At 58.8% G+C, this 49,132-nt stretch carries 47 protein-coding genes and 2 pseudogenes; 30 read left to right on the forward strand and 19 right to left on the reverse strand.

Features of this window, described 5'->3' with window-relative positions; translation table 11 throughout:
* Positions 1-56: 56 nt before the first annotated feature.
* From E5J99_RS17115 to E5J99_RS17130, 5 genes are all read right to left on the reverse strand, one after another.
* The gene (locus E5J99_RS17115) at positions 57-299 is read right to left on the reverse strand and encodes a recombinase family protein (RefSeq protein WP_135499041.1); all 243 of its coding nucleotides are present in this window, start codon (positions 297-299) and stop codon (positions 57-59) included.
* 4 nt (positions 300-303) lie between these two features.
* Complete coding sequence (locus E5J99_RS17120; RefSeq protein ID WP_135499042.1) at positions 304-963, reverse strand: hypothetical protein; 660 nt, start codon at positions 961-963, stop codon at positions 304-306.
* 184 nt (positions 964-1,147) lie between these two features.
* Complete coding sequence (locus tag E5J99_RS21370; protein WP_167852192.1) at positions 1,148-1,321, reverse strand: hypothetical protein; 174 nt, start codon at positions 1,319-1,321, stop codon at positions 1,148-1,150.
* Positions 1,322-1,524: 203 nt separating this feature from the next.
* The gene (locus E5J99_RS17125; protein WP_135499043.1) at positions 1,525-3,840 is read right to left on the reverse strand and encodes an endonuclease; all 2,316 of its coding nucleotides are present in this window, start codon (positions 3,838-3,840) and stop codon (positions 1,525-1,527) included.
* Positions 3,841-4,055: 215 nt separating this feature from the next.
* The gene (locus E5J99_RS17130; RefSeq protein WP_245319063.1) at positions 4,056-4,565 is read right to left on the reverse strand and encodes a fasciclin domain-containing protein; all 510 of its coding nucleotides are present in this window, start codon (positions 4,563-4,565) and stop codon (positions 4,056-4,058) included.
* A 647-nt stretch (positions 4,566-5,212) separates the two neighbouring features.
* On the opposite strand from E5J99_RS17130, the gene E5J99_RS17135 reads away from it, so the two are divergent.
* Positions 5,213-5,617, forward strand: coding sequence for a hypothetical protein (locus E5J99_RS17135; RefSeq protein ID WP_135499045.1), 405 nt, complete (start codon positions 5,213-5,215; stop codon positions 5,615-5,617).
* Between the two features lie 127 nt (positions 5,618-5,744).
* Here E5J99_RS17135 and E5J99_RS17140 read toward each other — a convergent pair whose 3' ends face one another.
* Both E5J99_RS17140 and E5J99_RS17145 read right to left on the reverse strand, forming a co-directional pair.
* Complete coding sequence (locus tag E5J99_RS17140; RefSeq protein WP_135499046.1) at positions 5,745-6,137, reverse strand: hypothetical protein; 393 nt, start codon at positions 6,135-6,137, stop codon at positions 5,745-5,747.
* 243 nt (positions 6,138-6,380) lie between these two features.
* Positions 6,381-6,659: a GNAT family N-acetyltransferase gene (locus E5J99_RS17145; RefSeq protein ID WP_167852193.1), complete on the reverse strand. Its 279-nt coding sequence runs from the start codon at positions 6,657-6,659 to the stop codon at positions 6,381-6,383.
* A gap of 608 nt (positions 6,660-7,267) precedes the next feature.
* Between E5J99_RS17145 and E5J99_RS17150 the strand changes: the two genes are divergently transcribed.
* The 7 genes from E5J99_RS17150 (at position 7,268) to E5J99_RS17180 (ending at position 12,407) form a co-directional block, all read left to right on the forward strand.
* The gene (locus E5J99_RS17150) at positions 7,268-7,756 is read left to right on the forward strand and encodes a hypothetical protein (protein ID WP_135499048.1); all 489 of its coding nucleotides are present in this window, start codon (positions 7,268-7,270) and stop codon (positions 7,754-7,756) included.
* 42 nt (positions 7,757-7,798) lie between these two features.
* Positions 7,799-8,065 (forward strand): hypothetical protein, encoded by a 267-nt coding sequence (locus E5J99_RS17155; RefSeq protein ID WP_135499049.1) that lies wholly within the window; start codon positions 7,799-7,801, stop codon positions 8,063-8,065.
* Between the two features lie 269 nt (positions 8,066-8,334).
* A complete protein-coding gene (locus E5J99_RS17160) occupies positions 8,335-8,667 on the forward strand; it encodes an ArsR/SmtB family transcription factor (RefSeq protein ID WP_135499050.1) in 333 nt (110 codons plus the stop codon).
* 56 nt (positions 8,668-8,723) lie between these two features.
* Positions 8,724-9,263 (forward strand): ArsI/CadI family heavy metal resistance metalloenzyme, encoded by a 540-nt coding sequence (locus tag E5J99_RS17165; RefSeq protein ID WP_135499051.1) that lies wholly within the window; start codon positions 8,724-8,726, stop codon positions 9,261-9,263.
* 21 nt (positions 9,264-9,284) lie between these two features.
* Positions 9,285-10,058 carry a metallophosphoesterase family protein gene (locus E5J99_RS17170; protein ID WP_135499052.1) on the forward strand — a complete coding sequence of 258 codons (774 nt, stop codon included), beginning with the start codon at positions 9,285-9,287 and terminating at the stop codon, positions 10,056-10,058.
* 136 nt (positions 10,059-10,194) lie between these two features.
* On the forward strand, positions 10,195-11,283 hold the full coding sequence (gene arsB, locus E5J99_RS17175; RefSeq protein ID WP_135499053.1) for an ACR3 family arsenite efflux transporter: 1,089 nt from the start codon (positions 10,195-10,197) through the stop codon (positions 11,281-11,283).
* 305 nt (positions 11,284-11,588) lie between these two features.
* Positions 11,589-12,407, forward strand: a complete 819-nt coding sequence (locus E5J99_RS17180; protein ID WP_135499054.1) for a universal stress protein — start codon at positions 11,589-11,591, stop codon at positions 12,405-12,407.
* 9 nt (positions 12,408-12,416) lie between these two features.
* Here the strand turns inward: E5J99_RS17180 and E5J99_RS21910 are convergent.
* The 3 genes and pseudogenes from E5J99_RS21910 to E5J99_RS17190 all read right to left on the reverse strand — a co-directional run.
* Positions 12,417-12,764 (reverse strand): annotated as a pseudogene (locus tag E5J99_RS21910) (N-acetyltransferase family protein); the annotation flags it as partial.
* A 27-nt stretch (positions 12,765-12,791) separates the two neighbouring features.
* A complete protein-coding gene (locus E5J99_RS22080) occupies positions 12,792-12,920 on the reverse strand; it encodes a GNAT family N-acetyltransferase (protein WP_262713035.1) in 129 nt (42 codons plus the stop codon).
* Positions 12,921-13,385: 465 nt separating this feature from the next.
* Positions 13,386-15,794, reverse strand: a complete 2,409-nt coding sequence (locus tag E5J99_RS17190) for a T9SS type A sorting domain-containing protein (protein WP_167852194.1) — start codon at positions 15,792-15,794, stop codon at positions 13,386-13,388.
* A gap of 547 nt (positions 15,795-16,341) precedes the next feature.
* Between E5J99_RS17190 and E5J99_RS22310 the strand changes: the two genes are divergently transcribed.
* Positions 16,342-16,449 (forward strand): hypothetical protein, encoded by a 108-nt coding sequence (locus tag E5J99_RS22310; RefSeq protein ID WP_394345956.1) that lies wholly within the window; start codon positions 16,342-16,344, stop codon positions 16,447-16,449.
* The gene (locus E5J99_RS17195) at positions 16,436-16,810 is read left to right on the forward strand and encodes a Gfo/Idh/MocA family oxidoreductase (RefSeq protein WP_245319067.1); all 375 of its coding nucleotides are present in this window, start codon (positions 16,436-16,438) and stop codon (positions 16,808-16,810) included. Before E5J99_RS22310 ends, E5J99_RS17195 begins: the two co-directional genes overlap by 14 nt.
* A 97-nt stretch (positions 16,811-16,907) precedes the next feature.
* Here the strand turns inward: E5J99_RS17195 and E5J99_RS17200 are convergent, their stop codons facing one another.
* Positions 16,908-19,046 (reverse strand): TonB-dependent receptor, encoded by a 2,139-nt coding sequence (locus E5J99_RS17200; protein ID WP_135499057.1) that lies wholly within the window; start codon positions 19,044-19,046, stop codon positions 16,908-16,910.
* Between the two features lie 14 nt (positions 19,047-19,060).
* Complete coding sequence (locus E5J99_RS21375; RefSeq protein ID WP_167852195.1) at positions 19,061-19,675, reverse strand: helix-turn-helix transcriptional regulator; 615 nt, start codon at positions 19,673-19,675, stop codon at positions 19,061-19,063.
* Between the two features lie 260 nt (positions 19,676-19,935).
* Here E5J99_RS21375 and E5J99_RS17210 point away from each other — a divergent pair, with 260 nt between their 5' ends.
* From E5J99_RS17210 to E5J99_RS17220, 3 genes are all read left to right on the forward strand, one after another.
* Positions 19,936-20,712 (forward strand): DUF2490 domain-containing protein, encoded by a 777-nt coding sequence (locus E5J99_RS17210; protein ID WP_135499058.1) that lies wholly within the window; start codon positions 19,936-19,938, stop codon positions 20,710-20,712.
* Between the two features lie 219 nt (positions 20,713-20,931).
* Positions 20,932-22,158, forward strand: a complete 1,227-nt coding sequence (locus E5J99_RS17215) for a PQQ-dependent sugar dehydrogenase (protein WP_135499059.1) — start codon at positions 20,932-20,934, stop codon at positions 22,156-22,158.
* 679 nt (positions 22,159-22,837) lie between these two features.
* The gene (locus E5J99_RS17220; protein WP_135499060.1) at positions 22,838-23,392 is read left to right on the forward strand and encodes a hypothetical protein; all 555 of its coding nucleotides are present in this window, start codon (positions 22,838-22,840) and stop codon (positions 23,390-23,392) included.
* Positions 23,393-23,394: 2 nt separating this feature from the next.
* Here the strand turns inward: E5J99_RS17220 and E5J99_RS17225 are convergent, their stop codons facing one another.
* Positions 23,395-23,859: an energy transducer TonB gene (locus E5J99_RS17225; RefSeq protein WP_135499061.1), complete on the reverse strand. Its 465-nt coding sequence runs from the start codon at positions 23,857-23,859 to the stop codon at positions 23,395-23,397.
* A 188-nt stretch (positions 23,860-24,047) separates the two neighbouring features.
* Between E5J99_RS17225 and E5J99_RS17230 the strand changes: the two genes are divergently transcribed.
* The 8 genes from E5J99_RS17230 (at position 24,048) to E5J99_RS17265 (ending at position 31,915) form a co-directional block, all read left to right on the forward strand.
* Positions 24,048-24,362 (forward strand): hypothetical protein, encoded by a 315-nt coding sequence (locus tag E5J99_RS17230; protein ID WP_135499062.1) that lies wholly within the window; start codon positions 24,048-24,050, stop codon positions 24,360-24,362.
* A gap of 9 nt (positions 24,363-24,371) precedes the next feature.
* Positions 24,372-24,686, forward strand: coding sequence for an outer membrane protein assembly factor BamE (locus tag E5J99_RS17235; RefSeq protein ID WP_135499063.1), 315 nt, complete (start codon positions 24,372-24,374; stop codon positions 24,684-24,686).
* 193 nt (positions 24,687-24,879) lie between these two features.
* Entirely contained in the window at positions 24,880-25,815 is a 936-nt protein-coding gene (locus E5J99_RS17240; RefSeq protein WP_135499064.1) for an alpha/beta fold hydrolase, read from the forward strand.
* Between the two features lie 103 nt (positions 25,816-25,918).
* Positions 25,919-26,503 carry a DUF7010 family protein gene (locus E5J99_RS17245; RefSeq protein ID WP_135499065.1) on the forward strand — a complete coding sequence of 195 codons (585 nt, stop codon included), beginning with the start codon at positions 25,919-25,921 and terminating at the stop codon, positions 26,501-26,503.
* Between the two features lie 34 nt (positions 26,504-26,537).
* A complete protein-coding gene (locus tag E5J99_RS17250; RefSeq protein ID WP_135499066.1) occupies positions 26,538-27,626 on the forward strand; it encodes a sensor histidine kinase in 1,089 nt (362 codons plus the stop codon).
* Between the two features lie 56 nt (positions 27,627-27,682).
* The gene (locus tag E5J99_RS17255) at positions 27,683-28,420 is read left to right on the forward strand and encodes a LytR/AlgR family response regulator transcription factor (RefSeq protein ID WP_135499067.1); all 738 of its coding nucleotides are present in this window, start codon (positions 27,683-27,685) and stop codon (positions 28,418-28,420) included.
* 154 nt (positions 28,421-28,574) lie between these two features.
* Positions 28,575-28,838 carry a hypothetical protein gene (locus E5J99_RS17260; protein WP_135499068.1) on the forward strand — a complete coding sequence of 88 codons (264 nt, stop codon included), beginning with the start codon at positions 28,575-28,577 and terminating at the stop codon, positions 28,836-28,838.
* A gap of 260 nt (positions 28,839-29,098) precedes the next feature.
* Positions 29,099-31,915 carry a S8 family peptidase gene (locus E5J99_RS17265; protein ID WP_135499069.1) on the forward strand — a complete coding sequence of 939 codons (2,817 nt, stop codon included), beginning with the start codon at positions 29,099-29,101 and terminating at the stop codon, positions 31,913-31,915.
* A gap of 115 nt (positions 31,916-32,030) precedes the next feature.
* On the opposite strand, the gene E5J99_RS17270 is transcribed toward E5J99_RS17265, so the two are convergent.
* Positions 32,031-32,375: a hypothetical protein gene (locus E5J99_RS17270; RefSeq protein WP_135499070.1), complete on the reverse strand. Its 345-nt coding sequence runs from the start codon at positions 32,373-32,375 to the stop codon at positions 32,031-32,033.
* Between the two features lie 535 nt (positions 32,376-32,910).
* On the opposite strand from E5J99_RS17270, the gene E5J99_RS17275 reads away from it, so the two are divergent.
* Positions 32,911-33,168, forward strand: a complete 258-nt coding sequence (locus E5J99_RS17275; protein ID WP_135499071.1) for a hypothetical protein — start codon at positions 32,911-32,913, stop codon at positions 33,166-33,168.
* A gap of 175 nt (positions 33,169-33,343) precedes the next feature.
* Positions 33,344-33,754, forward strand: a complete 411-nt coding sequence (locus tag E5J99_RS17280) for a hypothetical protein (protein WP_210114475.1) — start codon at positions 33,344-33,346, stop codon at positions 33,752-33,754.
* 107 nt (positions 33,755-33,861) lie between these two features.
* On the opposite strand, the gene E5J99_RS17285 is transcribed toward E5J99_RS17280, so the two are convergent.
* The 3 genes from E5J99_RS17285 to E5J99_RS17295 all read right to left on the reverse strand — a co-directional run bounded on the left by E5J99_RS17285 (position 33,862) and on the right by E5J99_RS17295 (position 39,931).
* A complete protein-coding gene (locus E5J99_RS17285) occupies positions 33,862-36,687 on the reverse strand; it encodes an MSEP-CTERM sorting domain-containing protein (RefSeq protein ID WP_135499072.1) in 2,826 nt (941 codons plus the stop codon).
* The gene (gene xrtK, locus E5J99_RS17290) at positions 36,671-37,207 is read right to left on the reverse strand and encodes an exosortase K (RefSeq protein ID WP_135499073.1); all 537 of its coding nucleotides are present in this window, start codon (positions 37,205-37,207) and stop codon (positions 36,671-36,673) included. Before xrtK ends, E5J99_RS17285 begins: the two co-directional genes overlap by 17 nt.
* Before the next feature lie 435 nt (positions 37,208-37,642).
* Complete coding sequence (locus E5J99_RS17295) at positions 37,643-39,931, reverse strand: aconitate hydratase (protein WP_135499074.1); 2,289 nt, start codon at positions 39,929-39,931, stop codon at positions 37,643-37,645.
* Between the two features lie 161 nt (positions 39,932-40,092).
* On the opposite strand from E5J99_RS17295, the gene E5J99_RS17300 reads away from it, so the two are divergent.
* Positions 40,093-41,403, forward strand: a complete 1,311-nt coding sequence (locus E5J99_RS17300) for a peroxiredoxin family protein (protein WP_135499075.1) — start codon at positions 40,093-40,095, stop codon at positions 41,401-41,403.
* Positions 41,404-41,567: 164 nt separating this feature from the next.
* Here E5J99_RS17300 and E5J99_RS17305 read toward each other — a convergent pair whose 3' ends face one another.
* On the reverse strand, positions 41,568-43,028 hold the full coding sequence (locus E5J99_RS17305; RefSeq protein ID WP_135499076.1) for a cytochrome P450: 1,461 nt from the start codon (positions 43,026-43,028) through the stop codon (positions 41,568-41,570).
* A gap of 160 nt (positions 43,029-43,188) precedes the next feature.
* Between E5J99_RS17305 and E5J99_RS17310 the strand changes: the two genes are divergently transcribed.
* A complete protein-coding gene (locus E5J99_RS17310; protein WP_135499077.1) occupies positions 43,189-43,491 on the forward strand; it encodes a hypothetical protein in 303 nt (100 codons plus the stop codon).
* Positions 43,492-43,902: 411 nt separating this feature from the next.
* Positions 43,903-44,517 (forward strand): hypothetical protein, encoded by a 615-nt coding sequence (locus E5J99_RS17315; RefSeq protein WP_135499078.1) that lies wholly within the window; start codon positions 43,903-43,905, stop codon positions 44,515-44,517.
* A gap of 138 nt (positions 44,518-44,655) precedes the next feature.
* Here E5J99_RS17315 and E5J99_RS17320 read toward each other — a convergent pair whose 3' ends face one another.
* Positions 44,656-45,636, reverse strand: coding sequence for a polyprenyl synthetase family protein (locus E5J99_RS17320; protein WP_135499079.1), 981 nt, complete (start codon positions 45,634-45,636; stop codon positions 44,656-44,658).
* 233 nt (positions 45,637-45,869) lie between these two features.
* On the opposite strand from E5J99_RS17320, the gene E5J99_RS17325 reads away from it, so the two are divergent.
* The 4 genes and pseudogenes from E5J99_RS17325 to E5J99_RS17340 all read left to right on the forward strand — a co-directional run.
* On the forward strand, positions 45,870-46,745 hold the full coding sequence (locus E5J99_RS17325; RefSeq protein WP_135499080.1) for an alpha/beta hydrolase family protein: 876 nt from the start codon (positions 45,870-45,872) through the stop codon (positions 46,743-46,745).
* A gap of 423 nt (positions 46,746-47,168) precedes the next feature.
* A complete protein-coding gene (gene folK, locus E5J99_RS17330) occupies positions 47,169-47,660 on the forward strand; it encodes a 2-amino-4-hydroxy-6-hydroxymethyldihydropteridine diphosphokinase (protein ID WP_135499081.1) in 492 nt (163 codons plus the stop codon).
* Between the two features lie 70 nt (positions 47,661-47,730).
* Entirely contained in the window at positions 47,731-48,816 is a 1,086-nt protein-coding gene (locus E5J99_RS17335; protein WP_135499082.1) for a T9SS type A sorting domain-containing protein, read from the forward strand.
* 83 nt (positions 48,817-48,899) lie between these two features.
* Positions 48,900-49,132: pseudogene (locus tag E5J99_RS17340) on the forward strand (hypothetical protein); the annotation flags it as partial.

The raw sequence follows: 49,132 nt of genomic DNA on the forward strand, positions 1-49,132 counted from the left end.
CAGCGGCGGAAGAAAAACCGCTGCCTATCTTGTCTGCCTGTAAAGTCCAATCCGGATTACCAACCCGGCCTGTAAAGCGCAGGCCGGATTACTCCCTCCACCTGTATAGCTATAGCCGGACGAGACAACATTGCCTTGAACTGGCCACGGTTGCCGGTACCACCCGACTCTTCCTCGACATACTCTTGGTACACCTCATAGCCGTGGGCCGCAGCATAGCGCCGCAGGTAGGGCAGCTGGTTGTCGGTGCTCTGGCCCTTGTCTTTGGTGGACACCCGGGCGTAGATGGCTACTCTCATTTGCTTAGGAGTTCTCTTTCGTCCAAAGTGCTTCAATATCTTTTAGCAGTTGGGACAGTTGAGAATACGTTGCAAGAAATACCTCAACGACTTCGACGTCAATAGACATATATGCTGTCTTTTTAGCATGATTATCAATATGTTCTATATAGAAAAGACCTTCCGGCATCCGTATTCGCAGCTTTCCATGCGTAAAAATGTTCCTGTAGATTACGAATCTGTCAAAGCTTCTTCGCAAGGGCTTGTCTGCTAATGCCTTGTAGGGCTCTGTTGTTCTAACAAAACATAATACTCTATTTTTCGAGCCCATAAAATCAAGCGTTGGTTCGACACCATCGAGCGCTTTAGGTCCAAATGATATTATTCTATCCGCCCTTTTGAGCTTCCTATTAATATCTTCTGCATTAATAATGCAATTATTGATTAGCCCTTGCAAAAGCACATAATCAATCTTCTGTTGTTCAGTAAGGCTATCAAGGCTCATTCGCCTTGGGTTACCATCCTTATCAAACGGCTCCTTTGGAAAGACCAACATAATGCCTATCTCTACATGCTGAGTTAGCGATGGTTGGTTATGGGGATCTTGATAGGATTTTGAGCTTTCAGTAAGGAGCAGCGGATGACCTTCGACGTCTAATAAGACTGGGGCGGGTAGTCCATACATGGATAGTAGTAAAAGGAATTGATGTTCTCAGGGAAGAATAGTATTCGGAATCTGAAAGTTAATTAACCTTTTCCAATCAAAAAACAGCCCCGAAAAACCGTGTTTTCGGGGCTGTTACGGCAAGTCGGAAAACCCTCCAATATTCAGGTCTTTTTTGGAGGCCTTACCTGGTGATGCCGTTGCGCTACTGCACCTCTTTCACTATGTCGAGGTCCTTGCTCAGGCCGATGGTATCCTGCACCACCGTCAGTTCACGCGCCCAGGTATCGATGCGCTCATCCTGCCGGCGCTGGCCCTCGGCCATCTGCCGCAGCAGGTAGACCGCTTCCGAGGAGCCGGCCAGCTCCTCGGCCAGCAACGGAGCCTGGCTCCCGCCTTCGGTGGCGGCACCACCTCAACCACAAGAAGCCCAAGTGTCGGCACTTATATGAATTACGTGTTCAGTAGTTTCCAAAGTACGGGCGTTGGGTAGGAAGCCAGGTATCGTCGGCAACTGGGTATATCCGAAAAAGCCCTGGTTTCGCAAGGAAACCAGGGCTTTTTCGGATATACCAACCGGTGTTACGGTTGTACTATTGCCCGGCTGGTGTAGAAATTGTTGCCAACAGCTACGCGCACCGTGTAGAGGCCCGCCGGCAGGCTGCGCACATCGAGCGTGGCCTCCGCTGAAGCACCGCCCAGCACTTGCCGCCGCGTCAGAACCTGCTGGCCCAGAGCATTGAACAGGCTGATAGTGGCCTCGGTGCGAACAGCCAGCTCGGGCAGACGCACATGCAGCTGCTGCGTGGCAGGCGTGGGGTATACCTCTAGCTTGTTAGTACTTATTGCCGGGGCTTTGGTGCCCAGCGTCAGGCACGATGAGCTGTGGCTGCCGATATTGGTGTACACATCGGCTCCCACGGCCTGCCAGGTGGCTGCCCCGCGCGACCAGCGTGCGTCGCCCTGGCCTACCGTGTTCTTGCGAACCAGCGTGTTGTTGGTCGTGGTGCCGCCCCCGGGAATAACCCAGCCGCTGGCCGCGGGCTGCTGCCCGATTACTCCGATTACGTCCAGCGTATCGGTGCCATCGAACAGAGCAATGGCATCGTCGCCGTTGAAAAACGTGACGTTGGAAGTCAGATCGGCATCGGCCAGTACGGAGGCCACAGAGCCGGCGTTGGCAATAATATACACGTCGCCAGCGGCAATACTACCCGTGAGTTGCTGCACTACGGGCGTCGTGCTGCCGTTGGTGTAGAGCGAGACGCGCTTACCAGCCAGGTCGATGGCGAAGGGCGACGGGTTGAAGATTTCCAGCACCTTGGTATTACCCGAGCTGGCTTCTACATACTCCGAGAAAAATAGGCGGCTACAGTTACCGGCTGTCGGCGGCTGGTCGTCGTTGCTGATAGTGAAGGCATGGCCCCCGGGAGTACCAACGATGGCTCCACTGGTAGGCGTACCCAGGCGCAGATAGACCACTTCGCCGACTTCGGGTATCAAGTCTCCATTTACCGTAATGGTCACCGGCCGCGTCTGGTTCGTCTGGCCAGCCGCGAAGGTCAGGGAAGTCGTATTGAGCGTATAATCGGCGGCATCGGCCGTTGTGGAGGCCGCTACTACCGTGACGGGCACCGTAACGGCCGTCGTGGTGGGCGTGCCGGTGAAGGTTACGTTGACGGTGTAGGTCTGCGTGCCCGTGTTGCCTTCCGGCAGTGAGCCGCTCATAGAGGCAAACTTAACCGTGGGGGCTTCGCCGTCGTCGTTGGTAATGACCAAAGCCTGTGTAGCGGCCCCGCCGGTGCTGCTGCCGGTGCTGGGGTTAGTCAGCGTGAGCTGTACTACCTCATCGGCCTCCGGCTGCGTGTCGCCGTTCACCGTCACGCTGATGGTCTTGGTGGTTTCGCCAGCGGCGAAGGTCAGCGTCTGCGTCGAAAAGCTGTAGTCGGCCGGGTTGGTGGCCGTCGAGTTGGCGGCATCCACCGCTACCTGCACCGTAATGGTGGAGGTTGGGGCGGGATTTACCGTGACAGTAGTCGTGTAGATGCTAGTGCCGGTGTTGCCCTCCAGAATAGTGCCCGTCGAGTTCGTGAAGGCAAATGTCGGCTGCACGATCAGGCCGTAGGCCCGGGCCACTAGCTCCGGATAGGCGATGTAGGGGTTGAAATTGCCTTGGCTCTTGGCCGTACGGCGGTTCCGTTCCCGCTCCCGGGCGTCCACGGGGTCGGCCAGGTGCCACTTATAGAGGGTCTGCAGGTCGCCCAGGGCCGTAATCACCTCCTTGCCAGCGTCGAACGTCTGGCCCTGGTGCATGGTGTAGAAATAAAACGCACAGCGGGCCACGTTGCCCTTGTGGTCTTCGCGCGGCTCAAAAACGTCCGGCGTATCCTCACTCCACTCGTCAATATTAGCAGTAGGAATAGTGGCCTGGGACACGGTGCCACGCATCCAGATCTGGGTTTGCGTATCGGGCACGTCCCCGAGCATGTCGTCGCCCCGGTTCGAGTTCCAGGTGTCGTAGGTAGGGAAGAGGTGGTGAATATCGGAGCGCATCCGGCTCACCTGGTCGAACCACGACTGCGGAATACTATGCTCGCAGTTGATACGGCCTACGTTGGTAGTGCCGGTAGCGGCCGAGTCCAGGGTTTTGGGCACCGAATAGCCCGAGTAGACGCACGTAAGCTGGCCATTGTAGACGTCGATGTAGTTATACATCTTGCCCCGGGCCACATTATAGCCCAAATCTACCCGCTTGCCATCGTACCAGTTGGTGCGCAGCCAGTCTTTCAGGGGTTGCCCCTGCAGGGTAGCAGGTGCCGGTGGCGGCATCACCTGGGCCATAGCGGCCATACTCATACTCATTGCAGCGGCCAAAACCCATGCGAAGAGGTGTTTCATGTTCAGAAAGAAAAATGGAATGATGAGACAAATATCCGCAAATCATTCGGTAGCCCCGGTCCGTTCTAGTGGCTTGTCCGATTTGATAACACCAAAAAGGCCCGCAGAAGAATCTACGGGCCTTTTTCTGAAAAAAATAATAGTCTGGTTGTCGTGAGCTTCTAAATAACAGCCTGATCAACAAAGCTATACTGTGGAGCTACAGTAAACCGATACTATTTCGTGGGCATCAGCACCGCGTCGATAACGTGGGTCACACCGTTGCTCGATACGACGTTCGGAATCGTCACGTTCGCCATGCCGCCTTTCGCGTCGCGCAGCATCACGGAATTGCCTTTTTTCATGACTGTCAGCGTTTCGCCTTCTACCGTAGTCAGTGTCTGACCGTCCATGAGGTCAGCGGCCATAAGGCGGCCCGATACTACGTGATAAGTTAGAATGGTGCCGAGCTTCTGCTTGTTCTCGGGCATCACCAGCGTGTTAACGGTGCCAGCCGGGAGCTTGTCGAAAGCAGCATTAGTGGGAGCAAATACGGTGAAGGGACCCGCGCCTTTCAGCGTCTCGACGAGGCCGCCTGCTTTCACAGCCGATACCAGCGTAGTGTGCTCCGTAGAATTCACGGCATTATCAACGATGTCTTTGTCGGGGGTCATCATGGCACCACCTACCAATACGCCGGCCATTGCTTTGTCCATGCCTTCGGTCGGCTTGGTCTTGGCTTTCATCTTGCTGCCGTCCTTGGCTTTGCCCTTCATCTTGACCTTGCCGTCGTCGGCCACTTTAGACTTGGTCGTCACGCCGTTTTCTTTGGTCTTCATCTTGTCCGAGTCCGACTTTGATTTCATGGCTTCCTGGGCCACAGCAACTGAAGAAGTACCAACGCTAAAAACAGCGGCCAAGGCAAGTGTGGAAAGAAATTGCTTCATCATGAGAGAGAGAGAAAGATATGAGTGAGATGTCTGCTATACGCGCAAAGCCCAACAATGGATTAGGAAATACATCCTTTACTGTCGGGCTTGGAATCCGACGCTCACCGTATTCAGTACACCAGCTGCCATACAAGGCAGATGCGGCTTATACAGCGGCACACCGCCAAGGCTGCCCGTAGCAACAAGCACTACGCGGTCAGCTTTCGTTGAGCCACGCCAGTCACGGGTGCAACCAGTGTCACAATTCGCTACGGTTGAGCAGCGTAATTTTATTGGTGCGGCCGCAGCAGAAGGTGCTGCGACAGGCTCATAGTGGTTTTATAGCTTTCTCACTATGTCACAATTGCTGGCATATCTTCCTTTCTATTCGCTTATAAGTCAGCCATCTTGGATGCACTCTAACGGCTCCCAGCCGTAGACGGTGTTGCATCAAAAAAATAGCCATGAAAGATACCTACCTGCGTACCCTCGGCTTTGTCCCACTGCTACCCAGCTACTCCGTGTATCCCACAAGTCGTTACGGCGAAGGTGCCTACATTCCGCCTACGGACGTACGGTATCGGCATGCACATGCTGCCCAGGATGGCACCACTCTGTTTCTGTATTCCTGGCTCTATGAGCCGGGCTACATGCTTACAACCCAGGAGAATATATCGTCGATGGCAGATATCGTAGCCGAATTGGATTCCGATGATCCGGCCCCGGTGCTGGCCCAAGTCAACGCCTTCTTCCTTCGCCACGGCGGTATGGCGCAAGCTGCCGCCCCGGCCGTCCAGGCCGGGACGTATTCTTCAACCGACGAGGAGTTTTTCCGGGTAGCTGTTATCCTTCAGGAGCAAGCTGCGTAAGCCTTCTGAATTCTGTTGTCTCTCTGCGCTATTCCCGAAAACAAACTTTGTTTCAGCCGCTATTCCCGGCTGCCACGAGGACCAGCCTGCACCAGCGCCGGCTCCTTGTGGCAGTCGGGAATAGCGGTTATATACTCAGGCGGAGCCATTCGTAAGCAGTAGCAACGTCATCGAAGGTAACAACCATGGGGCGGGTAACGAACAGCATGGCCTTATCCATCGACTTGCGGGCCTGCCAGTGGGGTGGATATACCCAGGCCACGAATCGGACCCCGTGCTGGGCTAGTTGCTCGTAGTAGTGGCCGCCCACCCACGCCGCGCCTTTGTCCCAGTCCGTCGTTACCTGGCTATTGTCGTTGAGCATCTTCTCGCAAGGCCACTGCCGCAACAGGCGTAGCACCAGGTCGCCGCCAGTTACGGCCGATACCTCATTGTGCGGTCCTTTCCACTCGACGTACAGCCAGCGGTTAACGCCGTCGTACGCTATGGACAGGGAAGAAGAATCGTGGAGAATTTCCATCCGGCGTAGGGTGCAAGCGAGGCTCTAAATATACGCAAACCACCAGACGAAAAAGCAACGTGGAGAGGGTTGCACACCACCCATGGCACCTGATACGCATCCTTATCGGAAGCATTTTGCAACCTGATATTTTACAGTAGCCGTATGGCGTACAGCCGTTGCCGCCGGGTGGTGAGCCTAGCGCTAGTGGACCAAGGCAGCTGGCTGCGTTGCGCGGCCTAACAGCCGCTAGCTAGCACTACCTTAGGCCAGCAACTCCTGATACTGCGGGTGCCGCTGCACATAGGCCCGCATAAACGTGCAGGTCGCTTTGACGCGCAGCTTCTCCGCTCGGGCGTAGGCTAAGGCAGCGGTAGCTAGGGCGTCGCCTACCCCCTGCCCCCGCAGCTTTTCGTCGACAAACGTGTGGGTGAAATCAATGACCGTTGCCTCGGGGCGGCTGTACGTCAGCTCCGACTCGTAGCCGTTCAGATGAGCATAGAATGCTTGTTCTTCCGGATGGTGGGTAATGACTGGTTTCATTGGGGTAGCAAAAAGAGATGTCGGGAAGGGAGAAAACGGATTGGTCTGCATACGTAAGCAGGAGCGCTGGGTATGATGTGCGGCAACTTGTGCGGCAACTATAATCTACAGCCAGGAACCAGAGATGCGCTTGCATCGGGCTGTTCGCTAGTAAAGCAGGAGCCGGTTTGGGAGTTGAAAACACGAGACTTGTTCCCAAATACTCAAACATCCAAAAAAAACAGAACGTCATGCTGAGCTTGTCGAAGCATCTCTACCGCAGTAGTGCTTATTTTACCAGTGCACGCGAGATGCTTCGACAAGCTCAGCATGACAGCCAAGTTTTAGCATCGGTTCCTAATTCAGGAACAGGTCTACGGTCTATATCCTGCTTCATCTACCGGCCGCAGATCGAGGTGATCTACACTGCCTCGACAAGCGGGCTCCAACTTCCGCAGGTTGCTCCAGAGCAACGTTTTAACAACGCTCCAAAAGGTGGCTGGCGGTCTGTGAAGCCTGATTTTGCTGCTGGCCGTAGCCAAATCCGGGTGGGCTGCGTACATGTTGGCATACTATGGCTTTCGGGCCATTTACTCCTTCACTCTTCTCCTTTTACTCTTCTTCGAGCCATGCAAACCCACCCCAACGACGGCAGCAACGATAATCCGGACGAGTTCAGCGAGTTTCGCAAAGACGACCACCAGCGCGCCGAAAACCTGCGGGAAGGTGCTGCCCGCGCCGGCGCCACTGCCCCCAATGCCGACGGCACAAATCCGGCCACGCCTGCTACTCCCGCCGGCACGCCAGCCTACGGCGAATTTGGCGGCGTAGAGGCGACTCCTGCTGCCAGCCCGGATGTGTATTCGCACCAGGCGGGCAACAACCCCGAGGGTGTGGCGGCGCCCAACATAACCGAGCCCGACCAGCGCGGTGCTGCGCCTCAGAACCGCGCCACCGCTACGGTAGTAGCCACGCAGGAAGAAGACGCCGAGACGCGGCGCGAGGCTTACAAGGCCGATGACCCGCGCTACGGCAGCGGCACCCGCAACTGGAGCAGCGAGGAAGAGGCCAACCGCAGCACCGGCCCCGAAAACATCGACGATAATACGTTGAGCTAAGCCACACTACTTCTGCCTTTACCACCACTCTACTCCTTCCCAATGGATAACCAAAAGAAAGCCGCCGCCGATGAGCCCCAAAACGACGGCGCTAAAATGAGCCCGGAGCAGCAGCAGCACCATGATGAGCTGTATACCTACAAGCGCGACGAGGAAGGCACCCTGGATACTTCGGCACGGCTGGATGAGGAAACGGCCGGCATTCCGGACGATACTATTTCCAGCGGTGCCAATCCAAGCACCACCGGCGACCCAACCGACGATATCATCATTGAGTCGAATAACTCCATCGACGACAACAACCGCTAGACTGGCGGCTGGATCTGAAAAGCCCCGAATGGCCCCGCTTGCTTTAGCTTCCGCGTAGTGCGTGTATCTCTGTCGCAGTAGCCAAGTTGTTTCGGCATGACATTTCGCACGCTTTTACTGAGGGCATAACTTCGGTGAGATTTCCCTAAAAGGCCACCTCAGCAGATGCTGGAGTGGCCTTTTTTTGATCGGCAGTACACAATTGATTGGGCAGTATAGCTTTTTGAATCGCAATGACGTATGTTTACGTCATACAACATTGCCTTAGCATGACCTACGCCAAAACCGCCGACTTCACGGCTAGCCAGCAAGATCTGGCGCGAATGGCCAAAGCGCTGGCCCATCCGGCCCGCATTGCCATTATTGAACTGCTGGCCACCCGAAAAACCTGCATTTCCGGGGATATAGCGGCCGAGCTACCGCTGAGCCGCACCACCGTTTCGCAGCACCTGCAGGAGCTCAAGGCGCTGAATCTGATTCGGGGAGACATTGACGGACTCACGGTGTGCTATTGCCTGAACGTGGAGCTGCTGCGCCAGGTGCAACAGCAGTTCGTCACTTTTTTTGCGGCCGCCACCACCGGCTTCGACTGCAACTGCTAAGCGCACCACAGTCGGGTGCGTCCGTTTTAGCTTTTCCTCCCCTACTTTCTTTCGCCATGAGCTCTCCAACTTTTCCCCGCATGCACGTCAGCCTGTATGTCGCGGACCTGACGGCAACCGTCAATTTTTACACTGCCTTCTTTGGACAGCCAGCCACCAAAATTCGGCCAGGCTACGCCAAGTACATGCTGGATACTCCGTCGCTGATTATCTCCTTCGTGGAGAATCCGGCGCGGGTGCGCGGTGATTTTGGCCATCTGGGCTTTCAGGTCGAAACAATGGCCGAGCTACAGCAGCGCCTGGACGCCGCCAAGCGCCTGGGTCTGGTGCAGCGGGAAGAAATTGGAACCAGCTGCTGCTACGCCAAACAGGACAAGTTCTGGGTCAATGACCCCGACGGCGTTGAGTGGGAAGTGTATTATTTCCACGAGGATGCGGAATTCAACGACCCGCGCTACGAGCAGGACGCCGCCGAAGCCACGGCTTGCTGCATAGCCCCGGCCCACACCAGTGCGGCCGCACCGCTGCTACTCGCGGTGCCGCTGACGGTTGCGCCCAGTCCGGATGCACCTTCAGCCGCCTGCTGTGGTAGCTAGCCAGCCGCTTGTTTCCCCACTATGACCATTGCCTTTTTCTCCGATGTGCACAGCAACCTACCCGCGCTGGAAGCCGTGCTGGCCGACCTGGACAAGCGGCAGCCTGATATGAGTTTCTGCCTCGGCGACTTAGTGGGCTACGCGCCGTGGCCCAACGAGGTCATTGCCGCCATTCGCAAGCGGGGAATTCCCACGCTGGCCGGCAATTATGACCAAGGCATCGGCCTGCAGAGTGACGAGTGCGGCTGCGCCTACAAAACCGAGACGGAAAAAGCCCTCGGCGCCCAGAGCATCGCCTACACGAACCACGTGGTGGGCGCGGCGGAAAGGCGCTACCTGCGCTACCTGCCCAAGCATATGCGGCTTGATTTCCAGCAGCAGCCCTGCGACCTCAACCTATTGATGGTGCACGGCTCGCCCCGCAAAATCAACGAATATCTGTTCGAAGACCGGCCCGATCCGAGCCTGCTGCGCATTTTGGCCGAGGCTCAGGCCGATGTACTTCTCTTCGGGCACACGCACAAACCCTATCATCGGGTGCTGGCCTACGAGCACAGCGGCCAGCGGCGCTACCGCCATGCGCTGAACGTAGGCGCGGTGGGCAAACCCAAGGATGGCGACCCACGGGCAGCTTACCTGCTTCTGCACCTCGACGATGCCACTTCCCTGACCACTCCCGACGGGCTGCGCAGTGAAGTGGTGCGCGTGACCTACGATGTGGAGCTAGCCGCCCGGACCCTGGAAGCCAGCCCACTGCCCAACGAGTACGCCGCCATGCTCCGCCGAGCCTACTAACCCTATTAGAGCAAATTTCAGGTCGGTGTACGGCATGTAGAGACGCGACCCTTCGCGTCTCGGCGTTGAACGATGCGGGAACACCAAACGGCGCGAACAGCAGACTACACCCCTACACCAACCCAAGAACCGCTCTATGTCTTCTCCCAAGCCGCCGCTAGCACCTACTGCCAGTGCCGTAGCCCGCAACAAGCTCTCGGCCCTCGACCGGGGCCTGACCCTCTGGATTTTTCTGGCCATGGCCGCCGGCGTACTGCTGGGCTACGCGGTGCCGGGCATCGAGCGGGCCGTGCAGTATTTCACCGTTGGCACCGTGAACGTGCCCATTGCCCTGGGCCTCATTCTGATGATGTATCCGCCGCTGGCCAAGGTGAAGTACGAGCAGCTGGGGCGCATCTTTCGTCACGTGCGCATTCTGGCGCTGTCGTTGGTGCTGAACTGGGTGGTGGGGCCGCTGCTGATGTTTCTGCTGGCCATCTGGCTGCTCCCCGACCGGCCCGACTACATGATGGGCCTGATTCTGATTGGCATTGCCCGCTGCATTGCCATGGTGCTGGTTTGGAATGATCTGGCGGATGGCGACCGGGAATATGCCGCCGGGCTGGTGGCGCTGAACTCCGTTTTTCAGGTGCTTTTCTACAGTGTGCTGGCTTGGCTGTTTATCACCGTATTGCCGCCTTATTTCGGGTTGCAGGGCTACGCCGTGGCCATCAGCATCGGTAGCATCGCGCAGAGCGTACTTACGTATCTGGGTATTCCGTTTGCGCTGGGCTTTTTGTCGCGGGTGGGGCTGCGGCGCTGGAAGGGTAGCGCGTGGTACGAGCAGGTATTTCTGCCCGCCATTAGCCCCCTTACGCTGCTGGCGCTGCTGTTCACCATCGTCGTCATGTTTAGCCTGAAGGGCGAAGTCTTCGTCCGGATTCCGCTGGATGTGTTGCGCCTGGCCCTGCCGCTGTGCCTGTATTTTGGGCTGATGTTTTTGTTGAGCTTTCTGCTGGGCAAATGGCTGGGCGCCACCTACGCCCAAACGACGGCGCTGGCATTTACGGCCACCGGCAACAACTTTGAGCTGGCTATTGCGGTAGCCATCGGCGTGTTTGGGCTGAACTCCGGGCAGGCGTTTGCCGGCGTAGTAGGGCCGCTTATCGAGGTGCCCGCGCTTATTGCGCTGGTGCGGGTAGCCTTCTGGCTCCGGCGGCGGTACTTCGGCCCTAAAGCGGTTTAGAAAGTGAAATAGAACGTCATGTCGACCATTCTGCGCCTCAAGCAGAATAGTCGACATGATGCCTCAGCGTGTTTCGGGCAGGTAGCCTTATTCCCAAATACTCAAACATCCAAAAAAACAGAACATCATGCTTGATCTGGCGTCCGCGAAGTCGAAGCATGACGCCTCCTTTTTAGTATTTGGGAACAAGGCTAGTTTCTAAACAACTTCACTGGTAAGGCGGCGAGCCCGGAAGAATAAGCGCGGAATTTCAACCGACTCGCGGGCCGCTACGTTGAGGAAGGCAACCGCCAACGATCTGCGCTATGTCTGCTCCCCTGCTCGTACTCACCGATTTTACGCCCGCCGCCGACGCCGCCCTGGACTACGCGGCCGCCCTGGCCACCCAGCTACAGGTTCCGTTGATCCTGCTGCACGTCAATCGGAACTCCATCTTCGATCCGGAAGCTTTTACGGGCGCGGTGCCGCACCGCAGCGAGGGAGAAATAGCCGTGGCCCTCGATGAGCGGATCAAGCGCCTGGCGGGCCCAGGCATAGCGGCCGTAACCGCCGGCCGCTCGCCCGACGCTATTATGGAGGTCGTGGAGCAGCACCGGCCGGCCCTCATCGTGCTGGGCAAGCCCGACATGGAAGAGCTGCCCGACGAGCTGGTCACGACCACGTCGCTGTCGTTGCTGCGGGCCACGCACTACCCGCTGCTGATTGTGCCGGCCACTACGGTCGCGCAAGCGCCGCGCCGCATCGTCATAGCCGCCGACAACGACGCTTTTCGCCTGACGCTGCCCGCCCTGGCCGTGCAGCAGGTATTGCTGGGGCTGCAAGCCACCATCACGGTGACCCACGTAGCCGAGCCCGAAGACGACGACTCGTGTACGGCGGCACTGGGCCGCGTGCGGGCGGCGGGCCTGCTGGCGGGCCTGGAAAAACCTGTGCACTCCCGCGGAATTCGCAACCTGGATATTGCGCAGGGCATCACGCAGGCGGCTCAGGCCGTGCAGGCCGACTTGCTGGTGCTGGTGGCGCGCCACCACAGTGTGGTGGGCCGCTTGTTTCACCATAGTATCACGGCGCAGGTTATCCGGCATGCCACGCTGCCCGTGCTGGCCTTGCCCACGGCCGAGTAGGCACGCACGCTACACCCCGGCCACCGTGCTGCGGCGCTCCAGCAGGCACACATTGCGCCATTGCTCATCGAGTTGGCCCAGCCGCTTCCGGATGCCTACCTCCCGAAAGCCAGGCTGCCGGTGCAGGGCCAGGCTGGCGGCATTTTCTTTCAAAATGCCGGCTTGCGGCGTCCAGATACCTTCGGCCTCTGAGGCCTGAACCAAGTGCCGCAACAGTGCCCGGCCCACCCCGCGCCTCTGGTGGGCCGGGCTCACATACACGCTTACTTCGGATACGCCCCGATATACGCACCGGCCCGAAACGGGCGTTAGGGCGGCCCAGCCGGCTACTACGCCATCGGCAGCCGTGGCTACGAAACGGGAAGCAGGTAAGTGGCTTTGGTCTCAGGCAGGCCAGTCGGGAACGTCGGTGGCGAAAGTGGCATTGCCGGTAGCTATGCCAGCGGCGTAAATGGCGGCCACTTCCGGGTAGTGAACGGCAGTCAGAGGCTCAATACGCAAAGTGGAATCCATGTAGCAGCGGAAGCAGACCAGACTAGTGCCGCCAAGATATCAGGCTGTGGTTAAAAATCAGTGCATGGTTGCCTGGTCTGGCGTCCGCGTCTGAAACAGCGTACAGTTGTCTCTTTCAAGGGGTCTCTCAGAAAACGGAAAAACCGCACGCTAAGAGCGTGTTTAGAATTTTGATTTTCGTGTCCTGTTGAGCACAGAATTGGCTTATTTAGAAAATTCCGAACACACTTGACGACGTTCCAATAGCGCAGGTATTTCCATAGCATGACTTTCGGGGTGCGCAGGAGCCAGGCAATCTCGCTCACTCTGAGCTCCTGCTCACGCTATAGCGTCTCGGACACGATGGCCGTTGCGCTCAGCTTCTTCCGATGGCTTCGCAGCCTGGGCCAAAGCATATGCCGTCAACCTGTTCATCACTATTTTACGGGTGAGCAGGATGCTGATGAATACGAACGACCCTCCACCCTACTCCACCACTAAGCGTTGGCTTACCACTTCCCCTTTCACTACTACTTGTACTGTGTACACTCCTGCCGCTAGCCCCCGTATATCCACAGCCGTCTGGAGGGTAGATGGTGACAGGTGCCGAATTACTTGTCCTTGACTATTCAGCAACTGGCCCTGTTCTATTCGGCCGGCTGAACACTTGACAATGAACCGACTTTGAGTTGGATTTGGGTAGAGTTGAATGACCGCACTCCGTTGACGTAACGGTGTATGCATGGACAGCGGGCTTGCCCCTGTATCATACAGCCCAACATAAGCGGTGACTTTACTTCCGTCACCAACGGCGTTAAACTCCCCTCCGACACATAGCGGCGAGGCACCACGTACCGCCAGAGCACGTACCTCCTGATTTAGGCCAGTCCCCAACGTAGTCCAACGAGTTCCGTCCCATTTCGCTACACGCTTGGCCGCCATAGTTCCTATCGCGGTAAAAGAGCCGCCCACGTACAAATTATCATTCCCATCCAGGGCCAAAGCATTAACCTGCCCCCCCGTTGGGGTTGTTATTGCGCTCCAACTCGTGCCGTCCCAGGCAGCTAGACAAGTAGGTACGCCGAAGTTGAAAATACGGTCCCCACCGGCGTACAGCTTACCATTCCTAGCAAAGGCGAGTGCACGGACGGCATACAGTGCACCGGAGCCCAAGGCACTCCAGCGGGTACCATCCCACTTCGCTACGTAATTGGCCGCTACTCCCCCGGCCCGGGTGAAATCGCCACCCGCGTAGACGGTGCCCATCCCATCGAGCGCTAACGCACGCACCGTGAAATCAAAGCCAGTGCCCAAGGCGCTCCAATTCGTGCCGTCCCATTTGGCCAAGCCGTTCACGACAAGGCTTCCTGTCTGACCAAATGAACCTCCCGCGTAGACGTTGCCCGCCCCGTCGACGGCTAACGCGTAGACCTCGCCAGGATACGATGCCTGAGTTAAGCCAGCACTCAGCGCACTCCAGTTGGTGCCATCCCACTTAGCAATACTGATAGCAGATTTATTACCCGCTCGGGTGAAGCTTCCGCCTGCGTAGACGTTGCCCGCCCCGTCGACGGCCAACGCAAACACTGCAACGCCCACCAGACCGGTGCCCAAGGTACTCCACCGCGTACCGTCCCATTTAGCTATGAGATTAGCGGCTAGTCCTCCAGCTGCCGTGAAACTACCTCCCACATAAATGTTACCCTTCCCGTCCGCCGCCACGGCGAAGACGGTACGATTCAGCCCTGTGGCAAGATTGCTCCAACGGGTACCATCCCACTTGGCCACGAAATTGGCCTCTAAGCTACCGGCACTTTGAAAAGTGCCGCCCGCTACCACACCGCCGGCCCCATCTGCGGCGAGCGTACTAACGATCCTGTTGACAGTTGCGACTACTACCCACCTTGTGCCGTTCCATTTCAGCACGCGGCTACCCTGTGCATCACCAGCCGCATAAAAATTACCTGCCCCGTCCAGGGCCAGGGCATAGACCCGATCAGGAATGCCTGTGCCGAGCGCACTCCAGCTCGTGCCATCCCATTTAGCCACGTTATTTACGGCAACGCCCCCAGCCGTGTTGAAAGCGCCACCAGCATATACATTGCCTGTGCCATCCACGACCAGCGCGCGAACTTCACCGTAAATACTTCCGAGTCCTGTCCCTAACTGACTCCAAGTAGTGCCATTCCACTTGTTAATGTATGCTCCACCACTCGACTGGGTGCCAGCTGCGTAAACGTTTCCCGTCCCATCAATAGCCAGGGTCTGGACTCTATAGGTCAAGCCCGCACCCAAAGCACTCCACCGCGTACCATCCCACTTAGCTATGTTGCTAACGGCAATGCCCCCAGCCTGGATGAACTGGCCGCCCGCGTAAACATTGCCCGCCCCATCAATAGCCAGAGCCTGGACTGTATAGCTTAAGCCCGTACCCAAGGCACTCCACTGTGTGCCGTCCCACTTAGCTATGTTGCTAACGGCAATGCCCCCAGCCTGGGTGAATAATCCCCCCGCGTAAACATTGCCCGCCTTATCTACAGCTATGGCATTTACTACGTCTGTGCCTGTGTAGTAAGGAACATTCTCTCCAATGCCCGTGCCCAAAGCATTCCAACGGGTGCCATCCCATTTACCGATACGGATGGCAGGCGCAGTACCAGCCGCTGTGAATTTGCCACCGGCATATAGTTCTCCAGCGGGAGAATAAACCAAGGCCTTCACTTCATCATCAGTCCCGTTGATGCCAAAGCCTTCTTGCCACTTTTCATCCCCGGCACCAAGCGTGTTGGCCGAATGAAACTGAGGTAGCCCATCGGGGGTTTTGCTAAACTGGTAACCGCGTGCGTCGAATGAACCGTGGGCATCAGCCCGTAACGTACCATCGAGATTGAGCACAGTAGCCAGCGCGGGTACATCTAGAGCCCTAGTCGCAGAATTATGGGGAGTTGCTGCCCCGAATGCTGGAAGTAACCAAAACGCCAGAAGGCCAGTCAGAGAACCTATCCAAGCCCGATAAGCAGTAGTACGGTGCTTCTGATGAGTATAAAATTGCGTCATACAATGATGGAAGTGTCTAATTGCCCTGTTCACATCCTGTGCAGGCCAAAACAAAAGTAACACATCATAGGCTTCTCTTTGCCCTGGTTGTAAGGCCAATGCACAGCTTAGCTGACGCGCAGTTTGAACGAGGATTTTATTCTTACCAGAAGCTCAGTCCTTCGTTTTCACTCTTGCCTGAAGAAAAACAGGCTGGGTGATACAAATGAAACCTTAAGACTGACACTACCACCCCGATAATATTGAATTCCACCTGGTCGTAGAAAAAATACAGTACGGTGCCAGTTACCATGGCACCAAGCATAAAGAGTACAGTGCCGTCTTGTCAGTAATAAGGCTGTTTGGTGAATAGCCCTTGGGAAAGCTGGCCGGTAGCGGCTCACGCATGGACATCGGAATCTACGGCCTGAACGCGGCGCGCTACCTCACGGGCGAAGAGCCGGTGGAAATCACGGCCCAGGAATACAGCGACAAATCGAATCCGCGCTTTTAAGGAAGCCGAGGATACTCTTCACTTCACGCTACGCTTTGCCGGTGGCGTGCTGGCTTCCTGCACCACCTCTTACAGCTATGCGGAAGTGAAGCGCGGCCGGGCGTTCGGCGACAAAGCCCGGCTCGACCTCGCCCCCCTTTCCGACTATAAGGAGCACACGATGAAAATCGGGGATAAGGAAGGCAAGCGGGAGCCCAAAATACAGGAAGGCAACCAGTTTGCGGCCCCGCCCGACCACATGGCCGAGTGCGTGCGCGACAACAAAACGCCCAAAACACCCGGTGAGGAAGGTCTGCGTGACGTGCGCTCTATCATGGCGATTTACGAAGCTGCCAAAAAAGGCAAGGCGGTAAAGGTGTAGCGTAAGGCTCCCACAGCGAGGCCCGGCCATTCGGAATGGCCGGGCCTCGCTGTGTAGAGGAGTTTTTACTAACCGTTACTTCGGCATCGTGCGGTAGCTACCAGCGCCAGCCCACGGTGGTGCCACCGTAGAAATTGCGGCCTGGGGCGGCCTGGTAGTAGCGGTTGCCGCCGGCATTCAAGTCATTGCCGAGGCTGTAGGTACGGTCCGTGGCGTTTTCGAGGCCGGCAAATACATCGAGCTCCAGATGCCGGAGCAGCACCTGCCGCCAGCCGCCGCGCACGGCAAACGTCCAGTAGCCCGGCGCGTAGGCCGTATTGGCGTCGTTGAGCGGCAGGCGGGCCTGGTGGCTAAGCGCCGGGTTGAGGTAGAAGCCCAGCCGGATGCTGCCGTCGAGGCCGGCGCTGAGCGTGTGGGGCACGGTGCCGGTGAGCTGGTTGCCGCTGAAGTCATTGGCGTTTTGCTGATACTCCTGGAAACGAAACCGATTGTAGGCGTAGCTGCCCCATAGGCGCAGTCCCGCCGAGGCCACGGCTGCTGCGGAGGGCGTGGCAGCGGGTGCGGGGGCGGGCTGCCAGAGCCAGCCGCTGGCGGCGGCTTCCAGACCGCGCTGGCGCGTGGAGCCCGAATTGTAGAACAGCTGGGTGCCCCGGTCGTCGGAGCGCGTCACGATGGTCTGGCGCAGGCGAAAGTCGAAGGCAGCCAGGTCGAACGTGAGGCGGTTGTGGAGCACCGAGCCCCGCAGGCCCACCTCGTAATTGGTGCCGCGCTCGGCCTGCAAACCGGTGTTGAGCGTGCCATTGGAAGGACGGATCTCCTCCTCGGTGGGCGGCGAAAAACCCGTGCCGGCGCTGGCGTAGGCCGAAATCCGGGGCGTAATTTCCTTGAGCAGCGCCACCCGGGGCGAAATCTGGGGTTCGAAGCGGCGCGTAACGGCATATGTAGTGGATACGGCCGGCAACGCCGCCACACGGTTGACGCGGTAGGTCAGCCGGTTGTAGCTGCCCCCCAGCGTGGCCAGCAGGCCCAGCGGCAGCTCCAGCTCAGCCTGGCCGAAGACGAAGCCCGTAGTCGTTCGGATTTCGTCGTCGTAGCGTAGCAGGCCGGTGCTGCCGGCTTTGTTTTCATAGTTGCGCGAGTTCTCGAAGCTACTTTGCCCCTCCCCGCCCCCGCTTAGGCGCAGCACCCGCCCGGCCACCAGCAGTTGGTAGCTGAACACGGTGCGCCCACCCCAGCCCACGGCCGTATTGCGCTCGAAGTCGAAGGTAGAAGGCGTGCGAATGGCGGTGCCGGAGGTGTAGAGCGTAGTTTTGTTGGCAACGGCTGGCGTGAAGCGGTAGTCGTGCGACACGCCCAGCAGCGCCGTGCGCGACGCGTAGGAAGCCTGTTGCAGCACCGAGCCCGGGTTGGTAATCACGCCCGCGCTATTGACTACGTTGGGGCGGGCCTGCCGGGGGTTTTGCTCGAACTGAGCCCGGGTGAGGCCGCCCGGCAGCTGGTAGTTGATATCGGTGTAGAGCACGTGGGCCGCCACGGTCTGCTTGTCCGAAGGTCGGAATTCGCCGTCGAGGGCCACCACATCGCGCAGCGCGGCGCTATTCTGGCGGTAGCCGTCTACGGTTTGGTGCACATACTGGGCCCGCAGGGAGCTGGCTGCCGTGGCGGTTTCGACCAGAGCGGAGTAGCGTCGCAGCCCAAAGCTACCCGCCGTGACTCCGACTTGCCCCCGCGACTCACCGGGGGCGGGCTGGCGGTTGCGCAGCAGAATAGCGCCGCCCGTGCCGGCTCCGTACACGCTGGCAGCCGGTCCTTTCAACACCTCAATGCGCCCGATGATGGCCGGATCGAGCAGGTTGAACGGCGTGCTGCCGCTGGCCTCGGTGAAGGGAATATCGTTGTAGTACACCTTCACGTTGCGCACCCCAAACGGCGAGCGGAGCGTGCTGCCCCGCACGCTGATGCGGTAGCTGGCCGTGGCCCGCTCCTCCAGCCGCACGCCGGGCAAGGTATTGACGGCGGCGGCCAGTGACGACTGATTGAACCGCTCAATGCCGCTGGCATCGAGCACGCTGATGCCCGCCGCCGTGCGCCGCAGCGGTAAGTAAGTGCCGTAGCCGACTACCGTGGCTTCGGGCAGCCTGATGGCGCGGACAGAATCGGGAGTAGCAGGAGCATGGGCCAGGGCTGATATGGTCAGCAGGCTAAGCGGCAACAGTAGTAAAAGTCGGGGAGGCATACGCGCGGATCAGGTCAGTGTGCATCCAAACGGCAAAGCGGGCGGGGAGGTTTGCGGCCGGCCAGCCAGGCCCGCAGCGCGGCGGCCTCGTGGCGGTAGGCCCCGCCCCGGAGGCCGAGCAGGACCGCCGCCGTGGGGCCGGCCGGGGCTTCGGGCCGCAGGGTATCGGTGGCGGTTTCCAGCAGGCGGGCCAGCCAGCGCCGCCGCAGGGCCAGGGCCAGGGGCTCCGGGGCTGTTTCGGGCGGCAGGGTAGCCCGCAGCAGCAGGCCCGCCGCCAGGTGGCGGACCGCCAGGCGGTGCCGGGTAAGCAGGGCCAGGTGCTGCTGGTGCAGGTGCCCGGCCTGGTAGTCGCACTCGTGCAAGCGGGCCACTGCCGCCGCCGGGCCGCCGAGGGCCGGGAGCAGGGCGGCGGGCACGGGCGGCGGGGCAGGCTCGGTGGCCTCGTCGGCGGGCAGGGCCAGGGCGGCGGCCCAGGGGCGCAGCCAGGGCTGGGCGGCGGAGGGCAGCGGCTCGCGGCCGGTTTCGATGCTGGCCAGCCGCGCCCGCGTGATACCCAGCCAGAGGGCCAGATCAAGTTGGCGTAACCCAAAATGGACCCGAACGGTCCGTAGCTCGGTAGCGTGACTCATGGCAGGAAGGAGGCCTGATGCAGGGAAGAGGAAATGGGCGGCCGCAAGATACAACCGGCCCGGCCGGCACACACACATGTTGATGCATAATGGTAATGTGTGTGTCGGCCGCCAACACACACTGTTTAGCGTATGACTGTACGGTGTGTGTTGGTCGCTGACACACACGCCTTACACTGGCACCCAATGGTGTGCGGCGGCGGGAAGCCGGGCCAGCGCTTGTCGGATAACCTCCTGCCGCCAGGCTGCGTCTAGCGGGTATGGCATTACTCAGGCGCGGCGCGGCGGTTCTTCTTTGCTTCGGCTCTTTTGCCGCTTTCGGGCAGGCCAAGCGCATTCAGGACCGCAACAGCATCGGCTGGTTTGTGTACGAAGGCGACCATCAGCTCGGGAAGAAATGGACGATTCACACCGAGTACCAGTGGCGGCGCACCCAGTTTCTCACGAAGCCCCAGCAGCAGCTGGCCCGCCTGGGCGGGGCTTACCAGGTGTTGCCCAGAGTAACAATAGCCGCCGGCTACACCAACCTCATTACCCAGCCCTACGGCGACTACCCCACCGCCGACACCGGCGTGCCGTTTCCTGAGCACCGCAGCTACCAGGATGTGCAGCTGAGCGACACCCTGGGCCACCTCGGGCTGGAGCAGCGCGTGCGGCTGGAGCAGCGCTGGCAGGGCCAGCTGGCGGAAGGCCGGGGCCGGGCCGTGCAAAGCTGGCAGTACCAGAGCCGCATCCGCTACCAGCTGGCGGCCACGCTGCCGCTGCAAGGCCCGCGCCTCGACGCTGGCGAATGGTACCTGACGGCCTTCGATGAGGTGTTTCTGAGCTTCGGCCGCAACGCCGGCAAGGTGTTCAACCAGAACCGCGTGGCCGGCGGCCTGGGCTACCAGGTGCGCGACAATTTCCGGCTGGAGGCGTACTACCTCAACCAGATTACCCAGCACGCCGAATCCGACCCGGTTTCCGGCCTGCCGGTGTTCGAGTTCAACAACGGTTTTCGGCTGGGCATCTCCTACGACCTCACGCTGGTGAAGTAGCACTGGAGCTGCCGGCAGCACGATGTAGCGACGCGACTCTTCGCCTCTCCTCGTCCACGCTACAAGCTGATTTCGTTCAGCGACGCGACGCGAAGGGTCACGTCGCTACATCGCTGCTTCGGTTGCACTTCGCGCTACTGCCGGCATCCGAAAAACCCGTAACCCTTGAGCGGTTTCGCCGGTAAACCGGACAGCTCTGTTCTTTCAACTTCTTGCTGTATGACCATCCGATTTTTGCCCTATGTAACTGCGGTGGCGCTGCTTTCCACCCTCACGGCCCAGGCCCAGAACGACTACGAGAAAACTGTGAAAGACGGCTTTGCGGTGAATGTCTTCAAGCCCGGTAAGGTGGAGGCCTCCGATGCCTACGTGGCCCAGCTGAAAGCACCGGCGGGATTTACCATCACCAAATTTGCCGAGAAAACCGGCAACCCGCGCATGCTGGCCGTAGCCCCGAACGGCGACGTGTACGTGTCGGACCGCACCAAGGGCACGGTGCTGCTGCTGCGCGACACGAACAAGGATGGTAAGTCGGATATGATGCAGGAAGTAGCCAAGCGGCCTGATCTGCATGGCCTGGCCCTGCAGGGCGGCAAGCTCTACATCAGTGCCATTCGGGAGCTATTTGTGGCCGATGTCAAAGCCGACGGGACGCTCGGCGAGCTAAAAACCCTGTATAAAGACCTACCCGATGCGGGTCAGCACCCCAACCGCACCCTCAACTTTGCCCCCGATGGCAAGCTCTACCTGTCGGTGGGCAGCACCTGCAACGCCTGCGACGAGCGCAACAAGGAGCAGGCCACAATGCTGGTGGTGAATACCGATGGCTCGGGCCGGCGCGTGTTTGCCAAAGGCCTGCGCAACACCATCGGCTTCGGCTGGCACCCGGCCACGAAAGCCCTCTGGGGCTTCGACCACGGCATCGACTGGCTCGGCGACGAAGACCAGCGCGAGGAGCTGAATGAAATCAAAGAGGGAGCCGACTACGGCTGGCCCTACGTGTACGCCGACGGCAAGCTGCCGCCCCACCCCCAGCCCGCCGATATGACGCCCGAGCAGTACGCGGCCAAAACCGCGAAGCCCGTGCAGCTCTACGCCGCCCACGCCGCCCCGCTGGGCATGGTGTTCAACAATGGCCCGCAGTTCCCGAAAGAGTACCGGAATGATGCCTTCGTGACCATGCACGGCTCCTGGAACCGCGCCCAGCCTTCGGGCTACCGCATCGTGCGGGTGAAGTTTGACGACCAGGGCAAGGCTACCGGCATCGAGGATTTCGTGACGGGCTGGCTGGTGAACAACAACAAGGAGCAGTTTGGCCGCGTCTGCGGCATTGCCCAGCACACCGACGGCTCCCTGCTGATTTCGGACGACTCGAACGGCGTGATTTACCGCGTGGCGTATGCGGGCGGCAAAACAGCTGAGAAGAGCAAGACGAAGAAAGGATAGATTGTTATTTCGGACGTCGTTCGGAATACGTAGCTCAACCAGAACGTCATTCCGAGCGCAGCCGAGGAATCTCGCGTGCTATGGTAATTACTAGCGCTGCAACATCAGCACGCGAGATTCCTTGGCTGCAGAATGCCGTTCTGATTTCGCCTTTACCTCAAAAAAGCCCTGCTCAACCCTTGTCCTTACCCACATCTTTGGCGGGCTTGCCCGAATGTGCTTCACGCAGGGTCCCGCAGGGGTAGAGCGCCGTGTCTCGCAGTGCCATTCAGCAAAAATACGGCGGGACACTGCGTGAAAGCTTCATTGCAGCCGCTGGAAAAGATGTGGGTAAGGACAAGCTCAACCCAGGGCTTTTCCATGGAGCTGCTTAGCAAGTCCACAGAACGGTTATGCTCTAGACTTGTTCCCAAATACTCAAACATCCAAAAAAAACAGAACGTCATGCTGAGCTTGTCGAAGCATCTCTACCGCAGTAGTGCTTATTTTACCAGTGCACGCGAGATGCTTCGACAAGCTCAGCATGACAGCCAAGTTTTAGCATCGGTTCCTAATTCAGGAACAGCTCTTCTATCTAGCGTCAATTTCCAGGCTTCCTAAACAGCTTTCATGTAAGATATTCCTTCCAACAAACCAAAAATCCTCTTTCCGCTGTTGCGTATAGTTCCAACGCTTCCCCATGCCCGCCCTTCCCCCCGACCTGCGCAAAGCCCTCTGCAACCTGCCCCAAAAGGAAAAAGACCAGCTCCTGGCCCGCCTCGTAGCCCAGGATGCCGTGCTGACCGAGCAGCTGGCCTACCGCCTGCTGGAAGGCCCCGACGCGCTGGAAGACCGCCGCGCCCAGCTGCGCACCCAGATTGACGACCCGGTGCGCGGCTACCACCAAACGCCCAACGACCTGCTCGTGGTGGTGCGGCAGCTACAGGCCCGCATCGGCTACCACGCCCGTATCACGGAGGATGCTTTTGGTGAAGTCGAGCTGACGCTGCGCCTGCTCAACCGCGTATTTGAGCACCAGCCGGCCGTGGTGAGCCGGCTGCACGGGCCTACGCAGCCTCTGCTGCAGCACCTGGCCAAGCGCACCCACGAGGCGCTGCGCCAAACCGAGAAGCTGCACACCGACTACCACCTGGAGCTGAGCAGCGCCATTGAGGAGCTGCTGGGCCGCTTGTGGCAGTCGGGGGCGGCGCCGCTGGCCCGGGAGCTGGGAGTACCGAGGTCGTTTGGGACTTGACGCTACTCCAGGGCCCGGAAAACGATGGGGAGCGTGTAGGCCACGCGCACGGGCTGGCCGTGTATTTTGCCGGGGTTCCACCAGGGCATGATGCGCACCAGGCGCAGCGCCTCTTCATCGAGGCCGAAGCCGAGGCCCTTCACCACTTTAGGGTCAAGAATATGGCCCTGCTCATCGATGATGAAGCTGATGTGCACTTTGCCGGAAGCCCCTTTGTTGAGCGCCTGGGCCGGGTAGTTGATTTTGGCCCGCAGAAATTTGGCGTAGGCCGCGTCGCCGCCCGGGAAGCTGGGCATTTCCTCGGCTACGTGATATACCACCAGGGCGGCAGCGACCGGAGCGGCAGTACTGGCTCCGGCCGATACGCTGGTCCCACTATCGGCGAGGGCGGCGGCTAGCTGGGTTTGCGCCGTTGCGCTTGTTGTCAATACCAAAAAGCACAAAAGCACGGGTAGAAGACGAAGCATGGCGTTAAGGATATCTGGCAGACACACAAAGCTATGCCCTGGCCGAAGCTCGGCGGTAAAGCCACCGTTATGCTTGTATTGCCGTTATGTTGGTAACATTGGCAGTATCTTTTACTGGTAAAAAGCAGTACATTATCAGTACCTGCCATTCTGATTTTTTCTACCATCACCGCCTAGCTTTCCCTGCCATGTCCTACCACTCGAGCCCCGAAAACGTGCGCGTGCCGCAACACCTGAGCGAAGCAGACCTGCGCCAGTCTCTGGATGAGCTGGATGCTAAGATTAAAACGCTTCGTAACCGGGTGCATGCCACGGCCGCCAACTCCCAGAATACCTACCACGAGCACATTGCCGCCCTGGAAATGAAGCGCACCAAGCTGGCCGACCTCATTGGGCCGGCCGCCGCGCCCGGCACCCAACCCACCGAGCGTCCTTCCAGCGCCTGGGACGAGATTCGCCGGGGCATCGACACCCTGCGCGAAGACTTACGCAACATCATTTAGGTCCATACCATGAAGATCTTTTTCCCGCTCGCGGCCCTTGTGGCTACCCTGGTGTTGCCGGCCTGCACGGCACAGGAAAGTTTTCAGAATGCGGAGAACTGCTCCAAAGTCGCCGTCGGCATGAGCGAGCAGCAGGTGCGCGGCATCATGGGGGCACCCACGGGCGAAGATGCCGGCGAAAACAACGGCAAGACCTGGTCGTACCTGTTTGGCAGCGCCACCGACACCCAGCCTATCCGCATCCAGTTCGACGCAGCGGGGCTGGTAGCAACCACCACCTGCGCCCCCGAGGCGTCGGGCAAAGAGCGCCCGACCGGCAATTAATATCCAGCCTTCACCGTATCACGCGCTGCCCCGACTCCGGCTGGAATCGGGGCAGCGTGTTTTTGGGGCGTTACCATTCGGGCGGGTTTTCGGCAGGTCAGCCGCCGGATTTACCGTTCGCCCAAAACTTCTTTCCTGCAGGGCCAGCACACGCTAGGTTTGAGGCATCATTCACCTCCAACCTGCTTCTGCTATGAACTTCGCCGCTTCCCTCCGCCCCCTGCTGGCCGCCCTGCTCCTGACCACGGCCGCGCCCGCTGCCTCCGCCGCTACTATTACTTCCGCCCCTACCACCGGCGACAACGCTGCAGCTCACCCCAACTTCACGGTGAAAGTAACCGGCAAGGGCCAGCCCATGCTGCTGATTCCGGGCCTGACCTGCCCCGGAGCCGTGTGGGACGAGACCGTGGCTCACTACCAGAAGCAGTACCAATGCCATGTTGTGTCGCTGGCGGGCTTTGGCGGGCAGGCCAGCGCGGCTACCACCACGGCCTTCCTGCAAGGCGTGCGCGACCAGCTGCTGGGGTACATCAAGGCGCAGAAGCTCAGCAAGCCCGTCGTGGTGGGGCATAGCCTGGGCGGCTTTATGGGCCTGTGGCTCAGCGCCACCCAGCCCGAAGCCGTGGGCCCGCTGGTTATTCTTGACTCGCTGCCGTTTATGTCGGCCATTCAAAACCCCGGCCTGACGGCCGAAGCAGCCAAGCCGATGGCGGAAGGCATGCGCCAGCAGATGAGCAAGGGCAAGATGCCGGCCGCCGCCCAGCGGCAAATGGTGAGCAGCCTCGTAACCGACACGGCCCGCCTGACGCAGGTGACGCGCTGGGGCCTGACCTCCGACCCCGCCACCGTGGCCCAGGCCATGTATGAGCTGATGACCACCGACCTGCGCCAGGACCTGGTCCGCATTCAGCAGCCTACGCTGGTGCTCGGGGCCTGGGCAGCCTACCAGCAGTATGGCTCCACGCTGGAAAGCACCCGCGCTATTTTTGCCCAGCAGTATGCCAGGCTGCCCCAGCACCGCATCGAAATGTCGGCGGCGGGCAAGCACTTCCTGATGTATGACGATACGCAGTGGTTTTTCAGCCAGGCTGATGCGTTTTTGAAGCAGACGGCTGTGAGCAAAAAATAAAATACCTTCCGGCGCGGCGGGCTTAGGGCAACTTGTCGGCTAGCCTGCCGCGCCAAAAAAAGTATTGACCTTGCCATCCTGCTTTATGCCGAACCAACCCGTTATGTCCCCTGCCTTAGACCTGAATGGCCTGCGGCTGGAATTATCGGTAAAGGCCAAAAACGGCCTTGACTTTATCGTTGCCGCCAGCCTGCTCTGGTCCGTCATCACCTTCATCTGGACCTTACCCAACAGCCCCGCGCGAAACGGTATGCTCACCTTCTTCGTGGGTGGGGCCATGCTGCCGATGGCGCTGCTTTTCTCCAAGCTGCTACGCACTACCTGGACGATTAAGAGCAACCCGCTCCAGCCCCTGGGGTTGTGGCTGAACGTGGCCCAGCTGTTCTATTTCCCCATTCTGCTGTTTATCTACTCCAGGTACCCGCAGCATTTTGTGATGACCTACGGCATTATTACCGGGGCCCACTTCTTCCCCTACGCCTGGTTTTACAATACCCGTTCCTTTGCCGTCATGGCCGGCATTATATCGGTGGGCTGCCTGCTGATCGGTACCCAAGCTCCCGTAGGCAAGCTGTACTTTATTCCCGGGTTTATAGTGTGCTCCCTGCTGACGCTGGCCGGATTCCTGTACGTTTCTTACCAACGCAACCGCAGGCTCTACAACACCTCAATGACTGCTGCAGTCTGACGAGCGGCCGGCACTCCCGTTCATTTTTCCGCTTATGCTGCCCTTTACCCGCCGTCGGCTTTACTGGCTGTTGCAGATTCTCTGCTGGGGGCTGTATGCCCTGCTGGGCATCACTGTTTTTAAAGTCATGGGCCGGCTCACGCTGGGATATGTCCTGTCCCAGGTGCTCATCGTGGCTCTCAATATCGGTACTTCCCACCTGTTGCGCGACCTTATTCGGCGCGGCCGGTGGCTGCGGCTGCCGGTATTGGCAGTGGTGCCGCGCCTGCTGGTGGCCAACTTCCTGTTGTCGCTGGTGACGCAGCTGGTCATTTCGGCCATCATGATGTTCGTTTTCGACGTCTTTAAGCCCGCCGACTTCAGCTGGCTGATGCTGCTGCTGTATACTTTCTACGCCAACTTCGTGTTCTGGCTCTGGTCGGTGCTCTACTTTGGCCTGCATTACCTCGACAGCTACAAGCAGGCCGAGGTGGATAAATGGAAGCTGGCGGCGGCCGTGCACGAAGCCGAAATGCGCACGCTGAAGACCCAGATCAACCCGCACTTCATGTTCAATGGGCTCAACAACATCCGGGCGCTGGTGACGGAAAACCCCGGCCGGGCCCGCGACATGATTACCCACCTGTCCGATTTGCTGCGCTACTCCATTCAGCTCAACAGCACCGAGAAAGTACCGCTGGCCCGCGAGCTGGAAATAGTGGAGCACTACCTGCAGCTCGAAGCCATGCAGCTGGAAGAGCGCCTGACGTATACCCTGGCCGTGGCGCCCGAAGCCCTGGAGGTCCTTATTCCGCCCATGACCTTGCAGCTGCTGGTCGAAAACGCCATTAAGCACGGCATCGCGCCCCGGCCCGAAGGTGGTCAGATTGTGCTGCACGCCGCCGTAGCCGGCGCGCAGTTGCTGGTGGCCGTGCGCAACACCGGCCACTACCAGCCCCAGCCGGGCCACGACGGCATCGGGCTGCGCAATGCCCGGGAGCGGCTGCAGCTGCTTTTCGGCCCGTCGGCCACGCTGCACATCGGCCCCGATGCGGTGGTTCCCGATACGGTACTGGCCGAGCTGCGCCTGCCCGCCGGGCGGCCGCTACCAGCCGCCCGGGCCGAGGCGGCTATTGCTATGTAAATGGCCCTACTTTTACTACGTTGCCCGCTTTTCCTACCGCTTGCCCGTCGTGTGCTATGAATGCCCTGTTGGTTGATGATTCGCGGTTGGCCCGCACCGAGCTGCGCCGTCTGCTGCAAGCGTTTCCCGAGGTTGTGGTCGTGGGGGAAGCGCGGCATGCGGCCGAAGCCCGCCAGCAAATCGAGCAGCTCCGGCCCGCGCTGCTGTTTCTGGATATTCACATGCCCGGCGAAACCGGCTTCCAGCTGCTGGCTTCCCTGGAAGCAGCGCCGCACGTCATCTTCACTACTGCCTACGACGAATATGCGGTGCGGGCTTTCGAGGTGAATGCCCTCGACTACCTGCTAAAGCCCATCAGCGAAGCCCGCCTGACCGTGGCCCTGGACAAAGCCCGCGCCCAGCTGCTGGCCCCCGCCCCCGCTCCCAGCATTATCCCCGACGAAGCCGCCGCCACGCCCTTATCCGCCCAGGACCAGGTATTCGTGAAAGACGGCGAGCGGTGCTGGTTCGTGCGCCTGGCCGACATCAAGCTGTTCGAAATCAATGGCAGCTACACCCAGATTTATTTCGAGCAGCACCGTCCGCTCATTCCGCGCACCCTCCAGCACCTGGAAGCCCGCCTCGACCCGAAGATTTTTTTTCGGGCTAACCGTCAGCAGATTATCAACCTGAAATGGATTGAGAATATTGAGCCGTGGTTCAGCAATACGCTCAAAATAAAGCTCCGTGCAGGCCCGGAGGTGGAAGTATCGCGCAAGCAGTCGGTGCTATTCCGGGAGTTGCTCAGCTTGTAAGGTAGCTTCTTCAACTACTGGTGTCTGCGGCGCGGGAACTAACTCATTTCCTCAGGGCTTTGTAGGGAAAATGCGCATCTTTTCGGTGGCATTATTAGTATACTATTGCACAAAACCCTGACATTCCCGATTGGGGTATTTCTGTTGTTTCCTTATGAAAAAACTACTAAACATAGTTGCGCTTGGCTTGCTGATTACGGGTGTATCCTGCTCTCAGGATACCGTTCGGCAAGGCGGGAACCCAAAATCGTACAAGTCCGTCTCGACCAACTCGGGTCGCCGGGCCAACGACAAATCCCAATTCAAAAAGCGCCGTAGCCCCGGTTTTGGGGTCGATTTGAACGCCCGCAACCCCTACAAGTCGGGAACGGTAGCGGCCCCCAAAGGCTACAAATTCGACAAAAATCCCGGCCGATAGTCTGGGTTTCCACGCTGCTACTTTGCCTGACGCCCCATCGGAATAGTTCCGGCGGGGCGTTGTCGTTGGGCGCAGTAGCGCGTTTCCAGTATGGTTGCCGGGTTTCCTGATGATATGTAACTCACTGACTAACATACTACACGAACGTTAACAGGGAATTTGGTAGCGTTAGTCGAAAAGGACTACCGACAGCCCGACAAGTAGACCTGATTGGGCGTAAATTTACGTACCTCCTTCCTGAATCGCCGAAACCCGTGCATATGTCCCAACTCTTACGCTTCCTGTTGTTTGTGTGTCTGGCCTGGGTGCCGCTGGTGGGCGTAGGGCAGATGGTGCCACCGCAGCTGCCGGGCACGCTGGTATTCAAGCTCAAACCAGCATTTCGGGGGCAGCTCACTACTACTGACGCGCTTCCTTTTGTGCTGACCCAAGCACTGGAACAAATTGGGGCGACCGAAATCCGGCAGAAATTCCCGCGCACCCTGCCCGGCAGCACCGAAATACCCGGCTCGGTCGACCTTCGGCTGGTGTACCAGATTCGGCTGCAAGAAGATATGGCGGTGGCCAAAGCTTGCCGCACGCTGCTGCAAACCGGCGTGCTGGAGTATGCCGAGCCGCTGAACTACCGCGCGCCGCTGTACCAGCCCAACGACCCGCTGGCCGACTCGACGAATGCCACGGGCCAGTTTTACCTGAAAAATATTCGGGCTTACCGCGCCTGGGACATTACCAAGGGCGACACGAGCATGGTTATCGGCATCACCGACACGGGCACGCGCTACAGCCACGAGGATCTGCGCAACCAGCTCAAGAAAAACTACGCCGACCCCATCGACGGCATCGACAACGACAACGACGGCTACACCGACAATTTTCGCGGCTGGGACATGGCCGATAACGACAACGACGCCTCTACCAACCCCGCCGTGTTCCAACCCGTGCACGGCATTCTGGTAGCCGGCTGTGCCGTGGCCGAACCCGACAATGGCAAAGGCCTGGCGGGCGTGGGGTTCAAGTGTAAATACCTGCCGCTCAAGATTTATCCGAATACGGCTACCGGCAGCTTCGCCGGCTTCGAGGCCATTGTGTACGCCGCCGACCATGGCTGTCAGGTTATCAACCTTTCGTGGGGCAGTGTCGGCAGCCCCTCGCAGTTCGAGCAGGATGTTATTACCTACGCTACCATCAACCGTAACGCCGTGGTGGTAGCCGCCGCCGGCAATACCAACGCCGACCTGGACTTCTACCCCGCCAGCTACGACCATGTTGTTTCCGTGGCGGCCCTGGCTCCCAACGACGAGAAATCGGGACCCGCTACGTATAGCAGTCACGTTTCATTGTCGGCCCCGGGCGAGCAGATACTCACCATTCTCGGCAACAACGACAGCGACTATTTCCCCGTGAACGGCTCCTCCTTCGCCTCGCCGCTGGTAGCCGGTGCGGCGGCCCTGGTGCGCACGCGCTTCCCTCAGTTCACGGCCCAGCAGGTAGCGGCTCAGCTGCGCCAAACTGCCGATGACATCTATGCTCTGCCCGGCAACGCAACCTTGCGGGGTAAGCTTGGCACCGGCCGCCTGAACGTGCATCGGGCCGTGAGCCTGACCGACCAGCGCGAGGCCCGCATTTTGAGTAGCCAGCTGCTGCCCGCCCGCCAGGCCTACCAGCCCACCGACACGTTTCAGCTGCGCATTGAAGTTCAAAACCTGCTTCAGCCCGTGGCTGGCCTCACCATCACGCTCACTTCGTTGTCGCCGTATTTGAGCGTGCGCCAGGGTGCTTTCGTGGTGGGCGACTTACCTACCCTGGCCCGCACGACCAACACGAGCACTCCTTTCCGGCTGGTAGTGGCCGATGTGGTGCCCATCAACACCCGCGCGGTGCTGCGCTACCGCCTCACTGCCAGCAATGGCTACCAAACCGACCAGTTTCTGACGGTCGTGCTCAATCCCGACTACGTGGTGCTCGATGCCAGCGACCTGCACCTTACCCTGACCAGCCGGGGCAACCTGGGCTACGATGGGCTGGGCTCCGACCTGGGCCAGAGCGTGACCTACAAAGGCAGCGCACCGCTCCTCTATGAAGGCGGCCTGATGGTAGCCACTTCGCCCACCCGCGTTTCCGACCGGGTACGCAATGAGCGCAACCAGGTCAATCAGGATTTTTACGCCCTCAGCCAGATAACGCTCAGTCGCCAGCCCCTGCGGGCAACTCAGGAAGCTACCGGACTCCTGCAGGATTCCTTGCCCAGCCTCAAGCGCACCAGCACCGTGGGCGTACGCATCCGGCAGCGCGGCTACGCCTGGTCTACTCCCGCCGACCGCAACTACGCCATCGTGGAATATGAGCTTCAAAACCTGACGCCCGACACGTTGAAGCCACTCTATGCCGGCTTGTTTATGGACTGGGATATTCTGCCCGAGGCCAACCGTAACGCTGCTGCCTGGGACTCAGCGCGGGCCTTAGGCTACGTGTATGATCGGGGAAATCCAACGGTATACACGGGCGTAAAGCTGCTGCAAGGCGGAACACCTGCCTGTTATTCCATCAATAACAATGCGGGCCAGGGCACGCCCGTCCGTTTGGCCGACGGCTTCAGTAACGCCGAGAAATTCCTGACGCTGAGCAACAAAGCCCGCCAAAGCACTGCGGGTGTTACCATCGGCACCGATGTGTCGCAGGTGGTAGGCGCGGCCTTGGCCCGGCTAGCCCCCGGCGACTCTGTGGTAGTGGCTTTTGCCGTGCTGGGCGCGCCCACCCTGGCGGCTTTGCAAGCTGCGGCCGACGCGGCTCAGGCCCGCTACAACCTGGTGCTCCCCACCCGGCAAGCCACGGAACAAGCGCTCTGGCAGGTGTACCCGAATCCGGCCCGTTCCCGACTGTGGGTAGAGGTTCCGGCGGCGGTGGGCAGCACTCAGCTGCGCCTGTTCACCCACCTGGGCCAGCTCGTTCTGGAGCAGCCTTTCGTGGGTTCGCGAGGCCAAGTGGATGTGCGGGGCCTGCCGGCGGGTATGTATCTGCTGCAGCTGACTGGTCCGAGGGGGGTACTCTCGCGGCGGGTTGTGATTGGAGCGGAGTAAGGGACTTATTTCGCCTCAATAGCTACTTGGTCGGTCAGACTACCGCAAACAAAAACCGGCTCCGGAAAGTCCCGGGGCCGGTTGCCAGAAAATCGGACAGCAGAGCAAGCAGGGTTTAAAGCGCCAACGCCAGCCATTCTTCATCGGTGAGGCCGTAATCGGCGGGATTGGCGCGTAGCAGTTGATGGCGGTCCAGCAGTTCGGCTACGGGCCGGGGCACCACCAGAAAATGGCGGGCCATGTTCTCCAGCGCTCTGCGCCCACGCCGAATCCAGAAAGTGCCCCGTGCCGGATGTACCTGCACTGTGGGGTCGACGACCAGCGCGGCCTGCAGCCATTCGTCGGCGGAAGCACTGGTAGTATGTTGGCTTCCGTCTAACTCCTGGCGCAAAAACTGAACAAAGCGGCGTTGGACAGCAGCAGGCAGGGCAGAGAACAAGCAAGGTGCGGCAGTATCCATAACAGAGTGGTTCGAGGAAGATGTAGGATACTATCCGATACGTGCTTCAGCCGTTTGAGATGCCGCCAGCGGATCATAAATTATCCGGCCGGCTTTGGGCGGCTCACATCAGCTGGTTTCCGCAAACGCTCTGAATCCCTGATGCTGCCAATTTCTATGCAATCGGTAGTCCCCTACGCCTTGTAGCTGCGGGGCTATGCATAACGAAGTATTAGAAATTGGCTATTTTAATTAGGCAAAATATAAGCAAACAATCTGATGCAGAAAGCAGTAGCTACAAAATCAGTTAATCCCTGTCTGAAATCAATCCTACTGCTACCAGGCAGCCAATAGGCTTAGCCCATCAAACAAACTAAATTTATTAGCACTATTGGCATAAATGCTCCTTCAGGCGCAGCAAGCACAAGGTCAAATTCTTTGGTATGGCAGGTTTAATCTTATTTTAATCATACTATTTTGCAGCATACGACTCGTTATTCTTATTTTTTTTCAACCCAATATTTTTAGTTTTCCGATAATATTCGTAATTTTGGATATGCGTAGAACGAAAAAGACCATCCTGCCTTTTCCTATTCCCATGCAGCAGTATGCCCGCTGCATAGATGCTTCTCAACGCCCCAGCAATCATATCGGCGACTGGCCCGAAGTCGGTGGCGTGTACCCGGTTCAGTATCGGGCCAACGCCCACACCGGCCAGCTCCAGGTGCATGTGCTCGGCTTTTATGCCGAGCGGCCCTACGGCGCTTTCGGCAACCACCGGTTTGAGCCCGTAGCGCAGTTCTGGCTCAACTAGCACCTGCCAGAGCACTCTGGTAATAGCCACCCAGCATTGGGTGGCTTTTTTTATGGCTGCATTTTCACCGCCGCAACGCAGCCGGACCGGGGTCAGCTCCTGCAATAACCGGGCATAGCGCCAGGGTTTCCACAACTCCGCACCGTACTTTTAAGGCTTCACGGTTTTTATTCTCATGCCCCAGCCCTCCGATCCGACCTATAATATTCCGGCTCCCTACCGCCGCATGGAGAACCTGCACATTCTCTTCTGGCTGCTCAAAGACCTCGCCTGGTGTATGATCTGGAAGCCTCTGGCCCTGCTCATGATAGGGCCCACGCTGGGCATTGCCCTGCTCATTACTTGGCGCACGCGCACTATTAAAGCCGAGTTGGCCCACAACCTGGCTATTGTCTTCTGGATTTCGGCCAACTCTTACTGGATGATCAGCGAGTTCTTCGACTTCGACACAATGCGTGTGTGGGGCAGCCTCACCGGCAAGCACATGGCGCTGCTGCCCTTCCTCACCGGCCTGCTGATTCTGGCTTATTATTACTTGGTCCAGAAGCCCCGAGAGGCAAGAACGGAGGCTGCGGTTGGGGCTTAATGCACTGCGCATTGCAGCAAGCTGCTAAGCCACTGGTCACTTTTCCTGCTCACCTGCTACGGGCAGCAGTAGCCTGGCCTGCGGTTTTTGCCAGTGACGGGCTATGCTCATGCTATCCGAAGCCGGTAGCGCTTTACGAAGTACCACGCGCCCAGCACCAATAATAGTATCCATACGTCGGGCTCCGACATGGGCTGGGTTTCCTCCCCGGCATCGAGGGCGCCGTTGCCCGCCAGTACTTCGTTCTGTTTGCGGCGCAACGCAGCTTTTTGGGCCTCGTTTTCCAGGGCCAGGTAAGAAGTCAGCGGAGTCATGATGCCGGAAGCGAAACTGCCCCGGATAGCGGATAGGCGCATCGTTTCTGCCGCCGCTGGGTATAGTGCCTGGTATTGCTGGTAGCCGTGCAGCCACAGGCCATCCTGCCAGCTTTTCCCGACCGCCACGGGCAATTGCAGCGCGGCAGTAGCCAACACGATGGAAGGCTGACCATCGTCGGGCACATAGGCCTGGGGCTGCGCAGCACTGGGCCACGCCCGCACGGCCGGCACCACCTCGGCGGCAGCTGCTACCAATGGGTAATTCGAATTGTCGCGGAGCGAATAAACCGTGGATTGAGCATTGGGCGTGAGGACATAGAAGGTCGCTTGCTCGGGCGTGGCGCTCTGCAGCTCGGCAAAACTAGCCGGCAGTACGGCCCGCTCCAGCGAGTCGGTGACAGCCACCAGCACCGGGTACGTGGCGGCCGGGTGCGTGCGGGCATCGCGCAACAGCCGCCGCATGGCTCCCTCCAAGTAGAAGCCACCCGTAGCGGGAGTCGCCAGCAGCTGCGCGTCCCAGGGTTGCCCGGCGCGAACAGGTGAGAGGCTGGCATTCACCAGGCTATAGCGGGCCGTAGCGGCGGCCCCAGCCGGCTGGGCGGCCAGAAAAGCGGCCACTTGTCGGGCATAAGCAGTCCGGCCACCGGCCGCCGACGCCGACGCATCGAGCAGAAAATGGAAATATGGGCGGCGGACTACCAGCGGCAAGCGCTGCTTGGCGGCCGCACTGAGGTACACTACCTGCCCGCCTGCCGTGGTAATCGGGGTGGCTGACTGGTGGCCGTGGGTGGTGTCGCCCAGCGTTAGGGTACGGTCGGCGAGATGCAGCGTCGCGGGCTCCTTATGAATCAGCCGCAAACCGGTGCGGCGCACTTCCCCGGCCGCAAACGGAAACACCCGCAGCGCTACTCGGTTGGCGGTGAGATAATACAGTATTCCGGGGTCACGCTGCTCGTCGCGAATTTGGGAAAACACCCAGGTCGCCGCTTTTTTCTCGGCCAGAATTCCTTTTTCACGGCGGCCGTTGATGTGTAGGTAATAGTCCTGAACCCAGCAGCCCACCGGCAATTCCACAACGGTACTGTACTCCGTGTTGGCGTCTGTCGTGGCATTCGTCACTTCCAAATCCACCCAGCTCGTCCAGGTGGCCTGGCGGGCGTCGTAGCGGCTGCGGCTGCTAAGCCTGGTCAGGCGCGGCCCGTCGGTGGGGAAGGCAGCCGCTGCGGGGCGGGCGTTACGCCTATTTGGCAGGCGGCCGAAGAACACCTGCTCCAGCCGGTCGAGCTTGGCATCCAATAAAGTCAGATTATCGAGTACCAGCCAGTTGAAATAAGACGATAGATAAGGCAACTGAGTGCCAAAAACGAAGTCGCCGCTGCTGCGCTTATGGGCTCGCACAGCCGCCAGCGTAGGCTCCAAAGCCGCTGCATCGATGCGGGCTGCATCGGCATAATCGGGAGTATAGAGGTAGGCCAACGCCCGGTGCAGCGCGTGGCGGCGGTACAGATACTCGCCGGTAATAGCCAGCGGCAACAGCAGCCCGCTCCCAATTAGCAAGCCCAACAGCAGGCGACGCGGAAAATAGGAGCCCAACGCGTTTAAATCCTGGCCCAGCTCCCGCAGATGCACTAGTAGTAACAATAGCGGGCTCAGCATCAGAAAGCCAGCCCCGACTACCACTACCGCCAGTACCGACAGCGGCAGAAACGGCAGGAATACCAGAAAAAAATACAGCGTGTAGGAGAAGGTTACGCTCCGCCCCACGAATAACGCCAGCCGCGCCCATTGCCCGGCTGGGAGCGGCCAGCACAGCAGCACCCCATTCAGCAGGGCCAAGCCGTAGAACCACGGACCGGTGAAGTTGCCAAAAACGCCGCCATCTTCCGAGCCTAGTACCTTGAACAGCAGTCCGTTGTTGGTGGCCAACCCCAGCAGCGGCAGCACAATGGCAATCAGGGCTTTCCAGAGCAGCTGATACTCGGCCCAGACACCCGTTTTCCGGCTGATCAGAATGTATACGCCCCGGGCCAGGAAGAACAGGAACGTCAGCGTGCCAGTCACGAGCAGCACAATCATCACGTGCTCCCCAAACTCGCCGCCCGGCACCCGCCACAACGGTAACAGTACCTGCATGAACAGATACGCGCTTACCGGCACGGCCAGGGCAATGCCAAAGTTGGGCAGCGCCCGGTGGGGCTGGTCGTCGGGCGTGAGGCAGATGAGCACCACCAGAGCGGCATGGGCCAGCGTGGGCATCAGAAAAGTACCGGCGTAAAGCGGCATTTCGTTGGGCACCATCCAGCGCGGCACTTCAGCCGGAAACAGCTCCCGCAGAAAATAGCCGTACAGGTATAAAAACACCACGTACGTACCCAGCGCCAAGATTCCGTACAGGAGCGGCAGCGGCTGCCCGCGCCGCAGCTGCCACCCAGCATAGGCCGCTTGCAGCAGCCCGAGCGCCAACAGGCCCACCCCCAACCCGAGCCACACCCGCTGGCTTAGGGTGGGCAGCAACGTATGCACGACGGCATACTGACCGCCTAACAGCAGCAGCAGCACGGCTATGGGCAGCGTGTTCAGGACAAATAGCCACTTCGGGTTAAGCAGGTTTCGCATAGCGCAGCGCTACATGATGGCATAGCAGCTGGAAGCCACCATAGATGAGAAGCAAGAAAAACAGATACACCAGCACCCCCTCCGCCTCGTGGAGCCATGCGTAGCGTCGGGCCAGCGTCGGTATAGCCCGCTGCAGCCCCACCGCCACCAGAATACGCGAGGCATTGACCAGCACCGTGAGCCCGTAGCCCAGCACCGGCAGGGCTAGCAGCCACCAGCCGCTCCGCGCCTTGCCCGGCCCCAGATACCGCAGGCCAACGGTGAGCAGCAGCCCGCTGCACAAAAGCCAGAAGTTAAAGCCGGAGCAGGACTTGTCGATGGTGATGCGCAGGCCCGAGTGCACGAAGCCCCGGACGGGCTCAAACGACGACCCGGAGCCCAGCACTGCTCCTACCAGCGTATCAGTCGGCCGCAGCAGCCATAGCAGGTCGGTGGTGGTGGCCTGGGCATAGCTGAGCTTGAGCAGCAGAAAGGCAGCCGCGAAGGCAACGTACAGCGGCAGGCGACTGGCAGGACTCATGGGACAACGGGAATAAGATCAGCACAAACGTATAACAAAGAACTTTGTAACACAAAGTATATTTTCAAAAGCAGTCTGTCATCCTACTCGGATGTTACCATAACTCATGCAGAAGCTGTTCAGGCAGTAGACTTGTTTCTGAATAAAGCGAAACGAAAAAAGACGGTCATGCTGAGCGAAGTCGAAGCATCTCTACCGCTTCTTTGAACGGCACCTACGAAGCGGTAGAGATGCTTCGACTTCGCTCAGCATGACGTTCTCTTGACTTTCTAAACAGCTTCACTATCATTGGTGCGCAGAGGCGCTTGCCGGCCAAAGGTTTTCCATACATACTGCTGCACTTCTGCTTTCATAAAGGGTATTTATTGCCACACAAAACGGCCGCCCCAGAAACTGAGGCGGCCGTTTTACTGCACGTTAAGCCAGAAGTTACTTCTACGACAGCTGCGCTGAATCTGACTCTTTCAAGCGGATCAGGTTCAGGGCCGAGCCGGCCTTGAACCACTCGATCTGCCCCTGATTGTAGGTATGATTCAGGTAGATCAGGTCGGTGTCGCCGTCGGTGTGGTGCAGGCGGGCCTGCAGCGGCTGACCGGGCGCAAACGACGTCAGGCCGAGGATGTCGATGGTGTCGCCTTCCTCAATCAGGTCGTAGTCGGCCTTGTTGGCGAACGTCAGCCCCAACATCCCTTGCTTCTTGAGGTTGGTTTCGTGAATCCGGGCGAAACTCTTCACGATAACGGCCCGCACGCCGAGGTGGCGGGGCTCCATGGCGGCATGCTCGCGCGAAGAGCCTTCCCCGTAGTTCTCGTCGCCGATTACCACCGTGCCGATACCCATCGACTTGTAGTTGCGGGCAACCTGCGGAACGGTGTTGTAGGTATCACCCTGAGCCACGAAATCCCGAACATTGTTGGCTTCACCATTGAAGGCATTGGTGGCGCCGATGAGCATGTTGTTCGAGATGTTATCGAGGTGGCCGCGGTATTTCAGCCACGGGCCGGCCATCGAAATATGGTCGGTGGTGCATTTGCCCTGCGCCTTGATGAGCAGACGCAGACCCATCAAGTCCACTCCTTCCCACGGCTTGAAGGGGTCAAGCAGCTCCAGGCGCTCGGAGGTTTCATCCACCAGCACCTGCACACCCGTGCCGTCGGCGGCGGGAGCCTGGTAGCCGGCATCTTCCACGGCAAAGCCCTGGGGCGGCATTTCCAAGCCCTGCGGCTCGTCGAAACGCACCTGCTGGCCGTCTTTGGTCGTGAGTGTATCGGTGAGCGGATTGAAGGTCAAATCACCGGCAATGGCGAAGGCCGTCACGATTTCGGGCGAGGCCACGAAAGCGTGGGTGTTCGGGTTGCCGTCGTTCCGCTTGGCGAAGTTGCGGTTGAACGAGGTGATAATCGAGTTGCGGCGCTTGGGGTCGTCGGTGTGGCGGGCCCACTGGCCAATGCACGGACCGCAGGCGTTGGCCAGCACCACGCCACCCATCTGGGCGAAGGTGTCGAGCAGACCGTCGCGCTCCACCGTGTAGCGCACCAGCTCCGAGCCGGGCGTCACGGTGAACTCGGCATTCACCGTCAGGCCTTTCGTTACGGCTTGGTTGGCAATGGAAGCAGCCCGGGTGATGTCTTCGTACGAAGAGTTGGTGCACGAGCCGATCAGGCCTACTTCCAGCTTCTCGGGCCAGCCATGCTCGCGCACCGCAGCCGCAAACTCCGAAATGGGCCAGGCGGCGTCCGGCGTGAACGGACCGTTCACGTAGGGTTCCAGCGTCGAAAGGTCAATTTCGATGAGCTGGTCGTAGTACGCGGCGGGGTTAGCGTACACCTCGTCATCGGCGCGCAGGTGGTGCGCCACAGCGGCGGCGGCGGCGGCGATTTCAGCCCGCTCGGTACCACGCAGGTAGTCGCCCATCTTCTCGTCGTAAGAGAATACGGAGGTCGTAGCGCCGATTTCCGCGCCCATGTTGCAAATGGTGCCTTTGCCGGTAGCCGAGAGGCTGTTAGCGCCTTCGCCGAAGTACTCCACGATAGCGCCGGTGCCGCCTTTCACGGTCAGAATACCAGCTACTTTCAGGATAACGTCCTTCGCCGAAGCCCAGCCGCTCATCTTACCGGTCAGCTTCACGCCGATTACTTTCGGAAATTTCAGCTCCCAGGCCATGCCCGCCATTACGTCCACGGCATCGGCCCCGCCTACGCCAATGGCAATCATGCCCAGACCGCCGGCGTTGGGCGTGTGGGAGTCCGTGCCGATCATCATGCCGCCGGGGAAGGCGTAGTTTTCGAGCACCACCTGGTGAATAATACCAGCACCGGGCTTCCAGAAGCCGATGCCGTATTTATTGGAAACCGAAGCCAGGAAATCATATACTTCGCGGTTTTCGTCGTTGGCCACGGCCAAATCCTCGGTGGCACCGTCGCGGGCCTGGATGAGGTGGTCGCAGTGCACGGTGCTGGGCACGGCTACCCGGGGCTTGCCGGCTTGCATAAACTGCAACAGCGCCATTTGGGCCGTAGCATCCTGCATGGCAACACGGTCGGGGGCAAAATCGACGTAGGAAACGCCCCGCTCGAAGGCCTGAGTTACGGTGCCGCCATACAAGTGAGCGTACAGGATTTTCTCGGTCAGCGTGAGCGGGCGGCCAACGGCAGTACGAGCAGCTTCAATCCGCTGGCCCATACCGGCATACACGGCCTGAATCATTTCTAAGTCAAACGCCATAGTCAGAAGGGAAAAAGTGAAATAAGGAATGCTCCTGGGAGCAGGTACGCAAATATAGGCGGCCGGCGTTGCGCTACCCAAAATTTATCTTGGGCGCTCCGCTTATTAAACTAAGCGCCGGCCGTGGTAGTTTAGCCCCGAATTCCTTTCTCCTTTCCGCCATGACGTATTCTTCTTCCCTGCGCCCGCTGCTGGCCGGCCTCGGCCTCACGCTGGCCCTGGGGGCCTGCCAGTCCAATTCGAACCCCGAAACGGCAGCCACTGAGGTGGCCGTGGCCCCCACGGCCGGCGCGGAAGTGCTGACGATTGGCACCTGGCGCGGCGTGCTCTCGGCCCAGGGCCAGCAAATCCCGTTTCTGTTTGACATAACCCAGGACGGCGGCAAGCCCACCGTGACGCTGCGCAACGGCGAGGAACGCATCAAGCTCGACGAAATAACAACGGCCGGCGACTCGACCACCATTCGGCTCGGCGTGTTCGATGCGGCGCTGGTGGTGCGGGCCGATGGCACGGATAAGCTCAAAGGCACTTGGGTGAAGTACGACGGCAAGGAGCCGTACCGGGTGGCGTTTGCGGCTACGAAGGGCGAGGAGCCATTGTTCCCGGTAATGGCCGACCGAAAAATCCTCTCGTTTGACGGTACCTGGAAAGTCACGTTCAAAGGCGAGGATGGCGAAACCTACCCGGCAGTGGGTGTTTTCAAGCAAAACGAGCAGAACATAACCGGCACTTTCCTGACGAGCACTGGCGACTACCGCTACCTGGCTGGGCAAGTAGACGGCAATGTACTGAAGCTGTCTACCTTCGATGGAAGCCATGGTTTTCTGTTCTCGGGCAAAAACCCCAACGAGACGGATACCAACGCCACTGCCATCAGCGGCGACTTTTACAGCGGCAAAAAAGGCCACGAAACCTGGACGGCCGTGAAAGACCCCAACGCCAAGCTGCCCGACGCCAACACGCTCACCGGCATGAAGCCCGGCCAGAAAAAGCTCGACTTCAAGTTCCCGAGCATCTACGAAGGCGGCGCTATTTCGCCCTCCGACCCCAAGTACAAGGGTAAAGTCGTCGTGATTCAGATTCTGGGCTCGTGGTGCCCCAACTGCATGGACGAAACCAACTTCCTGGCTCCCTGGTACGAGAAAAACAAGAGCCGGGGCGTGGAAGTCATCGGCCTGGGCTACGAGCGCACGCCCGACCAGACGCTGGCCGCCAAGAAGCTGCTCAAGATGAAGGAGCGTATGAATATAGGCTACGATCTGGCCGTGGCTGGCATTGCCGACAAGGATGCGGCCGCCAAATCGTTGCCGCAGCTGCAAAGCGTGCTGGCCTTCCCCACCACCATTTTCCTGGACAAGAAGGGCGAGGTGCGCAAAATTCACACGGGTTTCTCGGGCCCTGGCACCGGCACCTACTACCAGGAAGAAATTGCCGACTTCAACCAGACGATAGACATGCTGCTGAAGGAGTAGCGCTCCGGGCTGCACGCTTTTTCCCATCTATCATCCTGAGCCTGCGAAGGACCTGCCTCCTTCCACCTGAAAACTCACTTCAACGGACAAAGCCCTTTACCATAGCTGTGGTAAAGGGCTTTTTGCCTTTAACAAGAGTTGATGAGCTAAAGGAGGAAGGTTCTTCACTCTGCTGCGCGCCGTTCAGGATTACAGACGTTTTTATCGATCTGGCGCAGCCGCAGCTCAAAATCCCCTTTCGGGCGTAGCGTAATCAGTGGTTGCGTAGAAACCGGCAGTTGCCCGGCCACAAGTTGCACTTCAAATTGGCGCAACAACTCCAGCGTCACGAGTTGCATTTCGGTGAGGGCGAACTGCATGCCAATGCACAGGCGCGGGCCGCCGCCGAAGGGCGCATAGGCGGCCGGCACCAGCGGCCCCTGGCCGGGCGCAAACCGCAGGGGGCAAAACTCAGCCGGCCTTTCCCAGTGTTTAGCATCGTGGTGCAGGCCGTAGATGTAGAGCGAAAATAGCGTGCCTTTCGGGATATGCAGGCCTTGGTAGTCATCGTCGGCGAGGGACAGGCGGTCTACCATCCAGGCGGGCGGATAGTGGCGCAGGGCTTCCTGAACCGCATACAGCGCCCGGCCCAGGCGCGGCAGCTCTTCGAACGTGAAGGGCGCTGCGGCCTGCTCGGGTGGCCGGCCGGCCAGCACAGCGGCCGTTTCGGTGCGGATGGCGACGGCTTCCGATGGGTTTTGAGCCACCAGATACAGCAGCCAGGTCAGGGCGTTGGCGCTGGTTTCGTGGCCGGCAATGAGCAGAATCAGGGCTTCGTCGAGCACCTGAGCGGTGGTCATGGGCAGGCCCGTGTCTTCGTAGCGCACGTCGAGCAGCATCTGGAGCAGGTCGTCGGGCGGCGCGGGAGCAGTAGGGGCCTCGTTGGCTTGGCGGCGCTGCTGAATATAGCCGCCAAGCAGCTCCCGCAACTCGGTGGTCAACGCATCGTGGTAGCGGAACCGGCCACTCAGGCGAAACCACGGCGTGAGGTAGGGCTGACGGATGGTGCGCACGTAGAACGCCTGAATCTCGGTAATAAGCGCGGCTACGCGGTCCAGCTCGGCGGCGGCGAAATTGGTGCTGAATACCGATCGGGCAATGATGCGGAACGTGAGCTGGGTCATCAGCTCGTGCGTTTGCACCGTAACTTCTCCTCCACTCTCTGTCGCCTGGGCAATCAGTGGGGCCAGGGTTTCGGCAACAATTTCCTGCATCAGCCCCGTGAGGCCGGCTACGCGCTGACGATGGAAGCCGGGCTGAATCAGGCGGCGCTGCCGCAGCCAGTCGGGGCCTTCGTTGGTGAGCAGGCCATGGCCCACGTAGCGGGCAAAGCCCTGGGTAAACTTCGATTTGGCGTAGTTGCGGTGGTTCTTTTGCAGAATGTGCTGGATCAGGCCCGGGTCCTGGGTGAGCATGGACTTCTGGACCCCACCGATGTAGAGCTGCACGGTGTCACCGTAGCGCGCCATCGTCGCGTCGAGTACCGACACTGGGTCCTTGGCCAGGGCAAACGAGCGAAGCAAAGACTGCCAGCGCGGCACCTGCGGCACGGCGACAGGCGGGAAGACGGGAGTGGAATCGGCCATAAGGAAGCGGGAAATCAGGCGATACGGCCGAAAGTAACCCGCTCAGGAGCACCCCACCAACTGACGGGCTCATCTTTTTACCGAATGGCCTCGTACAGCTTCTAGGGTTCTGGCCCCACCTTATTCCGTTCCTTCTTCCCCAACCAAACCCCTTCCGCATATGTGGATTCAGCAAAAAGCCAACACGCTTGCTCCCGTGGATGAATTGCAGGGCCGTACCGTCGGCCTCAAATTTGAGTGCAGCCACTGCCAGACGGAAGTATTTACGGACCTTATCGGTGTGCCCGCCCCCGACCATCTGGCCAACTCCACGGAAGACGACGGCCAGTATGAGAAAGAAGAAATCAAGTGCCCAGGCTGCGATATGACCCACGAAATCACCGTGCAAAGCACCTTTGAGGGTGTGATGTTCGACGTGTCGGAAGTGAAGCCCGAAAGCGTGGCCTACCAGGTAAAAGTGTAGCTACGCCCACCGCCTTGTTTTTTTCGAGTCGATACCATGAAGCTGCTTAGGAAGTCGGTATAATCAGTGCAGAACGTCATGCGGCGCAACGTCGAAGCATGACCGTTTGCTGCCTTCGTACCCAGCCTTTATAAAAAACGGTCAGTCACCAACGGGGTGGCTGACCGTTTTTTTATGGGGAAGATCAACAGCGTGGCCCACCAAAAATACCCAGAAGTGGGTATTGCCCTGGGCTGGAGCAGCCACTAGCTTTGTATGAGTCTATTTCGACTTACTTCTGCAGGTCAGCATGTTGACCTGCATACAAGTCGTCTTACTGGTTTGCTGCTGGCAGCAGGTGACCAGCGCCACGGCTCGCTACAGACACATGTTAAGCTGCAACTGTTTTTCCTACCTCATACCTAGTACAACATGAAGGCACTTTTTCCCTCTTACCGGCTGGCACTGCTCACGCTGGGCATCAGCTGCTCGTTTGGCCTTGCCTCGTGCTTCGAAAAGGACGAAGACCCCACGCCGGACGAAACGGCCGTGAGCGACAGTCTGCACTTTGCCTTCAAAACGCCCGACTGGGCGCGTGAAATTGACTGTGAGCAGCTGAATTTGTCCTTCAAAACGATTTACAGCACCAACGACAAAATTGCCTGGGCCTCGGCGGGCTCCCAGTCGACCGGCTCGCAGTTCTATTTCACCTATCCGGCCGATAGCTCGGCGCTGGTAGCGCCCGGCAAGCTGACAAAATACGCCATCGGAGACTATCTGAGCAACACCGGCGCGTTTGAGATGTCGCACAAGGTACCGACCACGGAAGGCAGCGCCAGCCGCCTTCTAAGCGTAGCCGGCAAAGCCGACAACTCTTACAATGAGATTTTGTCGGTGAAATACATCAAGCACGAAGGTGCGTACGCCCTCTTCGATATTAAAGGCCGCTACCAGATGCAGATGAAGGAGCTCACCAACGGCGTATATGGCGCGACCAAGCCCGTATCAGGCTCCTTCAAGTTCCGTCTGCGCGCCGCAGCCAAATAGCCAATCCTGCATTTTTCTTCCACTTGGTGAGTGAGGCGACGCATACCGCTTTCTGCAAAATAGCGGCTTTGCGTTAGCCTAAAAAGCCCCAACGGTAGCTCCCGTTGGGGCTTTTTTGTGGCAGTGTATAGCCTCGGCTTATTTCTCCCGCTCGATGGTATAGTTGATCAGCTGCTCCAGAGAAGTGCGCGAGGGCGACTCGGGGAAAGTGCGTAGAATGGTCAGGGCCTCGTCGCGGTAGCGCTCCATGGTCTGGATGGCATAGGCCAGGCCGCCGGATTTTTTCACAAATTCGATGACTGCCTGCACCCGGTCGCGGCGACCTTCGTTATTCTTCACGTTGAAAATCACGCGGCGCTTGGTGAGCCAGTCGGCTTGCTGCAGGGCGTAAATCAGCGGCAGCGTCATCTTCTTCTCCTTAATGTCGATGCCCACGGGCTTGCCGATTTCGTCGGTACCGAAGTCGAATAAGTCGTCTTTGATTTGGAACGCCATGCCCACTTTCTCCCCGAATAAGCGGGCGCGCTCCACCGTTTCTTTATCGGCACCGGCGGAGGCGGCCCCCACGGCGCAGCAGGAAGCAATGAGGGAGGCCGTTTTCTGGCGGATGATGTCGAAGTACACGTCCTCGGTGATGTCGAGGCGGCGGGCCTTCTCGATCTGGAGCAGCTCGCCTTCACTCAGCTCCCGCACGGCGTTGTTCACGATTTTGAGCAGGTCAAAATCGTCGTTTTCCAGGGCCAGCGCCATTCCGCGCGACAATAGGTAGTCGCCCACGAGCACGGCAATCTTGTTTTTCCAGAGGGCGTTGATGGAAAAGAAACCGCGCCGGTAGTTCGACTCATCCACCACGTCGTCGTGCACGAGCGTGGCCGTGTGCAGCAGCTCGATGAGGGCCGCCCCGCGAAAAGTAGCTTCGGGCAGGGGCTCACCACCACTGATTTTGGCCGTGAAAAACACAAACATGGGCCGGATCTGCTTGCCCTTGCGCTTCACGATGTAGCCCATGATCTTATCGAGCAATAATACCTTGGTTTGCATGGAAGCGCGAAATTTGCGTTCGAACTCCTCCATTTCGGCCGCTATCGGGGCCTGAATAACATCCAAGGTACTTTTCATGCGGGGGCTTGCGCGACTCAAAAGCGCCTACGGGTCGCCACTGCGGCCCAAAGCGCTGCAATGATACGGGGCCGCACGGCGGTTTCCTAACCACTACCGACGCCCAACGGTTTTAAGAATGTACTTTTAGCGGCGGCAGGGCAACGACTTGATCGAATACCCGGCTATGCTGGTCCGCACTACCGTGCCGGTTCTGCGCAACGCACGATTTCACCCGACTTACCCCCACTGGTATGGCTGCTCCTACCCTACCTACCGCCGCTGAGTTTCTGCTCACTTCGCCCCGCCATGCGCGGCCTTTCGCCGCCGATGCGCGCTACCTGCCCGATGGCCAGCCCAAGCCGGTGGTGGTATTCGTGCACGGGTTCAAGGGCTTTAAGGACTGGGGGCATTTCAACGTGCTAGCCGATTATTTTGCCCGGCAGGGCTTTGTGTTCGTGAAGCTGAACCTGTCGCACAACGGCCTCGTGCCCGGCGGCACCGGCGACCTGGAAGACCTCGATGCCTTTGGCCACAACAACTTCAGCCTGGAGCTGGATGATATTGGCGTATTGCTCGACGAGTTGTTTCGGGGCCGGCCTGAGCTGCCGGCCGCTGAGCTGGATCTTGCCCGCCTGGCCCTGCTGGGCCACAGCCGCGGCGGCGGCCTGGTGCTGCTCAAAGCGGCCGAAGACGCGCGGGTACGCGCCGTCGTGACCTGGGCCGCCATCAGCAACGTGAACCCCGGCTGGACCGAAGAGCTGATGCAACACTGGCAGCAGCAGGGCGTGTTTCATGTCGAAAACAGCCGCACCAAGCAGCAGCTGCCGCTCTATTACCAGATCGTGGAGGACTACCACCAGAACCGCCTGCGGCTCGATATCCGACACAACGTGCGCCGCAAGCTGCGCCAGCCCCTGCTCATAGCCCACGGCGAACAGGACGAAACCGTGGCCCTGGCCCGTGCTCACGAGCTGCACACCTGGAAGCCCGACGCGGAGCTGCTAGTGCTGCCCGCCGTGACCCATAACTTTGGCGGAGCCCACCCCTGGCCCGCCCCCGATTTGCCCGCCGAGTCGCAACAGGCAGCCGAGGCTACGGTAGCGTTTCTGCGGCGGGTGTTGGCCTGAAACACCGCTGTCGTTAGCCTGCTCATTCTGTCGGTCCGCAGCGCTGCATAATAAGAGGACAGCTACGCTACAACCGTTGGCTTTAGCAAAACGATGTAGAAAGGCCTCCGTCTCGTTGTTGAGCAACTTGCATCGCAGCTTACCAGGCTGTGTGAACAGAAAACAGAGAGAACGTCATGTCGAGCCTTAGCCTGTACCACCAGAAGTTGAGCGCTGACTCTCACAGGACCACACATAGAATGCAGCTGTTTAGAAAGTCAAAAAAACGTCATGCTGAGCGCAGTCGAAGCATGACGTGCCACTTGTTTTTACCGACTTTCTAAACAGCTTCCTGTTGTCTAAAGCAATAAAAATGGGCTACAAGATTTGTAGCTTATTTTTGATTTTTGAAATAATAAGCTACAATACTCATTCCGCTCCATAATGACCACCGCCTACCTGCTACTCGGCTCTAACCTCGGCAACCGGGTGGGCTTCTTACAGGATGCCCTACAGTTGCTGGCCGCTACGGCGGGCTTCGTGCGGGCCGTGTCGGCGCGCTACGAAACTGCTGCCTGGGGCCTCACCGACCAGCCCGCCTTTCTGAACCAGGCTGTGCAGCTGGAAACCCACCTTCCCCCTATCGATTTGCTGGCCGCCTGCCTACACGTAGAGCAACAAGCCGGTCGCGAGAGGCACATTCGCTGGGATGCCCGCACCCTGGACGTAGATATCCTACTCTACGACGACCTGATTCTGGATTCGCCGCAGCTACAAGTGCCGCACCCGCGCCTGCCGGAGCGCCGCTTCGCACTGGTGCCACTGGCCGAAATTGCAGCGCATGTGGTGCATCCGGAAGTGGGAGTTACAGTTGCGGAGCTGCTGGCGGCGTGTGGGGATGAGTTGAACGTTAAACCGCTTGTTGAGCTCTTGTAAACCCGTACCTTTATTCCTTAACCCATCGGCGTATCTGATGCAGACAACTCTACTATAAGCATAACGACCTGTGCTCAAACGACTACTCGCCTTCGCTTTTCTGCTTGCTTCCCTCGTCAACGCAAGAGCCCAACAATGCGGCAACAACATCGGGCTTTATACTCAAAAGAATGTAGATGACTTTGCAGCTCGCAACCTATCTATCATTACTGGGTCGTTAATAATACAGGCCGGATTTGGTGGAGATATTACTAATCTAAACGGCTTATCTTCTGTAAGATCAGTTTGCGGTGATTTAATAATAGCTAAAAACACAGGTCTAACGAGTCTTGAAGGGCTAAGCAACATAACCTCAGTAGGCGGAAATTTGATTTTGGACTACAATAGTCAATTAACGAGTTTATCAGGCTTAAATAATCTTGGGACTGTTGGCAAAAGCTTAACGCTACTACACAATGATGGCTTAAGATCAGTAAACGGCTTAGGCTCGTTAGCATCTATTGGCGAAAACCTGGGTACTGATAACTCGAATGTTAATCTCCCAAATCTTGATGGGCTCACTTCTCTTACAGAAATCGGGGGAAGCATTTCGATACAGGGGGCAAATTTCGTCAATCTGCAAGGCCTTAATAGGATTAAGTCAATTGGAGGAGGACTATTTATTGATGCGGTAAGAAGCTTTTCTGGCTTAGATTCTCTAGCTACCATAGACGGAGAACTATCTATTAGAAACGTCCTTATAGATAATTTAACGCCAATCAGTAATATCAAAGGAATAAAATCTATTACAATTCAAGGGAATAATTTATCCATCTGCCATGTTACAAGTATCTGCAATTTTCTTAATGCATCGAATGGAGGAACAATCACAATAAATTCTAATAGAAGTGGTTGTAATTCCCAACAGGAAGTCCTCACACGTTGCAACACAGTCACAGCAATTAGCAATAAGCCCCGAGCTATTGACCAAAGTATTTACCCCAATCCGGCAAACAACTTTATAACTCGTAGCTCATCGGCACCTTACATAATCTATGATAAGCTTGGCCGAAATCTTCTACAAGGCAGTGGCAACAAAATCAACATAGCAAGCTTGGCAAACGGCCTATATTACTTATCAACAGCCAACAAGGTCACAAAATTTGTGAAAGAATAGCCTTCTTTATTTCTGCAAAGCTGCACCTATAGCGGTTTCGTGAACAGTGCGTCCTAAGATGCCGTCTTCTCGTATAGCGAAAGATGACTCCCTACTCGCTCGATTTACGCACCCGCGTGGCGTCGGCTTGCCAAGAGCCCGGCGCTTGCAAAGCGGAAGTGGCCCGGCGTTTTAGCGTGAGCCTGACATTTATCAAATCGCTGCTGCGGCAGCAGCGCGAAACCGGTTCGTTAGCCCCCAAGCCGGCGCGTGGCGGCCGGGCCCGTTTCCTAGATGCGGCGGCCCAGGCCTGGCTGGTCGCCTACGTGGGCCAGCA

The organism is Hymenobacter elongatus (assembly GCF_004745955.1).
GTDB classification, from domain to species: Bacteria; Bacteroidota; Bacteroidia; order Cytophagales; family Hymenobacteraceae; genus Hymenobacter; species Hymenobacter elongatus.

Excerpts from the sequence above, each read along its gene's own strand:
- E5J99_RS17115 (WP_135499041.1), bottom strand. The coding sequence starts at position 299 with ATGAGAGTAGCCATCTACGCCCGGGTGTCCACCAAAGACAAGGGCCAG.
- E5J99_RS17120 (WP_135499042.1), bottom strand. The coding sequence starts at position 963 with ATGTATGGACTACCCGCCCCAGTCTTATTAGACGTCGAAGGTCATCCG.
- E5J99_RS17125 (WP_135499043.1), bottom strand. The coding sequence starts at position 3,840 with ATGAAACACCTCTTCGCATGGGTTTTGGCCGCTGCAATGAGTATGAGT.
- E5J99_RS17130 (WP_245319063.1), bottom strand. The coding sequence starts at position 4,565 with ATGAAAGCCAAGACCAAGCCGACCGAAGGCATGGACAAAGCAATGGCC.
- E5J99_RS17135 (WP_135499045.1), top strand. The coding sequence starts at position 5,213 with ATGAAAGATACCTACCTGCGTACCCTCGGCTTTGTCCCACTGCTACCC.
- E5J99_RS17140 (WP_135499046.1), bottom strand. The coding sequence starts at position 6,137 with ATGGAAATTCTCCACGATTCTTCTTCCCTGTCCATAGCGTACGACGGC.
- E5J99_RS17145 (WP_167852193.1), bottom strand. The coding sequence starts at position 6,659 with ATGAAACCAGTCATTACCCACCATCCGGAAGAACAAGCATTCTATGCT.
- E5J99_RS17150 (WP_135499048.1), top strand. The coding sequence starts at position 7,268 with ATGCAAACCCACCCCAACGACGGCAGCAACGATAATCCGGACGAGTTC.
- E5J99_RS17155 (WP_135499049.1), top strand. The coding sequence starts at position 7,799 with ATGGATAACCAAAAGAAAGCCGCCGCCGATGAGCCCCAAAACGACGGC.
- E5J99_RS17160 (WP_135499050.1), top strand. The coding sequence starts at position 8,335 with ATGACCTACGCCAAAACCGCCGACTTCACGGCTAGCCAGCAAGATCTG.
- E5J99_RS17165 (WP_135499051.1), top strand. The coding sequence starts at position 8,724 with ATGAGCTCTCCAACTTTTCCCCGCATGCACGTCAGCCTGTATGTCGCG.
- E5J99_RS17170 (WP_135499052.1), top strand. The coding sequence starts at position 9,285 with ATGACCATTGCCTTTTTCTCCGATGTGCACAGCAACCTACCCGCGCTG.
- arsB (WP_135499053.1), top strand. The coding sequence starts at position 10,195 with ATGTCTTCTCCCAAGCCGCCGCTAGCACCTACTGCCAGTGCCGTAGCC.
- E5J99_RS17180 (WP_135499054.1), top strand. The coding sequence starts at position 11,589 with ATGTCTGCTCCCCTGCTCGTACTCACCGATTTTACGCCCGCCGCCGAC.
- E5J99_RS22080 (WP_262713035.1), bottom strand. The coding sequence starts at position 12,920 with ATGGATTCCACTTTGCGTATTGAGCCTCTGACTGCCGTTCACTACCCG.
- E5J99_RS22310 (WP_394345956.1), top strand. The coding sequence starts at position 16,342 with ATGGACATCGGAATCTACGGCCTGAACGCGGCGCGCTACCTCACGGGC.
- E5J99_RS17200 (WP_135499057.1), bottom strand. The coding sequence starts at position 19,046 with ATGCCTCCCCGACTTTTACTACTGTTGCCGCTTAGCCTGCTGACCATA.
- E5J99_RS21375 (WP_167852195.1), bottom strand. The coding sequence starts at position 19,675 with ATGAGTCACGCTACCGAGCTACGGACCGTTCGGGTCCATTTTGGGTTA.
- E5J99_RS17210 (WP_135499058.1), top strand. The coding sequence starts at position 19,936 with ATGGCATTACTCAGGCGCGGCGCGGCGGTTCTTCTTTGCTTCGGCTCT.
- E5J99_RS17215 (WP_135499059.1), top strand. The coding sequence starts at position 20,932 with ATGACCATCCGATTTTTGCCCTATGTAACTGCGGTGGCGCTGCTTTCC.
- E5J99_RS17220 (WP_135499060.1), top strand. The coding sequence starts at position 22,838 with ATGCCCGCCCTTCCCCCCGACCTGCGCAAAGCCCTCTGCAACCTGCCC.
- E5J99_RS17225 (WP_135499061.1), bottom strand. The coding sequence starts at position 23,859 with ATGCTTCGTCTTCTACCCGTGCTTTTGTGCTTTTTGGTATTGACAACA.
- E5J99_RS17230 (WP_135499062.1), top strand. The coding sequence starts at position 24,048 with ATGTCCTACCACTCGAGCCCCGAAAACGTGCGCGTGCCGCAACACCTG.
- E5J99_RS17235 (WP_135499063.1), top strand. The coding sequence starts at position 24,372 with ATGAAGATCTTTTTCCCGCTCGCGGCCCTTGTGGCTACCCTGGTGTTG.
- E5J99_RS17240 (WP_135499064.1), top strand. The coding sequence starts at position 24,880 with ATGAACTTCGCCGCTTCCCTCCGCCCCCTGCTGGCCGCCCTGCTCCTG.
- E5J99_RS17245 (WP_135499065.1), top strand. The coding sequence starts at position 25,919 with ATGTCCCCTGCCTTAGACCTGAATGGCCTGCGGCTGGAATTATCGGTA.
- E5J99_RS17250 (WP_135499066.1), top strand. The coding sequence starts at position 26,538 with ATGCTGCCCTTTACCCGCCGTCGGCTTTACTGGCTGTTGCAGATTCTC.
- E5J99_RS17255 (WP_135499067.1), top strand. The coding sequence starts at position 27,683 with ATGAATGCCCTGTTGGTTGATGATTCGCGGTTGGCCCGCACCGAGCTG.
- E5J99_RS17260 (WP_135499068.1), top strand. The coding sequence starts at position 28,575 with ATGAAAAAACTACTAAACATAGTTGCGCTTGGCTTGCTGATTACGGGT.
- E5J99_RS17265 (WP_135499069.1), top strand. The coding sequence starts at position 29,099 with ATGTCCCAACTCTTACGCTTCCTGTTGTTTGTGTGTCTGGCCTGGGTG.
- E5J99_RS17270 (WP_135499070.1), bottom strand. The coding sequence starts at position 32,375 with ATGGATACTGCCGCACCTTGCTTGTTCTCTGCCCTGCCTGCTGCTGTC.
- E5J99_RS17275 (WP_135499071.1), top strand. The coding sequence starts at position 32,911 with ATGCGTAGAACGAAAAAGACCATCCTGCCTTTTCCTATTCCCATGCAG.
- E5J99_RS17280 (WP_210114475.1), top strand. The coding sequence starts at position 33,344 with ATGCCCCAGCCCTCCGATCCGACCTATAATATTCCGGCTCCCTACCGC.
- E5J99_RS17285 (WP_135499072.1), bottom strand. The coding sequence starts at position 36,687 with ATGCGAAACCTGCTTAACCCGAAGTGGCTATTTGTCCTGAACACGCTG.
- xrtK (WP_135499073.1), bottom strand. The coding sequence starts at position 37,207 with ATGAGTCCTGCCAGTCGCCTGCCGCTGTACGTTGCCTTCGCGGCTGCC.
- E5J99_RS17295 (WP_135499074.1), bottom strand. The coding sequence starts at position 39,931 with ATGGCGTTTGACTTAGAAATGATTCAGGCCGTGTATGCCGGTATGGGC.
- E5J99_RS17300 (WP_135499075.1), top strand. The coding sequence starts at position 40,093 with ATGACGTATTCTTCTTCCCTGCGCCCGCTGCTGGCCGGCCTCGGCCTC.
- E5J99_RS17305 (WP_135499076.1), bottom strand. The coding sequence starts at position 43,028 with ATGGCCGATTCCACTCCCGTCTTCCCGCCTGTCGCCGTGCCGCAGGTG.
- E5J99_RS17310 (WP_135499077.1), top strand. The coding sequence starts at position 43,189 with ATGTGGATTCAGCAAAAAGCCAACACGCTTGCTCCCGTGGATGAATTG.
- E5J99_RS17315 (WP_135499078.1), top strand. The coding sequence starts at position 43,903 with ATGAAGGCACTTTTTCCCTCTTACCGGCTGGCACTGCTCACGCTGGGC.
- E5J99_RS17320 (WP_135499079.1), bottom strand. The coding sequence starts at position 45,636 with ATGAAAAGTACCTTGGATGTTATTCAGGCCCCGATAGCGGCCGAAATG.
- E5J99_RS17325 (WP_135499080.1), top strand. The coding sequence starts at position 45,870 with ATGGCTGCTCCTACCCTACCTACCGCCGCTGAGTTTCTGCTCACTTCG.
- folK (WP_135499081.1), top strand. The coding sequence starts at position 47,169 with ATGACCACCGCCTACCTGCTACTCGGCTCTAACCTCGGCAACCGGGTG.